Below are 57,671 nucleotides of genomic sequence, written 5' to 3'. Positions count from 1 at the left end.
ATCACGTCACCGGTATCAATGTCCGCCACCAGCCACGCCGTAGCCAGCACATCATCGCTGACCGTGAACCCGTCCGGGGCGATGACGCCGCACGGCCCGTCGTAGGTCACCGGCAGCGGTGTGGGCGTCGGCGAGCCCGGCGCAATGCGTTCCGACGTACTCACCGCCTCCGGCGGCCACGTCGCCTGCGGGCAGCTGTCTGTGTTCGGGGCGTGCTCGCGCGGGGCGGGGGTGATCACCGTGTCAGTGGGGTCGGTGGGATCGGTGTCTGCTGTGGCGATGGGCGTGGCGAGTGGCGCGGCGAGTAGGCCTGGCAGAGCTGCGGCGATGACGGCTGTTTTCAGGCGGGCGCTATGGGCCTTGGTATGGGCCTTGGTATGGGCAGGAAAGTCACGGGAAAACATCGTTGAGACAGTCTAGGCCCGCTTGTCTGGTGGTCCTTTGTGGCGCGCCCAGATAGCTAAGCCTCACCTCAAAAATGCCCTCTGACCTGCAGTTAGTTAGTGCTTACTTGCTTGCGGGGGTGGATGGAATTGGCGTAGATATGGAGTCATGAGCGAAAAGGAATCCCAGAAGACATCCTCGGCCAGCACCGTGCTGCCTGAGCACTACCCGGAAGTCGAAGTAGAAACCCACGGCATGGGCGAGAAACTCAACCGCCTGCGTGCCGCTGTGTTGGGTGCCAACGATGGCATCGTGTCAACCGCGGCTGTCGTGGTGGGTGTCGCGGGTGCGACTAACTCGCTACGGGAGATCGCCACGGCTGGTGTCGCTGCCCTCGTTGGTGGTGCCGTCTCGATGGCGCTTGGCGAGTACGTCTCCGTCTCCTCCCAACGCGACGCCGAAGAAGCCGCCATTGAAACCGAACGTGGGCTGCACGACGCCGACCCAGAGGCGGAACTTAACCACCTCGTCCAGGCGTACAAGAACTCCGGCCTGAGCGAAGAGACCGCCATTGCTGTTGCCCGCGAGCGCACGCGGATTGATCCGCTCGGCGCCCACCTGGAGATCCACTACGGCATTGACCAGGAAGACCTGGTCAACCCGTGGTCCGCCGCGACCGCCTCCTTCATCTCCTTCTTCCTGGGTGCGCTGCTGCCGTTGGCTGCTGTGCTTCTCGCCCCGGAGATGGCGCGAGTGGTGGTCACGGTGGTGGTCACCCTCATCGCACTGGCTATCACCGGTGCGATCTCCGCCAAGCTCGGCGGGGCGAAGCCGGCCAAGGCCGTGGTCCGACTGGTCGTCGGTGGTGGCCTGGCCCTGGCGGTTACCTACCTCGTGGGTACGTTGCTGGGAACTGGGATGGCTTAAAGCTCGGCTTAAAGCCAGCTAAGGAGCCTGCCCAACAACGAAGGTGTGCCCTCAACTCCCGGGAGTTGAGGGCACACCTGGTGTTTTAGAGGGGGTTGTGCACGAATCTTGAGAATCGTGCATAGACCGTCTCGGGCGGACTGATTACTACGAACTCTCCGGAGTTCGTAGTACGTCCTGCGCGTTTAATGAATTCCTGTAGCGTTTCGGGGAGTTGATCGCGCCGGGGCCCGAAACAGCCCGCGCCCCCGACCCGACTAGAACTTCGAGAACCGCTTGACCAGGATCTCCTCGAGGCTCTTCCAGCCCTCGGCCTTGTCGGTGAAGGGGGCGGAGGGGACGTAGCCGGCGGCCTCGGTGGAGCCGAGCATGTAGGCGAGGTAGTCCTGCATGCGGGGGTTGGCTAGGAGGAAGGAGTTCAACGAGTCGTCGTTGGCCCAGTCGGCGGCGTCGGCCATGAGCTCGTAGGCCTTGGCCATCTGTTTGGTGTCCACGGCGTCAACGCCCTTATCGATGTCAGCGGCGATGCCGTTGAAGGAGTAGGAGTTATCCGGGTGGACGGTGACCTCGAGTTCGCCGGAGTTGGCCAGGTTCATGATGTCAGGCCAGGTGGATACGGCGGCGAGGTCATGGTCGTCATTGTCCACGATCCAGCGGGCCATGTGCTTGGCGGTGGGGAAAGTGAAGATCTCGCCGTATTTGCCCAGGAAGATGGGGGCGCCGTCGACGTAGGTGCGCATGGTGTACACGCCCTTGCCCTGGACGGTGATTTTCACGGGGTCGATGCCGGCTTCGGCCCAGGCGGAGATGTCGTAGGGGTCGGCGGCGGCGCGGGCGGCTTCGGCTTCCTTCTCGGCAGCGGAGCGGGCCTCTTCGCGGGCGGTGGTCGCGGCGGCGATGGAATCAGCAGCGGCGCTCACGCGCTTGGAGTCCAGCTCGGAATCTTCCACGACGCGCACGGCCTCGTCGAGGGAGTGGACCACGTTTTCCCAGTTGGCCAGCACGGTGCGGCCAACACCGGACCATTCGGACAGCCCGTTGTCGCCGGAGTAGTGCTCATGGCCACGGTTGATGTTGCCAAGGATGGAGTGGGAGGCGAAGAAGATTTGTGCGTCGGTGGCGCTGGCTACTTCCGCGAGGGAGCGGGCCAGCTGGAAACCACGTGCGACGGCGGAGACGTTTTCGTGGCTGGGGCGTCCGGCGAGGTAGGACGGCAGGCCGATGATGTCATAAACATTCTTCTCACCTGGCACAACGCGGTCATCCCCGCCGGCCTGGAAGGCGGGCCATTTCGGGTGGTCAGTGAGGTCGTGGTCGGTGTGGTCCTCGAGGTAGACCAGCAGGGCTTCGGGGCTGTTGAACACTAGGACGTTGTCCTTGTCGCCGAGGAAGGCTTGCCATTCTGTGCCACCTTGGCGCCAAGTGGGGGCCCAGAGGGTGTAGAAGTCACCCTCGGTCAAGGAGATTTTCACCGGGAGGATCGCGCGCGTACTCATGTCCTGTCACATTACTCAATGAGCATGAGGTTTCGCGCGCTACCCCGTTGGGCGCCAGAAGCCTTTGAAAGGCATGCCGATGTTGTTGGTGCGCACGGGGTTCATCTGCACGGGTGAGCCGGCCTCGATCATCTGCCCGTCGCCGGCGTACATGGCTACGTGTCCAGACCAGACGACGAGGTCACCGGGTTGGAGTTCCTCGTAGCTTACTTGCCGTCCGACGGCTTGGCTTTCGGCGGTGCGTGGAATGTCCATGCCGGCTTGCTTATAGGCCCATGAGGTCAGCCCGGAGCAGTCGAATCCGCCAGGCGCGCTGCCTCCCCACACATAGGGGGTGCCCAGTTGGCTCTTCGCGGCTTCCACGGCTGCGCGCCCCACGGCGTTACTGCCTTCTTGCTTATCGACGCCCCCTGGCACCCCTCCGACCCCCTCACCCAACTCCTCCACCCCTGCCAGCTGCCGGAGCTGGCTTTCAGCGGCGTAATTGGCGGCGGTGGGAACGAGCTGCTCGCGGGCGGCCGCGGCTGTAACGAGCCCTTCGAGGCGGTTCACCAGTGGCTGGAGTTCCCCTTCCAGTTGGTTGAGGCGTTCAGCTACGGCGGTGAAAGCTTGGGTGGCTAGTCCCACGAGCTGCGCCATGACTCCTGCCGCGCCGGGGCCCGCCAGCAGGCCTGGAAGCAAGGGTGCGGCTTGGGCTAGGAAGCGTTGACCGATTCCCAGGATGTCCAGACCGGCGGCGTGGATGAGGGGAGTGGCGTCGTGGAGGGTGGTGGTGAGGGTGCTGTGATCGTCGAAAAGCGAGCGGGCTGCGCGAAGCATACGGTGAGGATCGGCGCCGACGATGGCGGCGAGTGGTGCGACCGACGCGAAATCTGGCAGCGAGGGGACGGTGACCTGCGGCAAAGCGGCGGGCGCGGCCTGGGCGATTGTGGCTACGACGGATCCGATGTCGAAGATCATGGCTGTACCCCCTCGAAGACGCGGGCGGTGGAGCTGTCCATGCGCACGGCTCCCGCGGTGAAGACCTCCATGTTGGTGGCGGTGCGGTGCGCCTCGCGTGAGAGGAGTGCCGCCTGCTCATTCACGGACGTGACGGCCTTGTGTACCGCGGCACAAAGCGCAGCAACGGGCCCGGCGTCAGGCAACGGAGGGAGATTGATGGGGTGGGTCGCGGCGGCGTCGCTACGCAAGCGCGCAATATGGTCGGCGGCTGTGGTTGTGTCAAAGAAAAGATCAGAAAATGAAGTGTCCATACTTACTTTGACTGCCTTAACCCCCCATTCGGTTCCCTCCGAACCGAAAATTTCTGGTTAGCATTGTGTTCATGCAGATCACCGTCATCGAACACCCGCTGGCAATTTCCCGTCTCACCCGCTTGCGTGACAAGCGAACCAGCAATTCCAGCTTCCGCGCAGCCCTGTCAGACCTTGGCTCCATGCTTATTTACGAAGCATCCCGAGACCTGGAAACAGAGACTTTCGATTGTGAAACCCCCGTGGGCACCGCAAACGGCGTGCGCCTGAAGCAGCCACCGATCATCGTGCCCATCATCCGCGCCGGGCTTGGCCTGGTGGACCCATCTTTGGCCATGATCCCGGATGCGCAGGTGGGCTTCATTGGTTTGGCGCGCGACGAGGAGACCCATGAGCCGGTCCCGTACCTGGAGGCCCTGCCTGAGGATCTTTCCGGCCAGCCGGTGTTCCTGGTTGATCCTATGTTGGCCACTGGTGGATCGTTGGTGCATGCGATTGAGCTGCTCACGGACCGCGGTGCGGATGACATCACCGTGGTCACCGTGGTGTGCGCACAGCCGGGTGTGGACCGGATCGCGGAACTTGATGCGCCTCTGCGCCTTGTCACCGCTGCCATCGACCCAGGCCTCAACGAGGACGCCTACATCGTCCCTGGCCTCGGTGATGCGGGCGATCGCCTGTACGGACCACGCAACATTCATTTGTAGTGGCTTAGCTGTAGACAGCCTCTGCGTGGCTGCGCTAGTCTCGCAGGGGAAAACACCTACTGCTGCTTCAGGGGGAAGCGCACCGTAAAGGGGGGATGATGGACACAACACGTGACCCGTATGTGGACCATGCGAGCGGGCGTGAAACTTTCGACGAGGTGGTCAGCGACTCACGCTGGGCCAGCCTCGGCTTTTCTATGTCAGAGCGGCTCCGGGCTATCCGGGAGCTCCGGGGTTTGAGCCAGAAGCGCCTGGCTACTGTGGCCGGGTTATCGCGCACCGTGGTGTCCAACTTGGAGCGCAACCAGCACACCGGCGCGCGGTCATCTGACCCCACGTTGTCCACGGTGTATCGCCTGGCCTACGCGCTGCGTGTGCCGCCGGCGATGCTGCTGCCCGGGGTGGTGGAGGAGCTTGGGGACGTCTGCTGGGAGCGCTTCGAGCCCGTGTCAATGGCGGAGATGCTCAACCTCGACTAACTGCACAGCTTGGTCTAGTAGTACAGTCTCACCCAGAAACATTGGTGCTTGTTAGGCCTTAAGAGGGAGTGCGCTGTGGGACTGTCCGCCCAGATTGACTCGTGGTTTACCGCCCACCGCGATGAGATTATCGGGTGGCGCCGTCACCTTCACGCCAACCCGGAAGTGTCCCACCATGAGGTGGAGACCACCGCGTTCATCGCGCAGACGCTGCGGGACTACGGCCTGGAGCCGCACCTATTCCCAGAGACGGGCCTGTACGTGGACATCGGCCCTGAGGACAATGAGAAGCTGGCCTTCCGCGCGGACATTGATGCACTGCGTGTGGAGGAAGTTTCCAATCTGCCTTTCGCCTCCCGCGTCCCCGGTGTGTCCCACTCCTGTGGCCATGATGTGCACACCACGATCTGTTTGGCACTCGCGTGTGCCTTATCGACGCTTGACCTACCCTTTGGCATCCGCATTATCTTCCAACCAGCCGAAGAAGTCATGGATGGCGGCGCCCCGGATGTGATCAAGTGGGGTGGCCTGGATGGTGTGGCGTGTATCTATGCGGTGCATGCGGAACCGAAGATCCGGGTGGGCCAAATTGGTGTGCGTACCGGTGCGATTACCTCGGCGGCTGATGTGTTGCGCATTGCCGTCAATGGTCCTGGTGGGCACACATCCCGCCCGCACCTGACCAATGATGTGGTGTACGCCTTGGGCAGCCTTGTCACCCAACTTCCGGCCTTGCTGTCGCGCCGTGTGGATCCGCGCACGGGCACCGTGCTGGTCTTCGGCCAGATTGAGGCGGGCATTGCGCCGAATGCGGTGCCGAAGACCGGTCGCATTGGCGGCACGATCCGGACCCAGGACATTGGTACGTGGCGGAGCCTGGAACCGCTGATGGAAGAGCTCGTGGCGGATGTTGTGGCCCCGACTGGCTGCGCCCACGAGCTGACATACATCCGTGGCGTGCCACCGGTGATGAACGATGACGTGGCTACCTCCGCGCTCGTGGAAGCTGCCCGTGCGGTTGACCCGCATGCCGTGATTCAGGCACCACAGTCCAGTGGTGGGGAAGACTTCTCCTGGTACCTCGAGCAGGTTCCGGGCTCCATGGCGCGCTTGGGTTGTTGGTCTGGCACCGGCCAGAAGTATGACCTGCACCGCGGGGACATTGATATTGATGAGCGCTGCATCGACGTTGGCGTCCGCCTCTTCGCCTCTGTCGTGGAACGCTTCGGCGGAATGCAGGATGCGCAGGCCGCTGCGTTGACCTAGACCTCGCTAGGTCTAGGTCAACTAGGCAAGCGGACACACGATGCGCACGGATTCTGCTTGACGGCTAGAGTGGGCGGACGGAAACTTTTCAAACCTGATTTGACGCAAGCTGTGTAAGGAGACGTGCGTGTCCAAGAAAATTGTCATTATCGGCGGCGGCCCGGGCGGATACGAGGCGGCGCTGGTGGGCAGCCAGTACGGTGCGGACATCACTCTCATTGAGCAGCTTGGTGTGGGTGGCTCGGGCATTCTGCGTGACGTGGTGCCGTCGAAAGGCTTCATCGCTGGTACGAACGTGAAAACGGACTTGCGTCGTGCGGATGCCATGGGCCTCAAGCACGGCCTGGGTGATGTGAACCTGTCTATCCCAGCCTTGAATAACCGTGTGGTTGCGCTGGCGTCGGAGCAGTCCCGTGACATTCGCCAGCAGCTAGAGCGTGCTGGCGTGCGTGTGGTGAACGGCAAGGGCCGCTTCGCATCCCGCCAGGAAGGACACACCACGCACCGCGTGAAGGCGGAGCTGCCGGACGGCACGATGGAGACTTACGACTGTGACATCGTGCTCATTGCCACCGGTGCTTCCCCGCGTGTGTTGCCGGATGCGAAGCCGGATGGCCGCCGCATTCTGAACTGGCAGCAGATGTATGACCTGATTGAGGAACCAGAGCACCTCGTCGTGGTCGGTTCTGGTGTGACGGGTGCGGAGTTCGTTTCTGCCTACGCTGAACTGGGCGTGAAGGTCACCATGGTTGGTTCCTCTGACCGCATCCTTCCGCACGATGACGCGGACGCGGCGGACGTGCTGGAGCAGGTTCTGTCCAACCGTGATGTGACGCTGGTGAAGGACGCACGCGTGGACAGCGTGGAAAACACCGGTGACGGTGTGGTCGTGCGTACGAGCGACGGCCGGGAGATCACCGGCTCCCACTGCTTGATGTCCATTGGTTCCATCCCGAACACCAAGGACCTCATGCTGGAATCTCAGGGCGTGGACGTCACCCCATCGGGCCATATTCATGTGGACCGCGTGTCCCGCACCAACGTTTCCGGCATTTACGCGGCGGGTGACTGTACGGATCTCATGCCGTTGGCATCCGTTGCCGCGATGCAGGGCCGCATTGCCATGTACCACGCGCTGGGTGAAGGCGTGGAGCCACTGCGTATCCGCACGGTGGGCAATGCCGTGTTCACCCGTCCGGAGATCGCCGCTGTGGGCATCACTGAGGCACAGATCAAGAACGGTGAGTATGACGCCGACGTCATCAAACTCAACCTAGCCACCAACCCGCGTGCGAAGATGCGTTCGCTGACCTCCGGTTTTGTGAAGATCTTCTCCCGCAAAGGCTCCGGCCAGGTGCTCGGCGGCGTGATCGTTGCGCCGACGGCATCGGAGCTCATCTTGTCGCTGACCATCGCCGTGACCAACAACCTCACTGTCGAGGACCTGGGTAATTCCATGGCCGTCTACCCGTCCCTGTCCGGTTCCATCACCGAGGCAGCACGCCGCCTGGTGGACAAGACCGACCTGAACTAAACGCGAATTTTCCGAGGAGCTGCCATGACCACGACCACCAACGGAATTGGCAGGGAGAACCTGCCTACGTTTTCCAAAATCCTCGTTGCTAACCGCGGCGAGATCGCAGTGCGCGCTTTCCGCGCTGCCTTCGAAACAGGTGCGAAAACCGTCGCGGTGTATCCGCGAGAAGACCGCCACTGCTTCCACCGGCCCTTCGCGGACGAAGCGGTGCAGATCGGCGTGGCAGGCCAGCCCGTCAAGGCGTACCTGGACATTGAGGAAATCATCCGCGCTGCCAAACAATCCGGTGCTGATGCGGTGTACCCCGGCTACGGTTTCCTCTCCGAACGCGCGCAACTGGCCCGCCGCTGCGCCGAAGAAGGCATCACATTCATCGGCCCTTCCCCGGAAACTCTGGATCTGACCGGCGATAAGTCCGCCGCAGTCCGCGCCGCGGAGCGCGCCGGGCTGCCCACCCTGAAGGATTCGGAGCCGTCTGCAGATCCGAAGGAACTGGCACGTTTCGCTGAGGACTTTGAGTTCCCCGTGTTTGTCAAGGCCGTGGCGGGGGGTGGCGGAAGGGGGATGAGGTTCGTCGAAAAGCGAGAGGACCTTGAGGCCCTCGCGGCGGAAGCTTCGCGCGAAGCGGAGGCCGCTTTCGGCGATCCGGATGTGTACATCGAGCGCGCGGTGATCAACCCGCAGCACATTGAAGTGCAGATTCTGGCGGATTCGCACGGCAACGTGGCGCACCTGTTTGAGCGCGACTGCTCCGTGCAGCGCCGCCACCAGAAAGTTGTGGAGATCGCGCCCGCGCAGCACATCACCGAGGAACAGCGCCAGCGCATTTGCCAAGACGCGGTGAATTTCTGCAAAGAGATCAACTATGAGGGCGCGGGTACCGTCGAGTTTCTCGTGGATGAGCGCGGCAATCATGTCTTCATTGAGATGAACCCGCGCGTGCAGGTGGAGCACACGGTGACGGAGGAAGTCACCGGCATCGACATTGTGAAAAACCAGATGTACATCGCCGCGGGCGCGACCCTGGCGGATCTGAATGTGCGCCAGGAGGAGATCACGGTGTCCGGTGCGGCGCTGCAATGCCGCATCACCACGGAGGATCCCACGAACGGTTTCCGCCCGGATTCCGGCACGATCACGGGTTACCGTTCGCCGGGTGGCGCGGGTGTACGCCTGGACGGTTCCGTGGGGGTGGGCACGGAGATCACGCCGAATTTTGATTCGCTGCTGGTCAAAATGACATGTCGCGGGCGCGATTTCCAGGTCGCCGTTGATCGTGCCCTGCGCGCCCTCAACGAGTTTGCGGTCGATGGCGTATCGACGAATATTGGTTTCCTCCGCGCCCTCCTCAGCGAACCGGACTTCCGCCACAAGCGCATTGACACCGGCTTCATCGCAGAACACCCGGGCCTGTTGGAGGCGCCGCCGGCAGCAGATGATGCCGGCAAGATCCTGACCTACCTGGCCAACGTGACCGTGAACCAGCCGAACGGTCAGCGGCCGACGATCCTGCAGCCCTCGAAGAAGCTGCCTGCCCATGACTACGGTGAGCTACCGCGCGGTTCTCGCGATGACCTGCTGGAACTCGGGCCAGTCAAGTGGGCGGAGAAGCTACGCAACCAGACCGCGCTGGGGGTTACGGAGACCACCTTCCGCGATGCACACCAGTCCTTGCTGGCCACCCGCATTCGCACGAACACGCTGGTTGCCGCCGCGAAGCACGTCGGCCACTTGACCCCGCAGCTCACTTCGGTGGAGGCGTGGGGTGGCGCGACCTATGACGTGGCTATGCGCTTTTTGCACGAATCCCCGTGGATGCGCCTGGACGCACTGCGTGAGGCCATGCCGAACGTGAACATTCAGATGCTCCTGCGCGGCCGCAACACCGTGGGCTACATCCCGTACCCGGAATCCGTCACGCGGGCTTTTGTGAAGGAAGCCGCCGCGTCCGGCGTGGACATCTTCCGCATCTTCGACGCGCTTAACGACGTCTCCCAGATGCGCCCCGCCATCGACGCCGTCCTGGACACCGGCACCACCGTCGCCGAGGTAGCCATGGCCTACTCCGGCAACCTACTCGATCCGGCCGAGGACCTGTACACGCTGGACTACTACCTGCGCCTGGCCGAGGAGATCGTGGACACAGGTGCGCATGTGCTGGCTATTAAGGACATGGCTGGGTTAATGCGCCCGGCCGCTGCGGCGAAGCTGGTTGAGGCGCTGCGTTCCCGCTTCGACCTGCCCGTCCACGTACACACCCACGACACTGCCGGCGGGCAGCTGGCCACCTACTTCGCCGCTGCTGCCGCCGGTGCCGATGTGGTGGATGTGGCCTCCGCGCCGTTGGCTGGCACGACGTCTCAGCCGTCCATGTCGGCCCTCGTTGCTGCCTTTGCCAACACGGAGCGTGACACGGGCCTGTCCCTTCAGGCAGTCTCCGACATGGAGCCATACTGGGAAGCTGTTCGCGCCGTCTATGCACCGTTTGAGTCCGGCATCCCTGGCCCCACCGGCCGTGTATACCGCCATGAGATCCCCGGCGGGCAGCTGTCCAACCTGCGCACCCAGGCCAAGGCTTTGGGGCTGGCGGACCGCTTCGAGCTCGTCGAGGAGTACTACGCCGGCGTCAATGAGATCCTCGGCCGCCCCACCAAGGTGACGCCGTCCTCCAAGGTGGTGGGGGACCTTGCCCTCTACCTGGTGGGCGCGGGTGTGACCCCAGAAGAATTCGCCGACAACCCGCGCAAGTACGACATCCCGGAATCCGTCATCGGATTCCTCCAAGGCGAATTGGGCACCCCGCCTGGTGGCTGGCCTGCGCTGCGCGAAAAGGCTCTGGCGGACCGTGCACCGGTGGACCACACCGTCGACGTCCCGGCGGACCTGGAGGCGGAGCTCAACGCCGATGGTGATGAGGCGTCAGGTGCACGTCGCATCGCCTTGGACAAACTCCTCTTCCCGAAGCAGTACGCCGAGTTCATGGAACACCGTCGCCTCTACGGCGTCACGGACCAGCTCGGGGACAAGGCGTTCTTCTATGGCCTCGAAGAGGGCAAGGAGATCATGGTCTACTACGGGGAGATTGAGGAGAACCAGTCGCCCCTCGTCGTTCGCCTCGACGCCGTCAGTGAGCCGGATGAGAAGGGCATGCGCCAGGTCATCCTCACCGTCAACGGCCAGGTGCGTCCGATGACTATTCGTGATGAGAACGCCGAATCCACCGTTGCCGAAGCAGAGAAGGCTGATCCTTCCAACCCGAACCATGTCGCCGCACCGTTCGCCGGTGTGGTCAACGTGACGGTCAAGGTAGGCGACGAGGTCAAGGCCGGCGACCCGGTGGCCACCATCGAAGCGATGAAGATGGAAGCCACCATCTCCGCACCGGTGGATGGTGTTGTGGAAAAGGTGGCGTTTGGTCAACCGACGAAGGTGGAGGGCGGCGATTTGGTCGCCGTAGTTAAATAATTCGCCTTTGCCGCGCCACCTCCACGGCGGCAGTGCGGTTATCCACTCCGAGCTTGGAGTAGATGTGGATCAGGTGTGTTTTCACCGTGGCCTGGGAGATGAACAGGGCGGAGGCGATCTCCTTGTTGGAGGCACCGGTTTGGACCTGGCGGAGGAGTTCGATCTCGCGCGGGGAGAGAGCCTCGTCCGGCCGCATGACCCGCTCCGCAAGAACGTTGGCTACCTGCGGGGATAGGGCGCGTTCACGGCGGGCGGCGCGCACCACTGCGTCGTGGAGCTCATCCTCCGGGGCATCCTTAAGCAGGTAGCCCATCGCGCCGGCTTCCACGGCGGCAACGACGTCTGCCTGGGTGTCGTAGGTCGTCAGGATCAGTACCGGCGGCCCATCAGCAGCGACGAGGCGACGGGTCAGTTCAATGCCGTCCACGTTGGGCATCTGGATGTCACTCACCACCACGTCCACGCCTTCGGGGACCGTCGCTGTGCCGTCGGCGGCTTCAGCAACCACGGTGATATCGCCGAAGGAGTTCAACACGGCGCGGAGGCCGGCGCGGACGACGGGGTGGTCGTCGATAAGCATGACGTTGAGCATTAGTTCTCCTTGATGGGAAGGGTTGCGGCGACGACATTTCCTTCGACCGTGAGCTCACCGCCGGCCTCGGCGACGCGCGCTTGCAGCCCCTTGAGGCCGTAACCGAGCGGCCCGGTGATACCGCGACCGTTGTCGTAAACGTCAACCGTGGCCTGGGTGCCCAGCTTATCCACGGTGACCACTGCCAGGCTTGCCCCCGCGTGGCGCACCACGTTGCTCAGCGCCTCCCGCACAACGCGCTCGGCCACCGAGGCGGCCGGCTCCGGCAGATCCACCACCTGGACCCGCACATCCAGCGGCTCACCCAGCGCCTTCTGGCGGCGCTCCGCGGACCGAGCCAGGCGCTCAATGCGGGTGATCAGGCGCTCCACCGGCGCGGCGGGCGCAGCATTGCCGGCGACGAAGCGACGAGCCTCCGTCAGGTTTTCCGCAGCGGTGTCCCGGATGGTGGCCAGAGTGTCGCGAGCGGACTCAGGAGCGCCAACATTTTCCAGTTCCTTATCCAGCGCACGGCCGAGCAACACGATGGAACTCAAGCCCTGCGCCATTGTGTCGTGCACCTCCCGCGACAAGCGCGCACGTTCCTCCGCACGGCCGGCCTCGTGTTCCGCGGCAGCGAGGTCCGATTGCGCGGCCTCCAGGTCCGTGGCTAGCTGGCGGTAGTGCTCCGTCTCCGCGTTGAGCGCCTTGTAGGCGTGCACGATGCCTACAGCCAGCACCGTGCCAATCGTCGGGCCGATCAGCCCACCCGGGCCATCCGCTGGGAAAGTCACGCTCAAGGTGTAGGCCAGCAGCGCGCCCGTGAGCGCCAGACCCCACCCCGTTGGGAGCAGGAAGCAGGCGAGGATGGCCAGCGGGAACTCCAGCCACACGAAGGTCGGGGACAGTGCCACCAGCAGCACCCACACGATCACTACCGCACCCAGCCACGCCAATGTTTGCGGGTGCGAATGGGGTCGGCCGTGGTGGTGCCACACGGTGCCGAACAGGTAGATGCCCGCGAATAGCAACGCCGCGAGGACGGCGGACCAGTGGTGGTCCCGGATGGCGCTGACAAGCCCCACACCCAACAGCGTGGCCACCAGCACGTGCAGGCTCACGCGCAGGGTGGCCAAAATGCGGTTGGAGGTCATGCCGGCAACCCTAGTGCGGCCCCCGGCTGGTCTTGTATCAACCGAACGGTCGATTCCTTTTTCAACCCGCAGCCCGATGTTAACCGCGCAGGTCACGGCCACAATTGGAAGCATGTTCGTAGGAATCCGTGAAATCAAGAAAGCGAAGGGACGCTTCGGCCTGATCGTGGGCACCGTCGCGCTGATCACCCTTCTCGTTGTTGTGCTGACGGGTCTGACCTCGGGTTTGGGTAAGCAGAATACGTCCGCGCTCGAGGCGCTCGACCCGGCCGCGGTGGTTTTTGAGGACCCGCAGGACCCGTCGTTTACCACCTCGCGCGTGCATAGTTTGCCGGGCACGGACGCACTCGGGACCGGCCAGATGCTCGTCGCCGGGCCGGATGGCACGGAACAGTCCGTCTCCCTCCTCTCGCTGCCGCGCGGCACCACGTTGCCTGGGGGAGAGGTCCTCGGCGATGGTGCGGTCGCCTCACCTTCACTCAACTTTTCGCTTCACAGCGCCCTCTCCCTCGCCGGCACCACCATCCCCGTCGATGCGATCGGTGAGGACCTCATGTTCGCCCACACCCCCGTTTTGTGGGTCCCCACCGCAACATGGCAGGAGGTCTTCCACACTGACGCGGACGGCACCGTTCTGCTCTCCGATGATCCGGCCATCGAAGGGGGTGTTTCGTTGGAGGAGTCTTTCCAGGGTCTGCCCGCCTACGCCTCGGAACAGGGGTCTCTGAAGATGATTCAGGGCTTCCTCTACGCCATTGCTGCACTGGTCATCGTGGCGTTCCTCACCGTGTGGACCATCCAGCGCACCCGTGACCTGGCCATCCTCAAGGCCATCGGCGCCTCGAACAAGTACCTGCTCAAGGACGCCGTGGGCCAGTCAGCCATCCTGCTCTTCATCGGCGTCACCCTCGGCGCCCTCATCGGTCTGGGTATCGGGTTCGCCATGGAAGGTGTTGCGCCGTTCACCTTGTCCTTCGGCGTGATCGCCCTGCCACCACTGCTCGTCTGGATTCTGGGCATGGCTGGCGCCGTACTGGCCACCCGCTCCATCAGCAAAGTCAACCCTCAAAGCGCCCTCGGAGGTGTCGCATAATGTCCACATCCAAACTTGAACTCACTGACGTCACCGTCTCCTTCCAAGACGGCCAGGAACGCCGCACCATCCTGGACAAGCTTAACTTCACCGCTGAACCCGGCCGCCTGACCTTCATTGTTGGCGAGTCCGGCTCCGGCAAATCCACCCTCCTCTCCGTCGCCGCCGGCCTGATCACCCCGGATTCCGGCACCGCCACCCTGGGTGGGGTCCCGGTGGACAATGATCTGCGCCGCGACAAGATCGGCATGATCTTCCAGCAGGCCAACCTCATCTCGGCGTTGAACGTGCGCGACCAGCTACTCGTCACCGACCACATCCGCGGTATCAAACCGCGCAAGCAACGCGCCGATGAGCTGCTCGAAGTTGTCGGACTCGGTGGGCTCGGGGACCGCGACATGCACGCCCTTTCCGGCGGCCAACGCCAGCGCGTAGGCATCGCCCGCGCCCTCATGGGCGAACCAGAACTGGTTCTCGCCGATGAACCAACCGCCGCCCTCGACTCCTCCCGCTCCCGGGACATCGTGAAACTCCTCCGCCAACTCGTCGAGGACCGTGGCATCGCCTGTGGCTTTGTCACCCACGACCAGTCCCTCATCACCGACCGGGACGACGTCTTTGTTGTCAGCGAGCACCAGAAGGCGCCGGCGCTGGCCTAGTCGGTCGCAGCCATGCGACGAACTCTCCGGAGTTCGTCGTGCGTCCTGGGCTTTTAGTGAATTCCTGTAGCGTTTCGGGGAGTAGATAGTACCCGGGTGAAGAAGCGGTCGAGGTCCTCAAACATCGTGGGCAAGCTCGTGCTGGAAAACCGCAGCGGCACCCAGCCCTCGATCGTCGCGTTGAGGTTGATGCTGGCGTCTTTGTTGCGCTGCTCGTAGTCCCAGTGCTGGATGCCGTCGTACATCAAACCAAAACGCTGTCCGGTCACGGGACAGATGAGAGCCAGATCAAAGCGCGTGATCCACTGGCCATTGGCTTTCACTGGGACTTGTTCTTGCAGGTGAAGGCCGTGTTTTCTGGCCACTTGCTCCGCGATCAACCGCATCTCGGTTTCTTTCGGAGATTCGGCCAGGGAAGAGGAGCGGATCAGAGCATCAGTCACCCAGGGGAGGTCGAGGCGGTTCTTGCAGGCGGCAAGGGTGTGGAGGGGATCGATGGTGAGGAGACGGGAGACGTCGATAAGCTGAATGGCCCTGATGAGAGTGGGGTGGAGATCCCCGCAGCGCACCACAGGCCAACCGGCTCTTTCGCGGCGTATTTCTTTGAGTGCGTGTGCAACGGCGACCGCGGGCGAAGCGATGGAGATCCAGGTTCCGTGCAGGTAAGCGCGCCATTTCTCGTGTGTGTCGAGTGATGATCGGGAGATCTGTGGCTTGCCCGGGCCAGCTTTTTGGGGGTTTGGCACGCGCGTACCGGCGAGCACTGTGTCGCACCCGTCGCCCAAAAACTTCGCTCCGTACAGTGCTAGTGCTCCGAAACCGGTCAATGTCAGGTGCGGGTTTTCCAGGGCAAACGCTGTCGCGCGGTAGGCCTGCGGGATTTGGTAGCCAAGGCGTTGGTGGTGAAACTCGGCGTCGCGTTCGGCGAGATTTCGGTCTATGAGCAGCTCCGGTGCCAGGCCAAACGTGTCCGAAATGGGCACGAGGCCTGGCCGGGAACCTAGTGGTTCAAGGTGGATGGGACGGGTGATGGACATGCCATTGAATAATTCGGTCATATGACCTTAGACCGCCGTTGACCCCGGTTCGGTTCCCTCGGGCGGTGAAAAAGTTGGGAGGGGGTGGTTCGAGGGGGTGCTGCCGACGAACTCTCCAGAGTTCGTCGTACGTCCTGGGCTTTTAGTGAATTCCTGTAGCGTTTCCGGGAGTTCGTCGCCCGGGCCACAGCGCGGAAGGCACCCCTAGAGCTGCTTCGTCATCACTTCCGGGTGATGGTCCGACCAGGTGAAGCCGAAGGCCTCGTACACGTGCTGGGCGCGGTCGTTGCCGGGCTCGACGTGGAGGGCGATAGTGGTGGCGCCTTGTGAAGCCGCGAGGTCGCACGCTGCTTGGAGGAGAGTGCGGCCGAGTTGGTGGCCGTGGGAGCGGTTCTCCACAGCAATGGACAGTTCGGGGATGTTAGGTCCGAGGTTGGCGTCGGTGTAATCATCCTCCGGTGCCCAGTAGCGTAGCCACACGCCACCGGCGGGGATGCGTTCTTCGTCGTAGGCGATGAATCCGCCGTCGCGTTCAGGGGACCATTTGTCCACGTACTCTTCGGGGCTTTGCATGGCGCCGATGCGGCTGCGGGATTCGTTGCCGAAGACATCGGCGAGGTATTCCAGGCGGCGCAGGTAGGTGCGGTCGGATTCGGTTGCTGGGACGAGCGTGAACTTCATAAAGAGTTAGTGGATCTCCAGTAGTACTGCGTTTTTGTTGACTTGTTCGCCTTGTTCAGCGGCCAGGCCCTTGACCGTGCCGGACTTGTGGGCCTTGACGGGGTTTTCCATTTTCATGGCTTCGAGGACGAGCAGGATGTCGCCTTCGTTGACGGTGTCGCCTTCAGCCACGTTGACCTTGACGACGGTGCCCTGCATCGGCGCCGGCACCGCATCGCCGGACAAGGCAGCGCCGGAGGAGCGGCGCTTCTTGGACTTGCGCTTCGCCCCGTTGCCGATGACGAGGGAGGCGGGGAGGGCAACTTCGATGCGGCGGCCGTCGATTTCAACGGCGTAGGTGCGCTTTGCCGGTTCGGAATCGGCAACGTCAATATCGTCGTCACTGTCCTGGTACGGCGGGATGGTGTTATTGAATTCTTCTTCGATCCAGCGGGTGTACACGTCGAAACGTTCGCCGTCACCGATGAAGGCTGGATCATTAAGAACAGCCAAGTGGAAAGGAATGACGGTGGGGAGGCCAGCGATCTCGTACTCGGCAAGCGCGCGGCGGGCACGCTGGATGGCTTCGTCGCGGTCTTCGCCGGTGACAATGAGTTTGGCCAGCATCGAGTCGAATTGGCCGCCGACGATGTTGCCGGCGCGCACGCCGGAGTCGACGCGAATGCCGGCGCCAGCGGGTTCGACGTAACGGGTGATGGTGCCCGGTGCCGGCATGAAGTTCATGCCGGGGTCTTCGCCGTTGATGCGGAACTCAATGGCATGGCCACGTGGCTCCGGATCGGAGGTGAGACGCAGGGGCAGGTCGGAGGCGATGCGGAACTGTTCGCGGACGAGGTCGAGGCCAGCGGTTTCCTCGGTAACGGGGTGTTCCACCTGGAGGCGGGTGTTTACTTCGAGGAAGGAAACAAGACCGTCAGAGCCGTCAGCTTCCGGGGCACCGACGAGGTACTCCACGGTGCCAGCGCCGTAGTAGCCGGCTTCCTTCACAATCGCCTTGGCCGAGGAGTGGATGGCTTCACGCTGAGCATCGGAGAGGAACGGGGCGGGTGCTTCTTCCACGAGCTTTTGGAAGCGGCGCTGCAGGGTGCAGTCGCGGGTGCCAGCGACGATGACGTTGCCGTGCTTATCCGCAATGACCTGGGCCTCAACGTGGCGGGCGCGGTCAAGGTAGCGCTCGACGAAGCATTCGCCGCGACCGAAGGCGGCTACGGCTTCACGGGTGGCGGATTCGAAGAGTTCCGGGATTTCCTCGCGAGTGTGAGCGACCTTCATGCCGCGGCCACCGCCACCGAAGGCGGCCTTGATGGCTACGGGCAGGCCATGCTCGTCGGCGAAAGCCACGACCTCATCGGCGGTGCTCACCGGCTCCTTGGTGCCGGGGGCCATCGGGGCGCCGACCTTCTCGGCGATCTGGCGTGCTTCCACCTTGTCACCCAGCAGTGCGATGGCTTCAGGGGAGGGGCCGATCCAGGTCAGGCCTTCATCGATGACGCGTTGGGCAAAGTCAGCGTTCTCGGACAGGAAGCCGTAGCCCGGGTGGATAGCGTCCGCGCCCGATGCCTTGGCAGCACCGATGATCTTGTCAAAGTTCAGGTAGGAGTCAGCGGCGGTGGCGCCGCCGAGGGCAAACGCTTCGTCCGCAAGTTCGACGAAGGGCGCGTCAGTGTCCGGCTCGGCATAGACAGCCACGGAGGCGATGCCGGCGTCCTTCGCTGCTCGGATGACGCGGACGGCGATCTCACCGCGGTTAGCAACCAGAACTTTGCTGATGGTCAGGGCGTTGGACGCTGCGGACAATTCAAAAACTCCTCGTCGAAAACTTTTCGGGGACCTTGTTTAGGGTAGAGCACTGCTGCCCACATAAGAGGTATCGCACGCAATGCGCGAAGAATTACAGCCTGCAGCGACTATCCGGAACCTAGTCCAATTCCCTTTCAATGGGCATGCGGACCATGTTGCCCCATTCCACCCAGGAGCCGTCATACAGTGCCACTTCTTCGATGCCCAGCACGTTGCGCAGGATGAAGCATGTGTGTGCGGCAGCCTGCCCGGCACTGCAGTACGCGATGACAGAGGGATTGTCCGTGTCCACGGCGGCAAGGGTATGGGCATAAGCCTCAGCGATCGACGCCCGATCTTTCACCCGCCCATTCGGATACACCGATGCACCCCACGGGTGATTAACCGCACCCGGGATGTGGCCGTGGCGTTGGACAGGGGAGGAGCAGTTGGGATCTGTCTGAGTGAGGTGCTCGACGCCGGAGTAGAACTCGGGCCCGCGTGCGTCGATAAGCAGGTGCTTCTTGGTGCGCGAGCGAACATCATCGACGAATGCGCGCCGTGGCTTATCCTGACGCTCCACCACCGGGTAGTTACGGGACGGGTAATCCGGGACGGCGTAGGATGTGTCGCGTTCCTCGCCCATCCACGCGTCACGCCCACCGTCGAGGAGGCGCACGTCCGGGTGGCCGAAAAGCTCAAACACCCAGGCGGTGTAGGCAGCCCACCAGTTGTTGCGGTCACCGTAGATGACTACCGTGTCATCGCGGCCGATACCCTTAGAATCCATGAGCTTGGCAAAGGCTTCACCGTCGATGAAGTCCCGCACCGTCTGATCATTGAGGTCCCGGTGCCAGTCAATGCGTACCGCACCAGGGATGTGGCCGATATCGTAGAGGAACGCGTCCTCGTCCGACTCCACCACGCGGAGACCATCCGTGCCCAGCCGGGCCGACAGCCAGGAAGCCGACACGAATTTTTCCGGGTGTGCGAAATCCTGGAATTGGGCAAACGGATCGAATTCGATTCCCATGCGAGTGTCCTCCCAGTGGCGTGCTTACAGTCACTAGACACCATACATGTGAACCGCTACCCCCGAAGGTGGATTGTGTGGCCTATCGCGGCTGTGAGGTTAGTTACTAAACCGCTACCCGTGAGGGCAGGAAAGCCGGTTAGGCCTTAATCTCAAAAGTGGGTTTAATCCAAAATACTGAGCACTACTGAAAGGGATTCACTGTGCACAAGGCAATCGTCGTCTTCGAGGTCGAGGGTGGTTCTGACAAGTACTTCGATGGGCACCGCAAGGACACCATGCCCATTGTCAACGCCATCAAGGACAAGGGCTGGAACGCAGAGGTTGTGTTCTTCCGCCCCGAGTGGTCTGACGCAATCTTCGAGTACGTGTCCAACAACTTCGACGGCTACATCTCCCGCGTGAACCCGGGCAACATCCCGGGAGGCGAGAAAGGCTACTTCGACCTGCTCACCCGCTTGTCCGAGGCCGGTCTTGTAGGCATGTCCACCCCGGAGGAGATGGTCTCCTACGGTGCTAAGGATGCCCTGGTGAAGCTGAACAAGACCTCCCTGGTGCCGGAGGATACCGCCGCGTACTACGACGTCGAGTCCTTCCACAACACGTTCCCGACCTCCCTGTCCTACGGTGAGCGTGTGCTCAAGCAGAACCGTGGCTCCACCGGTTCCGGCATCTGGCGCGTCCGCCTTGCCGACGAAGCCCTGGCTGCCTCCGTCGAGCCCGGCACCGCCCTGCCGCTGGACACCAAGCTCAAGTGCACCGAGGCCGTGGACAACCACACCGAGGACCGCGAGCTCGGCGAGTTCATGGACTTCTGTGACCAGTACATCGTGGGCGACAACGGCATGCTCGTGGACATGCGCTTCATGCCGCGCATCGTCGAGGGCGAGATCCGCATCCTGCTCGTGGGTCCGCACCCGGTCTTCGTGGTGCACAAGAAGCCGGCCGAGGGCGGCGACGCATTCTCCGCAACCCTGTTCTCCGGTGCGCAGTACACCTACCAGAAGCCGGAAGAGTGGCAGGAGCTCGTGGACATGTTCGCCGAGGCCCGCCCCGTCATCGCCGAGAACCTCGGTGGCGACAATATCCCGCTGATCTGGACCGCTGACTTCATGCTCGCAGACGACGACGAGACCGGTGAGGACACCTACGTCCTCGGCGAGATCAACTGCTCCTGCGTCGGCTTCACTTCCGAGCTCGACATGGGCATCCAGGAAATGGTCGCCGAGGAGGCCATCAAGCGCGTCGAGGAGAAGCACGCTTAAGCAGCCTGCTTATCGACGTTTAACCGCGCCAGCCCAACATTCGCGGGCCGGCGCGGTTTGCTATTTAGTCGAGCAGCGTTTCGACGCTAGCCGGGTCCGCGTCCGACAACATCTGGCGGCAGCGGTCATACTCTGCGTCGTCCCCGATCTTTTTGGATGCCAGAGCCAGCATTGCAATGGCCTTGAGCACCGCTTGGTTCGGCTCGTGCGTGGCCGGGACCGGACCCCAGCCCTTCCACCCGTTCGCGCGGAGACGGTCCAGCGAGCGGTGGTAGCCGGTGCGGGCGTAAGCGTAAGCGACGATCGGGTCGCCCTCGGCCAGCTCACGCTCAGCCCGGGCAGCCCACACAGCGGGCGAATCCGGGTGGGCGATGGCGGTGGCGTTATCAAACAAATCGCTCCCCTGCGCCGGGTCCTCAGGCAGGTGGACCGGCGGGGGAGCGAGCATATCTTTGAATTCCATGGCCCCACGCTACCAACTCCCCAGAGTTCGTAGTACGTCCTGGGAAAATAGCGGATTCCTGTAGTACTCCGGGGAGTTCGTCGTAGCGCGGGCGCAGGGGGAGCGGGGTTTAGCGGTAGACCATGCCGCCGTCGGTGAGGATGGACTGGCCGGTGATGTAGTCCGAGTCCTCCGAGGCGAGGAAGGACACCAGATTGGCTACATCCTCTGGGGTCTGTGCGCGGCCAAGGGCGATGCTCTCCACGTTCTTTTCGTAGGTGGAGCCAAGCTCGGCGCCGGTCAGTTCGTGGAAGCGGCGGTCAATGTCCACCCACATGTCGGTGCCCACGATGCCCGGGCAGTATGCGTTGACCGTAATGCCGTCGCTGGCGTACTCGCGTGCAGCAACCTGGGTCAGCGCGCGCACCGCGAACTTGGAAGCGGAATAGGCGCCGAGAACGGGGAAGCCATCGTGACCAGCGATGGAGGAGGCGTTGATGATCTTGCCGCCGTGGCCGCGCTCCTTGAACTTGGCGGCGGCAGCCTGGATGCCCCACACAACGCTCTTGATGTTCACGTTGAACATAGCGTCTAGCTCTTCATCCGTGATCTCATCAATTGGCTGGACCTGTGCAATACCAGCATTGTTCACGATGATGTCAAAGCCACCTAGTTCATTTTCAGTGCGGTCGATGGCGGCGTAAACCTGGTCACGCTTGGACACGTCGGCCCCGATCGCGATTGCCTTGCGGCCAAGCTTTTCAATCTGGGAAACGGTGTCGGCGCAGTTCTCTTCCTTCAAATCGAGGACCGCCACATCCGCACCGTCCTGTGCAAGACGCAGGGCGATTGCCTGGCCAATACCGCGTGCTGCTCCGGTGACAAGGGCGACCTTGCCGTCGATAGCTTTCGTTGGCATGTTGTTCTCCTTTTCGTACCGTGGGAAAAGCATTTCTTTTAGGGTTCAGCGGCCTGCTTTGCGCTTTCGCAGTGCTGAGGATAAGTGGGGTTAGTCCGCTTCGAAATACAGCTGCTTGTTCACAAACTCATCCATGCCCAGCGGGCCAAGCTCACGGCCGAAACCAGAACGCTTCACACCACCGAAAGGAATCTCCTCGCCTTCGCCGGCTGGAGTGTTCACGTTGGACATACCAACCTCCAGCTGACGGGCGATGGCGCGAGCACGATCCTTGTCCTTGGAAAAGACAGCGCCACCGAGACCGTACTGGGTGTCGTTGGCCAGCTTCAGTGCCTCCTCATCAGAGGAGACCTTGAACACCAGGGCGATCGGACCGAAGAGCTCTTCGTAGAACACCGAGTTCTTGGTGTCCATATCGGTGAGCACTGCGGGAGCGTAGTAGGCGTTCTCACCCAGGCCGCCACCAGCCAGCAGGGTTGCACCTTCCTGGACAGCGCGAGTGACCTGCTCGTCCAGGCGCTCAGCGGCATCGCGGGAGGACAGCGGGGAATAAACGTCGTTTTGGCCGGCTTCTTCCGGTGTTCCCAGCGTGGCCTTTTCCGCCAACTTCACCAGCTCACCCACGAACTCGTCATAGATGTCATCCATGATGATCATGCGCTTGTTGCCATTGCACACCTGACCCATGTTGTACATGCGGACGCCCCACGCCAACTGAGCAGCAGCCTTCACATCATCAGAGTCCAAGAGTACGTAGGCATCATTACCGCCGAGCTCCAGAACCGCCTTCTTCAGGTTCTTGCCGGCAGTTGCGCCGACGGCTGCGCCGGCACGCTCCGAACCGGTGAGAGAAACACCCTGCACACGCGGGTCCTCAATCATCGTGGTGATCTGGTCGTGGGAGGCGTACACGTTCTGGTATACGCCAGCCGGCACACCCGCATCATCGAAGATTTTCTGGATTGCGGCAGAGGATTCGGGGCAGATCTCAGCATGCTTCAAAATGATGGTGTTGCCGTTCATCAGGTTTGGCGCAGCAAAGCGAGCGACCTGGTAGTACGGGAAGTTCCACGGCATGATGCCTACCAGCGCACCCAATGGGAGATGGCGGATGACAGCGGTGCCGCCGTTGTAGCTTTCGATCTTGCGGTCAGCAGCGAACTCTTCACCGTTGTTGGCGTAGTAACGGAAGATATTGGCGGACAGCTCTACCTCGTCAATGGCGTGGGGGCGGGACTTGCCCATTTCGCGGCCGATGATGTCAACCAGGTCGTCCTTGCGTTCGTCGAAAAGCTCAGCGACACGCAGCACGTATTTCTTCCGCTCGGCGATATCGAGGGCGGCCCACTCCTTGAAGCTTTTCTCCGAGGCGGCGAGAACCTGCTGGATCTCATCATCGGTGGCGCCAGGGTATGTCGCGGTGATCTCACCGGTCGCCGGGTTTTCTACTCGGTAGGACAGATCTTTCTCAGCCATGATGTCTCCTTTGTTTGGGGAACCCAGTGCGGGTCCCGTATTGGGGTCAGTATGGGTCACATTGTGTGGTCTGCCTTTGCCCGTGGCTGCCAGTGTAGAGATGCTGCCACAGGAAAGCAGATGCTTAGACTGTCAAAACAGTATTCGTATCATCCTCCTCGGCTGTGACTCGTGGCAGAATCTCGCTACGGAAGAACTCCGGATGGCGCAGTCGTGTGAACAGCATGAGTACTACCCCGAGGAGCAGAATGCCCATGCCGAGGACAAAGACCGTGCCGACACCAAAGATCGAAGACCCAGAGCCGTAGGACGGGTCGATGGAATCAAATGCGGTGATGAAGAACATGGTCAACAGCATCGTTCCGCCGATCAGTGGAAACAGGAACCGGAAGAAGAAACCGCGGACAGAGTGGGTGATCTCCTTACGGAAGAACCACACGCAGGCAAATGCGGTGATGCCGTAGTAGAAGCAGATCATCAAACCCAGCGCAGTAATGGTGTCCCACAGCGCATTCTCGGAGGTGATCCTGGTTACTGCATAAAAACCACCGGCGGCAACGGCAGAAGCCACGGTGGCCACACCAGGGGTGCGGAACTTCGGGCTAATGTGTGCGAAAACCGCTGGCAGGGCCTTGTAGTACCCCATGGCCAGCAGCGTACGTGCCGGGCCGACGATGGTGGACTGCAGTGAGGCGAAAGAACTCGCCAGAACTGATATGGACATGAGGATGGCCCACGGGCCCATCACGGGGCCGGCGAGTGCCGCGAAGATGGACTCTTGGTTCTCCGGATTGCCGGCACCGAGACCGGTAGCACCAGTACCGGCCCATGCGACGACAGCGACGGCGGTGAGGATGTACACGGTGATGACCACCAGAACGGTGAGTGTGGCTGCCCGCCCCGGGGTGCGCTCGGGGTCCTTGGTTTCCTCATTCATGGTTAGGGTGACATCCCAGCCCCAGAACATGAAGATCGATAGGGAGATACCTGCGGCGACAGTGGAGAAATCACCAACCGTCAGCGGGTTAAACCAGTCAGCTTCTACCGGGTGAAAGTCGTATCCGCCACCGTGGTACGCATTCCACAGTGCCATTCCGCCGAAGAGCACGAGGGTGAACAGCTGCAGAGCGACCAGGAAGTATTGGAGCTTCTCTGTGGATTCCAGGCCGCGGTAGGAGATGTAGGCAGCGACGGCTAGGAACACGATTGTGGTTGGGATGTTCACCCACAGGTTGCGAGTGAGCTGCGCGAATGCGTCGTTGCCGGTGAGCTGTGCCAGCAGGATGTAGAAGAAGTCCACGGCTACGGCAGCCAGATTCGACAACACCAGGATGGTTGCTGTGATCAGGCCCCAGCCACCCATCCAGCCGACCCACGGGCCAAAAGCCTTGGTTGCCCAGGTGAACGAGGTACCGGAATCCGGAACACGGTTGTTCAGCTCGCGGTACGCGAAGGCGACGAGCAACATGGGGAAGAAGCCGAGCAGGAGGATCGCCGGGACGTGGTCGCCGACCTCAGAAATCGTGGGGCCGAGCCCCGAGGTCAAGGTGTAGGACGGGGCGATGCAACTCACTCCAATGACGACGGCTCCAAGCAGTCCGACGCGACCAGCGATGAGCCCTTTTTCGCTTTGCGACGGCTGGTGTGCCAGCTCATTTGCCACTTTGCGTTTACTCATGCTGCCCCTCCTCATCGTCATCCTTCGGGCTTTGTGAAGGGGTGACAAGTAGCGGAATCGGAAGACTCCGCAGCACTTTAGCGGCGCGTGGCCCCATGAACATACGGCCAGCGGTGGCAAGCCGGGACGATCCCGCGAGCAGGATTTCGTCCTCACGCCACTCAAGTTCGGCCGCAGCCTCAGCGACAGATGTGCCGGTGACAATTTCGGTGGTAGCTAAACCTTCATCAACGAGGTGTTTTGCCTGTTCTGCAAGATATTCGTTGGCGTTAGCTTCGAGGTTTTCCAATACCGTCTCAGTGATCTCGTGCGGCATAGCTCCCGCATCCTCATCGGTGTGGAACGAGATCAAGCGCAGCTCGCTGTCGGTGTACTGTGCGGTGCGAATCGCCGTGGAAATCAACTGGCGTGAGCCAGCCAGGGTGCCGAACATGCACGACACCCGGCTGATCCTTTCAGGCGCTTGGTAGCGTGGCGGCGCAAGCGCAATCGGAATGGTTGATGAGTGCAAAAGAGCATTCGCCGAAACCCCAATGCTGAAGCGACGCAACAGGCCGCCACCGCGGGTGCCCAAAATAATCAATTCGCAACCCAGCGCCTTTGCGGTGCGGTGCAGTGAATGAGCTTCGTCCACACCGGAGACGACACGGCCGGTGGCCGTAATCCCCTCGGGGACTTTAGCCAACGCTTTCTCAAGCCACGCGCTGAGCTTTCGGCTAATGATCGTCTCATGGGCAGTGAGGCGGGGATACGCACCTGAGTAGTTCTCTGAATGCGGAACTACCATGACGATCTCCAAGTCCGCGTCCCAGCTTCTAGCTAAGGCGATGCCAAGGTTCAAAGCATCAGAGCCCGCTGGAGTGGCAAGGTATCCGACCAGGATTTTCGACGGCCCACGGTCCGCGGGCTGCTGTGTTGGCTGGACCATGATCACCCTGCTTTAGTAATTAGCCAGAATGGCATTGGCAGCTCGCTCGCCCTGACGGACAGCGCCATCGACGTGCTGGTAGCCCTCATCAGCAATGTCGGAGCAAGCGAAATGGATCGGGCCAACAGGTTGGTTCTGCAGGTGGCCCCAGCGGGACAGGCCACCCAGGTCGTAGCTGGTTGCGTAAGCGCCGCGGGTCCACTCTTCAGCAGCCATATCGGAGAGGTAGAACGCGATTGGCTCCATGGTCTCCGGGCCCAGGTAGTCCGCCATGGCGGAAAGGATGCGGTGCTTGCGCTCCTCTTCCGGCAGATGCCACATTTCCTCGGCATATACGTCAGAAACAAACCCGACGAGGGTGCCGTAGGTGTCTTCCTCACCAGCGGTTCCGCCTGCGATGTTGGCGCCACGGTTGGTGTTGTCGTAGATCTCCTGGACCAGGCGGCCCCCACCGAAACCGGTGCCGGACAGGCCCTTCTCACGCCAGAAGGGGGTTTCGTAGATAGCGTGCACCTTGATCACCAGGCCCATGGAGATGTGTTGGTGCGCGATGTGCAAGTCACGTGGCATCGCCGGGACGTAGGAGATGCGGTTGTACAGGTTTGGCGGGACAGCAATAACAACATTCTTGGCGTGGACGATCACTTTGTCGGAGACGACTGTGACATCGCTCGGTTTACCGTTGTTCGGGACACCGTTGCGCACGTCTGGCTTAACGTTATTCAGGCTGTCCTCGGTGGACGGGTCCGGCTGTGCCCACTGGATCTCGCGGACCGGGGTGCCCAGGAAGACATCTTCACCGAGCTCCTTGGCCATGGTCTCGGAGACAGACATCATGCCGCCCTCGACGCGGCGGTCAAGGATGAAGTCCTCGTCCACGAGGTTGGAGAAGGACCCGGCAGAAGCAGCCATGAGGACAGCCTGCAAGGCAGAGAAGGTGAAGGACGGCTTGGTCAGCATGCCGGATGCGACGTAGATGGAAACATTGTCAATCGCCTCCTCATCATCAGAGAGCTGCTCCAGCCAGTGGCGGAAGGAAATAGAGTCCAGCTCGGCAGCCTTCGGGTGCGCCCACGGCTCCTTGGCGCCGATTTCGGCTGCAAGGTCATCGAGGATCTTGATCAGCTTGTCCATCTCGGCCTGTGTGGACTCGGAAGCGGGGAAGACTGGGCCCTCGTATTCGTGGCGCTCACCGTCCGGGGAGACGTAGATGGACTTGCCTTCGCGGTAGCGCTGGAAGGTGCTCAGGCCCAGCTCATCCACCAGGTCAATGAGGCGGGTCTGGTCTGGGGAGATCCACTGGCCACCAAGCTCAACAAAGTGATCAACACCGTTGGCGTCACGTACACGGCCGTTCCAGGTGCGACCGCCGACGCGCTCGCGTGCCTCGAGGACTGCGACGGACTTGCCGGCCTTAGCCAGCGTGCGTGCAGCCATGAGGCCTGCTGGGCCAGCTCCGACGATGACAACATCGCGCTCAATTTCATGTTTTGGTGCGCTAGAATTCATACTTCTACTCCTGTTCTAGGGCCGGTGGGTGCCGGCCATCACGGATATGAACGCCATTCATTAAATGGTGTGACCTAGCGTACATTTGTTTTGCTAATGAAGGAAGAGTCACATGGCAAAAGGGCGTGGCCGCCCCGCAGAATCTCTGGTCAGCGCCGAAAAAATTGGTGCAGCCGCGCTCTCCCTTAGCTCGGATAAGGGGTATCAAGCGCTGACCATGACTGCCGTTGCGAAGCGACTCAATGTGGCTCCGAGCGCCCTCTACAACCACATTTCGGGCAAAGAGGAAATGCTCTATTTGATACAGGACGCGGTGATGCAGCTTGTTGATGTTAGGCCGCTCGAACAAGCCATCGCTACAGGTTCGGGCTACCGCACGGCAGTAGAATCCTGGGCGCGTTCTTACCGCGATGTTTTTGCTGGGCACACCCCGTTGATCCCGCTTATTGCAGTGCAGCCCATTGGTGCTTCCCCGCGGACCCAAGAGATGTATGAGGTTGTTGCCCAAGCGCTCATCACTGCTGGATGCCCGCCTGCGCAGGTGATGGAACGCATCATTGCGCTTGAATCCTTCATTTATGGCTCAGCGTGGGACGTCCAAGCCCCAGCCGATCTTTTTGATCCCTGCGCGATTTCCCCTGAACATTCTGCGCTGCGTCAAGCAGCGGAAGCGATGAGTGGGTACAAAACAGCAAAAAAGGGCCAGCCTGACGCTAACCCTTATGCTGACCAACCTTTTGAGGTTGGTTTGAAGAATCTCCTCGATGGAATGTCCCTCGAATAGATTCTGGCTCCCCTAGATGTTGTTGCGGATTGCTTCCGCGAGAACACGCATGCCGTCACGCAGCAGCTCCTCCGGGATGACCAGAGACGGCAGCAGGCGCACAACGTTGCCGTCAAGGCCACAGGTGAGGATGAGTACGCCGGCGGCCTTACACTCGGCAGCGACCTTGGCCGTCAGCTCCGCATTCGGCTTACCATCCTTGGTTACGAGCTCGATGGCGATCATTGCGCCGCGGCCACGGATCTCCGCGATCTCATCCAGCTCAGTCAACGAGTCGAGTTCCTCGTGGATGATCTTGCCGATTTCCTTGGCGCGAAGAGCAAGATTGTGTTCTTTCATTTCCTCAATAGCAGCGACAGCAGCTGCGCAAGCCACCGGGTTACCACCGTAGGTACCGCCGAGGCCACCGGCCATCGGTGCATCCATGATCTCGGCGCGACCAGTCACAGCAGACAGTGGCATACCGCCGGCGATGCCCTTAGCGGTGGTGACTAGATCCGGCTCGATGCCATCAAAGCTGGAAGCGAACCATTCACCGGAGCGGCAGAAACCAGCCTGGATCTCGTCGGCAATGAACACCACGTTGTTAGCGCGGCACCAGTCCACAATTGCCGGGAGGAAGCCCTCTGCAGGCTCAATGAAGCCACCTTCGCCTTGAATCGGTTCGATGACCACGCAAGCGAGGTTCTCTGCGCCCACGTACTGCTCGAGGTAGCGGATGGTGCGCTCAGCAGCTTCCTCGCCCTTCAGGCCGTCGCGAAGCGGATAGGACATTGGGGCGCGGTAGACATCGCTGGCGAAGGGGCCGAAGGAGGACTTGTACGGCTTGTTCTTCGCGGTCATGGCCATGGTCAGGTTGGTGCGGCCGTGGTAGGCGTAATCGAAGACGGCAACACCTGCCTTACGGGTGTAGGAACGAGCGATCTTCACAGCGTTTTCCACTGCCTCAGCACCAGAGTTGAGCAGCACAGTACGCTTCTCAAAATCACCTGGGGTGAGCTCGTTGAGCAGTTCTGCAACTTGGAGGTAGCTCTCGTAGGGGCTCACCATGAAGCATGTGTGGGTGAAGTGGGTGGCCGCCTCAGCGACAGCGTTGACAACGCGCTTGTTGGAGGCGCCGACGGAGGTGACGGCGATGCCGGAGCAGAAGTCGATGAACGAGTTTCCGTCGGCATCGACAAGCACTCCGCCGTCGGCGTCAACGATGTAGCCAGGAAGGCCAGGGTTCATGGCTGCAGCGACGCTCGCTTTTCGACGTTTATCTAGCTCAGCACTAGCCGGGCCAGGAAGCTCAGTGTTGATGCGACGCTCCTGCGGGAGACGGTATTCAAGATCCTGCATGTGCGGGTTCCTTTCCGGTGAGATGTGCTGCCCGTGCCTGATGTGGGGCAGTGGTGATGGCAGTAGTATCCGTCCTCAGCCCACCCTCAAGGCAACCGACACCCTGTCCATATTTAATCTGCAACTTATACACTGTGTCCATGTCCGATGGTGTGGGTGCTGAAACACGTGGTGGAAGCGTTGAATGGCACGATACAACTGAGCTGCTGGACCTTGCATGGCTCTACGGAATCCGTGCTTTGCAGCTGTCTCCGATCGGGGAGCTGAAGCAGGGAAAATTTGGCTCGGTGCAGGCGAGTGAAATCGTCGAAACTGCAGAGTTCTTCAGACCCCACTCTGTCATTTTGACCCTCGGTCTTCGCATTGATCCATTCGATGAACAGGCGATTGGTGAATATGTTGAACGGTTAAGCCAAGCTGAGGTGGCAGCACTTGGTTTTGGTACGGGCCTTCACCATTCCGATGTACCACCAGCTTTGAAAAAGGCATGCGCTGCAGCTGGACTCCCCTTATTTGAAGTGCCACGTAAAACCCCATTCGCCCTAATTTCCAAAGTGGTCGGTGGAGAGCATGCGCGGCTACAGGCAGCCGCGGCAAATGAGATTCTGGAGGCAGCTGAGGGACTGAACCGTGCGGCGTGGAATGGGGGAGTGGATGCCCTCGTCGGGCGCACGCATAACGCAGTGGGGGCGGATGTTCTCATTGGGGATAGTTCCGGGCGAGTTATTTCCTCCGCACCAGCTCAGCCCACCGAACGCGCATTGAAAGCCTTGCGTTTAGCTATCACTGATGGAGGACGCAGTCGCGCGTATCGCGCTGAGAACCGCATGATCATTGTCCAACGCATGCGAGCACTGGGTGGGAAATACTACGTGGCTGTTGTGGATTCACCTCATGCTTTGCCGCCACTGTCGCGCAGCGCGATTAAACACTTCGTCGGTTTGGCTGAAATCGTTTTGCGTGACCCTCCTGCTCTGCGCAGCGCAGAAACACAACTGCGTGGTGCCGCTTTGGAGCTGTTTCTATCGGACCCGACAACGGAACCTGCAGTTGAACGATTGTTGGATGGCGCTGCCGACGCAGATGGGATGGTGGTGCCGGTAGCGATCGTCGCTGCGAACAAAGCCGCTTCTTCACGTGCGTTGACCAGGCTCGACGAAGGGCTAGGGCTAGGGCAACAACCCCTCGCGTATATGCGGACCGCCCCCGATGGATTTGTTTTCCTGTCGCGCACCCCCATGACCGGCGAAGTTGCGAGTGAGCTCTTTGGTTCTTTTGCCACCCGGTTACGTGTTTTGTCGGGGAGGAGATCACCATGGCGGGATCTCACCAGTGATGAGCTGACGTATCTTGTTGATCGCGCGCGTGCCCTGCCTCCTGGAACCGTGGACGAGTATGTTCCGCGGAGGCTCGACTGGGCTGAAGAGGAGACGGTACACACCGCACTGTCACGCCGATACCGTGAAGTGTTGGCGCCATTGGCTGAGGATGATCCGGCGTTACTCGAGGCAGTCCAGGCATTTCTCCTCCACGGCTGCGAGTTCCGGGCCGCGGCGGAGTCATTGGGTGTTCACCGACATACGCTCAAAGCGAGGATCGATCGTGCAGAGCAGCGCTACGGGTTGCCACTAGACGATCCTTTGGGGCGAGCTGAGCTCCTCGTCCTGCTGAGCATTGATGCGCCCGAGGGCTAGCACAACGATCCTCATCGCGCAATGCCCCCTAACCGGGGGACGGCGCCGTGTGCACTGAAGATGGCTCGGAGGTATAGCGTTGCCTATAGAGGAAGCTGGTCTGACCACCAGCTGAAGTAACACCAAAACACAAGAAAGAACAACGAACAAGGAAGGCATGATCATGGCTGATACCAAGGGTTCTGTGAACACCACCACGCTGCTCGATTCCCTGCCCACTGGGCTGTTTATTGGTGGACAGTGGCGTGAGGCATCGAGTGGCGAATCGTTTGAGGTGTGCAACCCCGCCACGGGTGAAGTGCTGGCCACCCTTTCTTCCGCTAACAGTGATGATGCGGTGGCTGCACTGGACGCTGCGGCGAAGGTGCAAAAGGAGTGGGCGCGTACGTCAGCTCGCGAGCGCAGCGAGATCCTCACTCGTGCCTACCAGCTGGTCACTGAGCGTTCTGAGGAATTTGCCACGCTCATGACTTTGGAGATGGGCAAGCCCCTCGCGGAGGCGCGTGGGGAGGTGAAGTACGGGGCTGAGTACCTTCGTTGGTTCGCGGAAGAGACCGTCCGCCAGTATGGCCACACTCAGGAAGTGCCGGAAGGTGGCATCCGCATGGTCACTCGGCGTAAACCGGTTGGCCCGTGTTTGCTGATCACTCCGTGGAATTTCCCACTGGCCATGGCTACCCGCAAGGTCGCCCCGGCTGTCGCTGCTGGCTGCACGATGGTGCTCAAGCCAGCTGAGCTGACCCCGTTGACCACCCAGTATTTTGCGCAGACCATGGTTGAGGCTGGCCTGCCGGCTGGCGTGCTCAACGTCGTCTGTGGCACTGACCCGGCGGCGATCTCCGAACCGCTCATTGCAGATCCGCGCCTGCGCAAGGTGTCCTTCACCGGTTCCACTACTGTGGGCAAGATCCTGATGAAGCAGGCAGCAGACAGCGTTTTGCGCACCTCGATGGAGTTGGGTGGTAACGCCCCGTTCATCGTGTTCGAGGATGCAGACATCGACCAGGCAGTCGCGGGCGCAATGGCCGCAAAGATGCGCAATATCGGTGAGGCCTGCACCGCTGCGAACCGCTTCCTCATTCACTCCGATGTTGTTGAGGAGTTCACCGAGAAACTGGTCACGGCCATGGAAGCGCTCACCGTGGGCAACGGTATGGACGATGGTGTTGATGTGGGTCCACTGATCGAAGAAAAGGCACGCAAGAATGTGGCAAGCCTTGTCGACGACGCGAAGAGCAACGGTGCCGAGGTCCTCACCGGCGGTAACGCTATCGAGGGCGCTGGCTTCTTCTTCCAGCCGACCGTTCTGCGTGGCGCCAGCACCGATTCGCGGATCTTTCAGGAGGAGATCTTCGGTCCAGTTGCATCCATCTACGAATTCACTGATGAGGATGAGGCCATTGAGCTGGCTAACTCCACCCCGTACGGCTTAGCATCCTACGTGTTCTCAGAGGACCCGGACCGTTTGTGGCGTCTGGCCGATGGCCTGGAATTCGGCATCGTTGGCTACAACGCCGGTGTCGTATCCAACGCGGCTGTCCCCTTCGGTGGTGTGAAGCACTCCGGTTTGGGCCGCGAGGGCGGTGCCGAGGGTATCGATGAATACACCGAAGTGCAGTACATCGGTGTGCGTGACCCATACGCCAATAAGTAGTTTTACCTGCGCTTCCGTGCGCATATAGCTGGGTGGGGGGCCGGGGTACCGCCGGAGTTTGTGATCCTCTGTGCGTGGCCCCGGTCTATCGGTTGATAGATTCACCCCTATGTCATCGACTGATTCAACACCTGCGCCGTTGCGCGACCATCATGCAGATCCCGCCCGGGCAACTAGTCATGCACTTGGTTTTGGGCAGGGAGTAGCCCTGATCTTTGGCACCAATATCGGTGCCGGTATTCTTTCCCTCCCGTACGCTGCCCGCAATGGCGGGTTCCTCGCTTTGGTGGTGGCGCTGGCAATCGCGGGAACACTCACCACCATTTCCATGCTGTATGTGGCGGAAGTGTCTCTACGCACAAAGGAGCCACTCCAGCTTTCCGGCTTGGCGGAACGCTACCTGGGCCAGACTGGTCGTTTTCTTGTCTTTGCTGCGATTGTGATTAACAGCATTGGTGCGTTGATCGCCTACGCCTCTGGTTCCGGTCAGCTGATGCATAACCTGTTTGGTTTGCCACCACTGGCAGGTACCCTCATCTTCTACACGCTGGGCTCCTACATCATGTGGAAGGGCCTCCAGGCAACTGGTTTTACCGAAGGCCTGATTACTAGTGGCATGGCCGTGATCATCTTTACCCTGGTGACCTGGACCATGGTGGGTCCCGGCATTGAACTGTCCAACCTGTGGGTGCTTAAGCCCTACTTCATCATTCCGATTATGAACCTGGCTGTGTTTACCTTCTTGGCGCAGTACGTTGTTCCGGAGATGGCCCGCGGTATGGCTGAAACGAAGCCGGAGGCACTGCCGAAGGCGATTATCGCCGGCATGGGCATCACCGCTTTCACTTTGGCTGCTGTTCCTTTCGCGGCACTGGGCCTACTTGGCACCGATGTGACTGAAGTGGTCACCATTGCCTGGGGCGAGAAACTGGGCACGGTTGCGTACTACATGGCCAACTTGTTCGCCTTGCTGGCCATGTTCACCTCGTTTTTGGCCATCGGTTTCACCGCGATGCGCAATGTTTTGGATATCTTCCACTGGCCAGAGGACGGATGGCAGCGCGTGGCGGCAACAGCACTCACCGTCCTGCCTCCACTGCTCATTGCTCTGGCGGGCCTTGGTGGCTTCGTTTCAGCACTCACGTACGCGGGTGGTTTTGCCGGCGCGATCATGTCCGTCGTACCGGTGCTGTTGTTACATCGTGCCCGTAAATCAGGCGACCAAGTACCGGTGTGGCAGGTCCGCGGTGTGGATCACGTGGGTATCCAAGCCACGATCATCGTGGTGTACGTAGCCGCGTTCATCTACTCGGTGGTGTCCTTGCTGGGATTTGTCCCGGCAGGGTGGGCCTAACCCCCGAAGGGGGTTAGCCCTTCACACCACCAGCGGTGAGCCCGGAGACAATCCGGCGCTGGAACACCAGAACCATGAGGATCAGCGGCACGGTGACCAAGGAACCGGCAGCCATGATGGCGGCGTAGGGGTATTCGAAGGCGCTCGGCCCGGAGAAGCGTGCGATAGCCACCGTCACCGGCTCCGTTGCGTTGGTGGACAGTTGGCGGGCCAGCATGAACTCGTTCCAGGTGGCAATGAAGGCGATGATGGCGGTGGTGAAAATGCCAGGTGCCGCCAGGGGGAGTAGGACGAGGCGGAAGGCTTGGCCGCGGGTGGCGCCGTCCACACGCGCTGCTTCTTCCAGCTCCCACGGCAGTTGGCGTAGGAAAGAGATGAGCGTGTACACCGTTAGCGGCAGCGCGAAGGAAATATTCGGGATGATCATGGCGCGGTAGGTACCAATCCACCCTAGATCGCCGAAAAGCTGGAACAGCGGAGTGACCAAGGCAATGCCGGGGAACATCGAGGCCGCCAGGATGATGCCGGTGACCAGGCCCTTGCCGCGGAAGTTCAGGCGTGCCAAGGCATAGCCGGTGAACACACCCACGATGACGGCTAGGGCGGTGGTGACCAGGGAGATGATCAGGGAGTTCCCAATCGCACCGAGGAAGTCATTGCCCTTGTCCGTGGCCAAGGCGTCACGGAAGTTCTCCATGGTCACGTGCGTGGGCCAGGGAGTGGTGTCAAAGGTGTGCTTCTTGTCCCGCAGCGCGGTGACCAGCATCCAGTAGAACGGAGCCAGGCCCCAAACGAGGATGAACAGCACGCCCAAGACGTGGCCGATGGATCCAAGACGTTTCTTCATCGTGCGACCTCAGCTTTCTTCGCCTTCCGTTTTTCTATCCGCCGTTCCCTCCGGGACCGCGTTTCCTCACCGCCAACATCCGCGCCGCCAAACCGGACCAGGAGGAAGGCGACGGTGAAGATGAGCAGGAAGATCAACGTCGACAAGGCGGATGCTGAGTTGAAGTTGTTCTGGCGCATGTCTTCGACGACGAGCTGCGAGATGGTGGCCGTGGGGGAGTTGGAGGAACCCGAGATCATGATGACGGGAAGGTCGTACATGCGCAGCGCGTCGAGTGTGCGGAAAAGAATAGCCACCATGAGGGTGGGGCGGATGAGAGGCAAAGTGATGCGGGTGAAGGTTTGCCAGGCGGACGCGCCGTCGACGCGGGCGGCCTCGTAGACATCCTTGGGTACCATCTGCAGGCCGGCGAGGATGAGCAGCGCCACGAATGGCGTGGTCTTCCATACGTCCGCGATGATGACGGCGATGCGGGCCGCCCACGGATCGGTGGTCCACGCGATGGATTGGCCGAGCAGGGAGTTCACAATGCCGTTTGGCGCGAACATGAACTGCCACAGTTTCGCCGTCACGGCCGTGGGGATCGCCCACGGGATGAGCACCGCCGCGCGCACGAGAGCACGCACGCGGGAGGGGTGGTTCATGATCAGCGCCATGACCATGCCCAGCACGGCCTCCAGCGAGACGGTGACCACAGTGAAGAACAACGTGATGCCCAGTGCCGGCCAGAAATCCGTGGCCAGCACGCCCGGTGGACAATCACCAACGGTGCCCGCGGGGCTCATGCAGCGGTTCTGGATCCAGTACAAGTAGTTGTCCAGTCCCGCGAAGCCACCGTCGACGAACACCCCGGTTTGCGGATCAAGGTGCCGGTTTGCCTGGAACGACAGCCAGATTGCGCGCACGATGGGGTAGCCAATAACAATCGCCAGCACAATCAATGCAGGCGCAACAAGGGCATACGCTTTGCCGGCATCGCTGCGGGCGCGTTGCTTAACGACGTTGCTCATCCACTCTCCTAACCTCCAACCCCAACCTGGGCGAGCGTACTATGCGGGCGTAAAAAACGGCAGAGCCGCAGCCGGTGTGAAAACCGCTGCGGCCCTATCCTTATCTTTCTCATTTCCCCCTAGCTTCCTAGTGGAAGCTGGGGAAATCCTATTGTGCTGCCTGCTTGATGGCAGCAGCCATGTCCTTGGTTGCATCGTCGACGCTCTTGCCGGACGTCAGTGCGGCGTAAGCGTTGTCCTGGATGGCCTTGGAGATAGCCGGGTAGAACGGGGACACCGGACGTGGCTTAGCGTTCTCCAGGGACTCCTTGAGTGCTGGCAGGTACGGGTGCTCCTCGATCAGGGCAGCATCGTCGTAGATGGAAGCCAGAACCGGCGGGAAGGACGCCTTGGCAAAGGAGAGCTGGTTCTCCTCGTTGATGATGAACTCGATGAAGTCCTTCGCCGTCGCCTTGTGCTTGGAGTTCACGTTGATGCCGTTGTTGTAGCCACCCAGGGTGGACACGCCGACACCGTTCTCGCCGACGAGTGGCTGAACCTCAAAGTTGAGGCCTGCCTCCACAGCGTTGGTGTACATGTACGGCCAGTTGATGGCCAGGGCGGTGTTGCCCTCGGTGAAAGCGAGGTTGGTCTCCTCCTCGGTTGCGGCGGTGGAGCCCTTGGCGATGGTGCCGTCCTCGTATGCGTCGACAAGCGCCTGGAGGCCAGCCTTTGCCTCAGCGGACTCGACGGTCGGCTCACCGTTGTCATCGATGACGGTGCCGCCCCAGCCGTTGATGAAGCCCAGGGTGTTCACCGTCAGGCCCTCGTACTGCTTGAGCTGGGTGGTCAGGCAGTCACCCTCCACAGCCTCACACGCGGACTTGATGTCGGCGAAAGTGTCCGGCTTGGACGGAACCTTGTCCACGTTGCGGAACAGCAGCTGGCCGTTGGTGTTCTGCGGCAGCGCGTAGAGCGTGCCGTTGTAGGTGGCGGAATCAACCGTTGCCTGCAGCAGCTTGGAGGTGTCCACCGCGTAGTCGCCCTCGAGCGGCTCCAGCCACTGGTTAGCGGCGAAGTCCGCGGTCCACACAACGTCCAGAGCCATCACGTCATAGTCAGAGTTGCCAGCCTGGAGGGACTGCACGAGGGTATCGCGCTGGTCATCAGCCTCACCGGCCAGCTCCTTCAGAGTTACCTGCTCATCCGGGTGCTCCTTGTTCCAGGCCTCAATGATCGGGGTGATCTTGTCCGTGTCATTACGGCCCATGGCAAAAGTGATCGGGCCGCGGTCAGCGCCGGAAGCCTGAGAGTCCGAGCCACCGGCGTCATCCGAGCACGCGGTCAGTGCAGTAGCGGACAGTGCGATGGCGCACAGAGCGGCGCCAGTCCTACGGGTTGCGTGAATATTCATGCATTGGCCTTTCAGATAGGAGGTTTCAGTAGATCTTAAAGAAAATGTGTCTTGAAACTGCCGATTCCACGTTTCTCATGCCCATTTCCCTATAAAACCAGCCATAATCACCCCCGAGGCGGGGGTTTCGATGTTGGTTTAAGTCCGTCTCGCCCCCGTTCAGGTGATGCTTTTCGACGTCCCTCCCAGCCCCCACTCCCACCTAATAATGCCAGCGCGCCCCACACCTGGCACTATGGCAATGGCTATTAGTGTTCTAATGGTTTTCTTACATATCGCCGAGACGAGAAAGATGAAGGACCGACGAATTCATGTCCACCCCATTTGATGAGAACAACAGCGCGTCTAACAACACTGGCGCTGATGCGAACCCGTCCAACTCCACGTGGCAGATGACTCCGCCGTCATCGTCTGCGTCTGATCCGACTGCCGCGAATGCTCCGTACGGCCAGCAGGCATACGGTGCGCAGTACGGCCAGTACCAACAGCAGGGGTACCAGCAGCAGGAGTACCAGCAGCAGGGCTACTACCCGGGCCAGCCAGATCAGCTGGGACAGCCGTTGCAGGCCGGATCAACCAAGAACCCGAACAGCTTCTTTGGAAAGCTGTTTGATCTGTCCTTCAAGCGCTTTGTTACCCTAGACAGCGCCCGGGTCATCTACATCCTTGCGCTCGTTCTCATTGGGTTGTTCTGGCTCGTTGGCCTCTTCTTCGCCTTTGGCTCGATGTTGGGGCTCAGCCAGCAAGGTTCGACAGGCGCCGGCATCTTCTTCCTGTTCATGTACTTGATCTTGGGTACATTCTGGAGCTTCATCCAGGTCGTTTTCGCCCGCCTTGGCATTGAGGCACTGGTGAACCTCTACCGGACCGCTGAAAACACCACCGAGCTCGTGGAGCAAGGCAAGGCAGACAGCGAGAAGGACGGTCAGGAGGACACCGAGTAAACCTTCGTGTAAGCCTTCGCGCTGAAACGCTGAAGCTTGGCCGCGCCGGGTCCCCAATGTGGGGCTCGGTGCGGTTTTCTTTGTGGTGCCAGCAGGAGCACCCTCCTGGATTGCCTCCACACCGGCCTCGCTGCACGCTAAAACCCGCTATCTAGATCCCGCTATTCATCCCTTTTGGGCCGAATAGCTGGTACTAGGTAGCGGGTTCTAACTATTGGGTTCTAAGGGTTAGACACCCCAGAGGTCGGAGGCGTTCACGCCGAAGGAGTACAGCGCTCGGCGCAGCAGAGGCAGCGACAGACCAATGACGCTGGTCTGGTCGCCTTCGATGGAATCAATGAACCAGCCGCCGAGGGCCTCCAAGGTGAAAGCGCCGGCGCACTGGAGGGGTTCGCCGGATCGGGCGTAGGCCTCAATGTCTGCATCGGAGACGTCGCCAAAATGGATGCGGGTGGACACGGTGTCCACAACCCAGGTCCCGTTGAAACCGATGGCGTGGCCGGTGACCAGCTCAGCGGTGCGGCCGCGTTGGGCCTGCCAACGGCGGATGGTTTCCTCAACTGTGTGCGGTTTGCCTTGGAGAGTGCCGCCAAGAAGCAGCATGGAATCACACCCCACCACGATGTCATCGGGGTAGTTCGGAGCCACGGCATCGGCCTTTGCGCGGGCGAGGGTAGTCACGGTGGTGGAGGGGGAGGCGCCACCAAGGGAGGCGATGATCGCGTCCTCATCCACGTGCGCCGGGTGCTGCAGTGGCTCCACACCGGCGTTGCGCAGAATCATCAAACGCGATGGAGACTGGGAAGCAAGAACCAGGCGCATGAGAACTGAACGACAACCGAATTAGAACAAGGTCTGCGAGTTAAACGCGGACGGGTTGAACACCACGGGGTCGTGGTTACGCGGGGCGGGACGGCCCCACAGGTTGCGGTGACCACCGCCGGTGCGGGACTTGGCTTCCTGCTGCAGGTCCGTGAGCACCTGGGTCAGCGCGGCCAGTTCTTCCTCGGTGGGGTTGCCCTTCACCACCGTGAATAGGGGATTAGTCATGCTAGCTCCTTAGCCTCCTTACAGCGGAATGTTGCCATGCTTCTTCGGAATGGCGTAGACCACCTTGCGTTCAAGGAGGCGCAGCGCTTCGGTGACGTTGGCGCGGGTCTGGGATGGCTCGATCACAGCGTCAACGAGGCCACGTTCCGTAGCCACGTAGGGGGTCAGGTGGGTGGTGGCGTATTCGTCCGCGTCGACGCCGAGTTGTTCGGCGGCCGTAGTGGCGTCGGCAAGCGCGATCTGCGCGGTCGGCCATGCAAAGACCATGTCGGCGCCCAAGTCCTTCGACCCCATGACCACGTAGGACGGGCCGATAGCGCGGCGGAGAATCACGGTGATCTTGCCCACCTGGGCCTCAGCGTAGGCGAAGGCAAGGCCGGCGCCATGCTTTGCGGAGGCGAGGTGCTCTTCCTCCTCAGACGGGAAGAAACCAGGGGAGTCGACGAATTCAACGATGGGTAGGTTGAAGGAATCACACACGCGGATGAAGGACGCGGCCTTCGTTGCGGCTGCGTGGTCCAGGCAGCCAGCCAGCACGCTCGGCTGGTTAGCCACGATGCCCACCGCGCGACCAGAGATGTGCGCGAAGCCGGTGACGACATTGTCGGCGTAGCCACGGCTGAGTTCTGTCAGACCCTTGTCGGTGATGCGGTTGATCACGTCGCGGACATCGTAGGAAGCAGCGATGCTGTCCGGGATGAAGGTGTCCAGGTCAGTGGTGTCCGGCTCCGTCGTGTTCTCGTTGAGGGGGGACGCTGCGCGGTTGTTCTCCGGCAGGAAAGCCACCAGGTCACGTACGGTCTGAACCGCCTCAAGATCAGTCGGTGCGGTCAGGTGCGCCATGCCGGTGATCTGGGAGTGCACATCGGCGCTACCCAGGGACTTCGCGGTTGCTACGCGGCGCGTCACCTTGGTCACCGCGGACACGGAGGTCAGATGCATCGTGGCGGTTTTCACCATGACGGTGAGATCGCTCAACGGCACCAGCAGCGCCGGCAGGGATGCCACTTCACCAGCGACGATGGAGATTTGCGGCACAACGCCGGAAGCCTCCGTCGCCTTGCGCAGAATGCGCGCGGACATCGCGGCGGTCACCACACCTTCTTGCAGGCGCGCACCCGTCGAATCATGGATCGCAATGACAGGCACACCCGTCTTAATTGCCAGGTCGTAGACCTTCAGGATCTTCTCGGCGTACACCTCACCCAACTGGCCGTTAAAAATGGAGGAGTCGTGGGCGTAGACGGTGACCCGTCGGCCGTCGATAAGCCCGTAGCCCGTCACAACACCATCGGTGGCCGGCTTGATGCGATCCAGGCCGTAATCCTCCACGCGGTGACGCGCAAGCGCATCCGTTTCCACGAAAGTGTCAGTGTCCAGCAGCGCCTCAATGCGCTGGCGGGCTGTTGAAATACCCTTTTCACCTGCGGCGCGGGCGGCTTCGCTGCCCATCGGCTCACGTGCCTCCGCCAAACGGTTACGTAGATCTGCAATCTTGCCGGCGGTGGTGGTCATGTCGGGTTTCTTATCGGTCATAGCGCCTCAGTCTACGGGTTAGCTGTGAATAGATCAGGTCCTACACGGCCTATCGGTCCGCGCGCGTGCGATGTTTCGCGGGATGCTTATCGACGAGTCTTGGTCTACGGGGCGTCCAAATTCCCCATCAACGGGTCAGCTCACTTTTGACCTAGATCAAAAGCCGTGACTCCGGAGAGGCTTGTTGGATCAAGGCGCGTGGTGATGCCGACTCGGTTCCAAGCGTTGATGGTGACAATAGCCATGAGGAGATCCCGTGCGCCCTTCTCACCATGCAGTTCCTCCACGCGCTCCCAAAGCGAATCAGGGACAGATTCCTCGCCGTGGATCTTGGTTACAGCATCTGTGAGCTCAAGTGCTGCACGTTCCTTCTCAGAAAAAACGTCCGGAAAGTCAGTCCAGTTCTCGGTCTGGGTGATTCTGTCTTCTGTCCAACCGCCCTTTCGCGCATCACGACGATGCATTGCCAGGCAGTAAACGCATTGGTTCAGAGCAGAAGCCCGAAGTTGCACAAGGTGGGAGAAGTCCTTTGCCACACGTGCGCGAACGTATGTTTCCAGTCCGAGCATGGGGGCGTAAGCGACCTTTGGAATAGGTTTCCGTTTATGTGTTGCCATGGGGCGACTCTACGCTTCTGGGAGATAGTTGGGCGGGCCCACGATTACCCATCATGCCCCAACAAGAACTTCGCGTTTGGATCGTTCCAGCGCGCACTGAATTCACTGCCGTTACCGCTGACCGGCACCATGGACCCATCACGTGGTTCGATGGTGGCGGTGAAGTGTGCGGTGATGCCTTCGGCGGTGGAACGTGTGCGTTCACCCCAGATGAATTCGACGGCGTCGTCGGGGTTGGTGGTGACGCTTTCGACGCGGGTGAACAGGGTCATGTCGTCGACCGGTTCGCCGTGGACATAGAAAGCAATTCCGTCTGTCATGGACGCACCGGTTTGCGCAGGGTGCTCTGCATCGCCGAGGCCACCGCGGAAGATGATCCAGCTGAGCGGTGCGCACGGGTCGTAGTGGTTCTCAATGTCTCCGATCCAGAAGTTGTTGTCATCCCAGTCCCGCGCTGGCATGCGCCCGGGTGCCTCGTGGTTCGGGTACTGCTCCCGCGGATCCTTGGGCAGGGAAGCACACTGCTTGTCCGGTTCGGGCTTTGCCTTGGTGGATTCGTGTTCCGTCGTGGTATTCGCGGTGGAACCTTCGGATATGTCGGCGTTCACCACGGTGGTGAGCGCCGGCTCACTGAGGTTCTCACCAGCTGAGGAACAACCAGTGAGCACACCTCCTGCCAGCACAGTTGAAAGAGCCAGGGCAGCAACTCGGAGATGGGACTTCATGCCCCAACAGTGTAGTGGTGTGTTTACAACCCTGAACCGGCTCAGAAACCCCACTCCGCGAACACATCCTTGACCACCGGGTGGCTACCGAACTCGGCTTTCAGTGCGCCTACCTGAAAACCCCAGTAAGCATCGGTGTCCGGCGAGCCGGATACTTCCTTTGCTTTTTTCTTCAGTGTGAGCATCCGGTCCATCAAGCAGTTGAGCGTTGCACGCGTTGCCGGCATGTTCTCCTGGGCCAGGGCTCGGGATATCTGCTCCCGGATGTGCGTAAAGATCACGCCGAATGCCCACTCCGGGTCATACACCAGACCGACGTGTTCTGCGAAGTGGGCAGCCATGGATGTGCTGGGGGAGGCGGTGGTGATGAGGGTAAAGCCGACGTCGAAAAGCTTGAAATACGTTGCTGCCAGCAACATGTAATCCGGGTTAGTGGCGGCTTCCTCCACGGATTGCAGCACGAACATGGCTTCAGCAAAGTCCATGTCCGGGAGCCGGATGTAGTCGAGGAAACTCTCGATGCTCACGTCTTTCTCAAACCAGTAGCGGTGATACATCCGCGTACCGTCCGCACCGAAGTACTTCGCCGCCGCGGCGTACAGGACCTCCGGTGTGAGCTCCACCGGATCCGCACTATCCAGTGCCGCTGTGACGAGCTTCTCGGCGCCCAGATCCATCCCGTTGCGCTGATAAAACAACAGCAGTGCGTCATAGTTGCCGTACTCCGCGCACAGCCGCTTGACCTCCTGCATGTTGTTGCGCAGCAGGGCCACGTCGATCTCCAGAGGCAGGACATTCTCCGGATGCCGGGGACAGCGTGTGTGGGCTTTGGTGATGATGACATCAAGATCCTCATCTTCCAGCAGCCCTGCATAGTCCGCGAGATGCGGACGTAGGTAACCGCCGGGGACCAAGAATATGTCCACGATCCAATCGACCAGAAGCTTTGTCGGCGGCTGGGTATCATGCGCGATGAACACGTGGTGCTGATACAGCTTCTCCAGCGCAACCACCACGCTCCCGACGGGATAAGTGATGCGATGTGTCCACGCGATAGCGTCAAAGATGAGACTCTCCAACGAACACAGGAGCTTGAGCTTGTCATTCTGGAAGTCCGTTGCATCAGCATGACTACGGATCACATTTCCCGCGTTCTCCAAGTTGTGCGCAGCCTCTTCCACTTTCTTTTCGGTATAGGCCACGTCGAACAGGAATTTGGCAAACTTCATCTCATCTTGCACCGCTTCCATCGCGGGCAACGGCTGCGAAGAAAATGGCAGAACATACTTGGTTACCGTGGGCTCAGCCAGCGGATTCTCATGCCGCAGTGCGTTGATCACATCCACCAGATCCTGCTTGCTCATGATCTCCAGCGTGCTGGTGACCACATCTTTGGTATCCACCACCACATCGTCATAGCGCCTGGTCGCATCCACCTCGTACTCTTCTTCGGCTTCCCCAACCAGCTTGGCAGTCAGCGGCCACTCGGGGTGCCACATTATCTGCAACGCCACCGCCACCGCGTGCTTGCACCAAACCTGTGGTACCGGGCAGGTGCACTGCACATTGAGACGATCGGCTACTGTCTTCCCCTCATTGACAACAAGCTCAAACCGCACCACCCACACACCTGTGCCTAACACCTGCGCGGTAAAGGTTGACCCCGTTCGCACCAACGGCGTCATCTCCATGTCCAAGATCTCATCAGCACATATGAAGCTCTTCACATCAGCCAGTGCTGCCACGCCCGCCTCGCCCAGCGCCTGAATATGCTCCACCACGTTTTCTCTCATGCCCTCACGCTACAACGCGGGTGCGACATGGGGGGGCTGAGCTGCTCGAACGGGTGTGCGCGTGGCTTTTATGTCTGCAGCAGCTCGCGGAGGCTCTTGCGCGCCCGGTGCACGCGGACTTTGGTGGCGGAAAGTGAGGAGCCTTGGTGCTCGGCGATTTCGGCCAAGGTGAGGCCACCGATTTCGGCGAGGATAAGGGCTTCGCGGGAGTCGGCGGGGAGCGAGGCCAAGGCTGTACTCAACGCGTCATTATCCGCGATGGATTGCTCAAACTCGGCGACGGGATCGGCGATCTCGAAGGAGGGGGAGTCTTCAGACTCGGAGTCGCGCGGTGCGTCGAGGGAGATCGTGGGTTTGCGGCGGCGCACAACCTCCAAGGAAGTGTTGGAGGCAATGCGGTAGATCCAGGTGGCAAAACCGGAATCACCGCGGAACGTAGGCAGATTCTTCCATGCCAGGTACAGTACCGCGGTGAATGCGTCCTCCGCATCGTGGTGGTTGGTGGTGATGCGGAGGCAGAGGTTGAAAAGTTTTCCTTCGTGCAGCTTCACCAGTTTGGCAAAGGCAGACTCATCGCCACCTTTAGCGTTTTGGAGAAGCTGGGACTCGGACATGTTTACTTTCGTGTGTACCGGGAAAACAAGTTACGCAAAAGAATACTGCAACATTGTCGCGCCGGGCTGAAGTAGTGGTGGGTGCGTGCTGTCGCAGGGGCACCCTTTACATGTCGTAGTCCCCGCTCATACCGGAATCTGAGGCCGAGTCAGAACCGGAATCAAATCCCGAATCAAAACCGGAGGAGAAGTCAGATCCGAGGTCAGATCCCAGGTCAGGGCCCAAATCTGGGTAGTCGAGCGCCGGGGAATCGGAAGAGTCCGTGGAGTCAGCCTCCGAGGACTCGACCGGCTCGGCGCCGGAGCCTGGGGAATCAGAATCCAGGGCGCCGGTGTCGGTGTTATCGGTGCCCTCTTCCCCCGCGAAGGGGTCGAAGGCATCCAGGTCGAAGGGTTCTTCGGTGGTAGGGACGATGTCCAGGGTGTCCCACTCTGGCCATTCGTCGGTGGTGAAGGCTGTGTGGAGGGCGCGCTCAAGCAATCCTTCGGGGACAGGTTCTTGGTTGATCATTGCGGCCTCCTTTCAGCCTGCTTCGTTGTCGTGCGCTGCAAAGTACAGGGGTGGGCGAGCGTCACGTTAGAACGAATCGTTGTAGTCCGTGTCCAGGTTATCTGCTGGGTTGTTCAGGTCCGAGTCCAGGGTGTTGTCCAGGGAACCTGAGGTGTCCTGGGTGCCCAAGTAGTCATTGATGGAGCCGAGGCCACCAGCGTAGTCACCTGCTTCGATCACGGTTTCCAGGATGCCGTCGGAGTTATCCAGGTCGGAGTGGATCTCGTCGATGTTGCCATCACCATCGCGGTCAACCAGCTTGGTGTTGGTAAAACCATCGCCGTCGGTGTCCAGGGAGATCTCATTGACGTAGCCGTCGCCGGTGGTGTCCTTGTACACCACGTCGGTGATGCCATCGCCGTCGAGGTCAACGCGGGACTCGACGACCTGGCCGTCCTCGATGAAGTCCTGCTGGAAGGTGGTGTTGGTCTTGGCATCGACGTAGGCCACGGTGTCAGCCGCGCCATCGTTGTCGGTGTCCACGGTGTAGGCGACGGTGCTGCTGTCGACCATCTCGCGCTGGGTTTCGAAGGTGCCGTCACCGTCGGTGTCAATCTCCTCGAGGGTGATGTCGCCCTTGCCATCCAGGTGGAAGACGTGTGCGTTGCCGTCGTGGTCAACGCCGTGGATCAGGTCGTTGGTGCCGTCAGCGTTGATGTCGCGTGCGCTGAGGTAGCCGAACTCTTCCGGGTTGAGCTCTGGGAGGTTGAGGTTGTTGTCGCCGCTCATGATGGGTTCCTTTCTCAAGGGGTTGTGGTTGCTTACATATCTTTAGATGCGGAAGGCGCCCGGATGGTTACATCCAGGCGCCACATTTTTTTAAAAGATTATTTCCGCAGGTTAGAGCAGGTTGTGGTGCTCCAGCCACTCGATAGCCTTCTCCGGGGAGGCGAAATCACGGGACTCAATCACCAGGCCAGTTTCAGCATTGGCGTAGTGGAGGGTGGCAGATGTGTCATTGTCCTTCGTGGCAATGGCAGCTGCGTTGTCAGTGGTCACCGGTTCAGCGTCAGACTTGTCGGTGTAGCGGCCCTGCTCAATAAGGGCCTTCTCACGCGAGCCGTCCTCCGTATTGTACGCGAAGGTGATGCGCGGTGCGTCGTACGGGCCGGTGGGTTTGAAGTACTGCACGTTGTCGCCGTTGAATTTCACTTCACAGGAAATCTGGGTTCCGGTGAGACTGTTGAACGTTGAGGTCCGGCGGTTACACGTACCCACCTCCTTGCCCAGGGATTCCGGCAGAGCATTGAACACATCCTCACCACTCTGCTGCGCTGGGGTCTCGCTCGCCGGTGCCTCTTCGGTTGGCGCGTTTGCACCGGTGGTTTCCGTCGTTGCGGTTTCCGTGGGGTCCTCGTTGGGCTTTTCGCTTGACGACGGTCTAATGAGCATCACCAGCGCCCCCACCAACGCCACAACGGCCAGGAGCGCGCCCACCGCGATGCCGATGGTCTTGCCTTTGGACTTTGTGGCCGGTGCTGCTGCGGACATCGGTGACGTCAGTGGTTGCTGCTGGCGTGGTTGTTGCTGAGGTGCCGGCTGCTGCTGCGGGGTTGGTGCAGCAGTGGTGTGCAGACCGGTGACGATGGGCCCGACAGCGGAGATAGCGCCTTGGGCCACCACCATTTTCGGGTCATCCAGGGTTGCTACTGGGCCGAGTGCCTTTATTTCCTCCTGCACCAGTGGCACACGGGAAGAACCACCGGTGAGGTACAGGGCCTTGAGGTCGTGTGGGTTGTTGATGCCGGCGTCCGCGAGTGTGGCACGCGTGAGGTCCACAGCACGCTGGACGGGGTACCGGATAATCTCCTCGAACTCGGAACGGGTCAGCTGAAGACGAATTGTTTCACCATCGCCGGGAACAGAGATGGTGGCCGTCGGATGCTCAGACAAGAGCTCCTTGGCGCGACGGATGCTGTCTTCTACCGCGTGACGGTCAGACAACGGTGCGTGGCGGCGGAGGTATTCGAGGCGCTCCGGGTGGTCATCCTCCAGCTGCTGGTCTACCCAGCGGCGGATGAAAGCATCAAAGCTCTTGCCGCCCAGGGTGTTGTCACCACGGGCGGCAATGATGTGGAAGGACCCATCCGGCTGCACCTCCAGTGCAGCCACGTCAAGGGTGCCGCCACCGAAGTCGAAGACGGCAATCTTGTCGCCCGGCTCCAACGGGGAGTTGGTGGAGTAGTACTGCGCAGCAGCCTTGGGCTCCGACACGGTGCGGATGGTGGTGGCGTTGAGGCCGAGTTTCTCCGCGGCGTCCAGCAGCACCTTCACCTCTGCATCAGACCATGCTTCCGGGTGGGTGAGCACGAGCTCACTCGGACGCTGATCATTGTGCTCGCGGGAAGCGCGCTTCACCACAGAATCCAGAATGGCGGCAACCGGGGTGGAGGCCGGCACGTCATAGCCATTGATCTGGAACACCTGCTGTGGCACCACGCGCTTCGGTGAGGCCAGGAACCCGTCCGGGTTGTCCTCCGCTTTATTCAGCGCCACATCACCAGTGTCCACGTGGTCCGGTGTTTCGATGTACACCGAAGACGTCATGGTCATCCGGTCATGGGAGAGGCTTACCGCCTCAACTCCACCGCGCGTCGGGTTCGTGTGCGCCGCGGCGGTGTTGGATGTGCCGAAGTCGATGGACAAAATCCAGTCATTGGACATGTCGGGTCCTTCCTACTTTGTTTCCCGCATGGGAGCCTAACTGTTTGCCGCGGAGCTCGTGGGAGTGCCCGCGCTCGTCGGCGCTTTCTGCAGGATCAGGTACTGGGCAGCCATGGCCTGCGTCAGCTGGAGGCTGGGGGCGAGGGCTGGTTTCTTATCCTCATCGGTACCTTCTACAGCATCCGATTCGTTCTTGGGTTCGAAGGCGCTGGCATGGGCAAAGTAATTCTCGTACACCAGGTAGCAGGTGTATACCGTTCCGGCAGCACCGTCCTCTTTCTTGCATTCCATGCCCGGAACCTCTTGAGGGGCGTCCCACGGCTCATAATCCAGGTCCGCGGTGACGGCGTGCATGGTGGCCAAAATGAGCTTGGCGCCCTCAGGGTTCTTGGTGCGGAACAGTGACGTGTCCATCGTTGCCATGGCTTCGACCTTGGCTTGATCAATCATGGAGAGGATTTCGGGCACCTCCTTGTACCTGCCGGCCATACCGCGTGGCTCCAAGGCCATGGGGAGACCGCCCAGAGACTGTACTGACTGGTCCTTTGGGCTCAAGACCGTGTACTGCAAGATGTGTTTCGGGTCAAGGGGCGGCCACTCATCGGAGAAGCCATAACCTGCTGCAGTCTTATGGGTCTTCAAAGTATCCAAAATGGGGATCTGTTTGGAGAAGAAGGAAGATACGTATTCTCCCTGCCACTTCGTCGCTTCTGGGCCCGCATCGTCGTTGCCCTCATCGCCGCTCTTGTCGACGTATGCAGTGGACATGAGCAGATACTCCTTATGCACCTTCACCGCATCAAGGCCTTCGCCGTCAGCGGTGCGTACAGCCGTAGCATCATTATGGCCTGCCACTGGTTCTTCGGTGCCCGGGTTGTGCGGGTCACCCTCAAAGAAATACATCGAGCCTTCTGTGAGGTGTGTTTCTGTGAGAGCATCAGCCGCCTTTTGCGCGCTTTCCGGGTCTTCGAAACGGAGGACAAAGTTACCTACTGAGCGGCTCTTTGAAGCGTCATTGCCAAGGTAGGCATAGCCGAGCAGGAACTTTTCACCCAACGGAGCCAGACGGTCAAGAGCCACCTTAGGCAAGTCCATACTGAGATTGTCGAGTTTCCACACACGGCGGTGAGCAGCATTGCGTGTGAATTCGTTGTTCACCTCATACGGCAGCAATGTGTTGTTGGCAAAGAGTGCCATTTCGGCCGATGGGCCCATCTCATCGTTCGTTTCGGGCCAACCCTTGTGGGGCTCGGTGGCGTAGGAACCGGTATCAAATTCCGGGCCAGTTGGTTCCGCAACCTCAACCGAGGTTGGTTCAGACGGGGCTTCGCCGCTTTTACCGATCCCGTCTAAGACGGAGCAGCCGGTGCTCAACAAAGCGGTCGCAGTCAGCATCGCTGCGAGCGGGAGAGAAGTGCGTTTCTTCATTGATCTTTCTTTCTACGCAGTCGGGTGGGTACACCCCTTAGACGGATGGTGGGGACAAAAGGTTACATGCTATTTCGTAGGAGCCTTCTCCAGAATGTAGTACTGGGCAGCAATGATTTGGGAGAGAGTCTTCTTCGGATCCAGTTCTTCGGCGCCTGAGTCAGGGGTTGTTTTGACCTCATCGTCGAGAGGATGTGATTCCGTGATGCCGGCGTGGGCGAAATAGTTCTTATAACGGAGGTAGCAGAAGTAGTAGGTCTGCCCGTCTCGAGGGGAGGCGTAACAGGTGGTGCCGGGGACGTTCTGCGGTTCGTCGTAAAGCTGTAGTGTTGCGGAGTCCTCCGAGTTTGAATCGATAGCCTTGAACGACGCTTCAATAAGGTCCGCGTTGGCTGCGTTAGACGCGCGAACAAGCGTTGTTTCTGATGCTGCAGCGGCTTCGATTTTGGCGCTATCGAACATCTTCAGAATCTCAGGGACGTTCGAGAACTGTGCCGCGAACAGCCGGCTATTCATGGACATAGGCACAACGCCAACGAGGTTCTTATCTTCCGGCTTCAGAACTGTGTAGCGCAAAATGTCATCTGGATCCACGTCCTGCCACTTATCAGACTTGCCGTAGCCTTCAGGGGTTTTGTGCGACGGGATCAGATCAATGAGTGGGAGCTGCTTATCCACAGTGGTATTCACATACTCCGACATCCAATCCATCGCCTCTGGCCCGGGCTGTGTCTCATTCCCATTCGCATCAACCTCCAGGTTGCTGGTGTAAACGTAAAGGACGTACTCGTCTTTGGGCACGAAAGCCCGGAGGATCTGGCGGCGCTCATCTTTGGAGGCAAGGATTGTTTCATTGCTGGGGAAGGTCACATTCTCCAACGGATAAGAAGAATCGGTGATGAAGTCGGTGCCACCTGCGGCTAGGAGCGCCTCATGCAAAACTTTCGCAGCCTCCTTTGCCGCCTCGGGGGAAACGAAACGGAGCAGTGTGTTCTCCGCACGGGAGTTGGTCAGGGTGTCCGATGCCCTTTGGGTGTAGCCAGTCAGGTAAGTCGGCTCTAAGGATGTGATTCTATCCGGCACACCCGTGGGCATAGTGTTTGTGAAAAGTTCAAACGTTGTTTGGCGTTGCGCGGTGAGTCCAAGCGTGAACCTGGGATCCACCTCGTAGGGCAGTAATGTGTTGCCACCGATGAGCGTGGTTTCTGTGATCGGACCGAGACTTTCCCACGTTTCCTCCGGCCAACCTGGGTGGGGTTCAGGCTTGTACGAACCGGTGTCATAGGCAGGGGCCATGGACAGTGATTCTTCAGAGGATTTAGTCGGTGCACCGTCCCCGCCCTTCAATGGGAGATCACAGCCGGTCAAAAGCAACGCACTCGCAACGGCGGTTGTGGCGACAGTGAGAAATTTAGAGGACACGGGCAAAACCTTTCTGCTTTAACGGAAGGATGTGCGCTACGCGTCCCCGCTGGCCACATAAGAAGGCCAGCAGGGGAGTAACGCTTTCACTCTGTTAGATGAACGCGCATGCGGAAAGGTTACATAAAGATTTTCTAAAGCTTTACACAGGTTCTTCAACTGTGCTGCTATGTGTAAACCAAGTTTTCTCGTGCGTCAGATCATGTGCCCATGACTGGGGCAGTAGATATACTTCCCTCTAGTTTTCAACCACGTCCAACTAACGTGTTCAACCACCGTGTTCCGGAAAGGCTCTGCTCAGTGTCCGATCAGCCCGATCAGTCCGATCAGCCCCAGGCCCCCACGAGAGGCCCGCGCGAAGAAGCGGCGCTGTGGATTGAGCGTGTGAGCGAGAAGATCCTCAACCCTTACGGCCGGGAGAAGTACGGCGAGCATGCCAAGGCGTTGGCGACGGCGGAAAACCAGGTCAACACAGTGATCCTGGTGGGGGAAGTGGGCCGCGGTAAAAGCTCCTTGGCCAATGCGTTGGTGGGCCGGCAGGGTGTTTCGCCCGCCGGGGCAGACTTCACCACAGTTATCCCGGTGGCGTTGACCATGCCCACGGAGGATCTTGCGGCGGGGCAGGCGGCGTTGATGTCGGCGGACGGAGCGATCGTCGTTAAGCCAGAAGACCTTGCGCAGCGCGTGGACCGTGCGGCGCAGCACTTCGATGACTTTGTGCCCACGCGCGCGCACGTTGCGCTGGAATCCTCCATGATGGGCGACGCTGTGGTCATTGACGCGCCGGGTGTGGGCGGGATTTCCTCGATGGATTCGGCGGTGCACGCGGATTCGGAGCGGCAGGCCAGCGTGGTTGTGGTGGTCACGGATGCGTCGACCCCGTTGACTAAACCGGAGATGGACTTCCTTGCGCGGGCGCACGCGGTGAACGGCAACGTGGTGGTTGCTGTGACGAAGACGGATAAGAACTCGACGCGTTGGCGCGAGATCGTGGAGGAAGACAAGGCGCTCATTGCTACTCATTTGAATGAGCCGATTCCGGTGATCGGTGTGTCTTCGTTGTTGCCGTTCGTGGGCCTGCATACGTCCGATAGCGTTATCGACGATATTTCGGGCCTCGGGCAACTCCGCGCCGAGATCAGCGAGCGCTTTACCCGCGCACAATCCATCCCGGTGACCAAGGGCCTCAACGTGGTGTTGGAGGGCCTGGAAGATGTGGATAAACAGATCCACCGCGATATTGAGGACGTGCGTGAGGCGGAGAAACTCCTGCCGGATCTGACTAATGATCTGGCGCGGCTGGAGGATCTGCAGCGCACGAGCAAGGAGTGGGAGCGCTTCTTCTACTCGGACCTGTCGCTGATGCGCACCCGGGCGATGGAACGCCTGGACACCGACGTGCAGGAGGTGAAGAAGAAGTGGACCGACTTCATTGCTAAACACGGCGTGAAGCTTTTGCGCAAGGATCCGCAGCACTTCACCCGCCTCATGGAGGAGGACTTCCAGCGCGCGGTGGTGGCCACCGTGGATTCTTTCGGCTGGGAAGTGGAAACGTACCTGCGGGAGAAGTTCGGGGCATCCCATATTCCGGATGAGATCATCGGGGATGTGCGCGCGCAGTTGAGTTTGGGTGAGCTGCACACCTCGGAGCTGCAGAACTACATGAAGGACACCTTCGACCCGATGATGCTCATGATGGGCTTTTCATCCGGTTCCACCATCGGTGGCTTGCTCGGTGCGGTGCTGGTGCCGGGCGTGGGCATTGTGGCCGGTGCCGGATTCGTGGCCATCACCTTTGGCTACCGCGCCATGCGCCAAGGCAAGTCTCATTTGCAGAACTGGCTGCGTGAGGCAGCGAATGCCGCGCAGAAGAACACCGGCAATGCGTTGCAGACCTTCATTGCTATTGCCCAGCCGCGTATTTCCATCCGCTACTCCGAGTTCTTGGCGCAGGAGATCAAGGCAACTCAGACGCGCATTAGAAAGATTGAGCACGATAAGAACAAGGCCGTTGAGAAGCGCGACCGGGAGTTGGCGCAGCTGAACACGAACCTCAAGGCTGTGCAGCGTTCCTACCGTGATGCCGAGATTTTGCTGCGTAAGATCGCGGCGCAGGAGATGGTGTAAATGACCTCTATCCTTGACCTTTTGCTGACAGAGCTCCAGGGTCTGTCCGCCCAGTCGCCGGAACTGGCTCAAGCTTGTGCGCCACTGACTGCGCGGGTGAGTACTCCGCCGCGCATTGTCATCGTTGGTCGCATCAAGGCGGGTAAGTCCACGCTGCTCAACGCCCTCGTCGGCGCCCCCGTGGCGGAGACCAAGGCGCTGGAAGCCACCAACGTGGTCACCGTGTACCAGTACGGCGCGCCGGATCGCGCGGAAGCGATGCTGCGCAACGGCCAGCGCGTGCCCATCCAGACCATGCGCGGGGAAGTGGCCGCGCTGCCTGCCCCGCCGGTGGACATCGCATTCATCGACAGGTGGATGCCAGCCAGCGCCGTGAGCAACTACACGCTCATCGATACACCAGGTCTAGCCACCCTCACGGATGAGAATGAGGCAACAACGCGCGCCGCGCTTATCGACGGCTACGAGCAGACCCGCAGCGCCTCCGTCGACGCCGACGCCGCCATGTTCCTTTTTGATTCGGCTCCCCGCCGCGACGAAGTGGAGTTCATCCAACAACTTGGCTTCACCCCGCTGAACACCATGGGCGTGCTCTCCCGCGCCGATTCTTTTGGTGAGGGTCCCTTGGGTCAGGAGGACCCGATGGTGGCTGCCGGCCACCACGCGCAGAAGCTGCAGCGTGAGCTCGCCTCCTATGTTGGTCGCGTCATGCCTGTCTCCGGTTTGCTTGCTCAAACCGCTGCCACCGGTGTGGTCACCGAATCCCTGACACGTCAGATCGCCCGCGTGACGGCGATGTCCCGCACGGAACTCATCACCGAATTGTTCACCGCTGAACCCGGTGGCAGCCGCAGTGCCATCAACCAGATCACCAACGTCATCGACGTGGTGGGGGAGTATGGCCTTTTCCTCGGTGCCGAAGAGGCCGCCAAGGGTGCCGCTACCTTCAACGAGTGGCTCACCCAATCCTCCGGCATCGGTGCCGTGCGCGACGTGCTGGAGAAGGAACTGTCCACCTACGCGTATCTTCACCGCGCCGGTGAGATCCTCGCCGCCATGGAAACCCTGGTGTACCGCCACCCCACCCACTCGGATGCCATCCGCCAGGCAGTATCCACCGTGCGCAACCACCCGGCTGCTCTCCCCGCCAAACTCCTGGTCACCCTGAAGGGTTTGCTCACATCCTCTGCGCAGAACATCTTCGTGGAAGAAGCCACCCGCCTGGCCGCCATCGGCAGCCCCGCCCAACGCCTTGGCCTGCCGGATGATGCCAACCCGTGGCAGATCCTCGACCGCATCCAGGAAAAGCGCCGGGAGATGCAAACCCTGTCCTTCGGCCTCCTCGACCCTTCGGAGGAACACGCGCTTGTCACCTTCGCCCAAGCCTATGACCAGCTTGAACGCAACGCCCAGGCGATGACATAAAAATTGTTCAAGAATCCGTGTAACCCTTTTGTCCCCTCGGACCGTCTAACGGTCAGAACATGAAAAGCACCACACCGAAAGGCCGTAACAATGTCCGACTTCTCCGCAGACCTGCCTGACTTCCTCAACGACATCGTTGAGAATGACGCCGACATCACCCCGAGCCCCCTCGACCCGATTGAGTCCAACCCTTACGCCTACCCGCAGGCCCCGGACCCACAGCCCATTGAGACGAACATCGCCCAGCCGGACACCACTGAGGCTGATACCGCACCAGAAACCGATCCCGCGCCAATCGTGGACACCACGCCCGAACCTGACACCGACGCCACCCCGATCCTCGAGCCTGCCGATGAGGAAGTTACCCAGACGGTGGAACAGGACGAGCCCGCCCCGATCGCGGACGATGCCCCAGCCCCGGTTGAGCCCGCCGACGACGTCCCGGTTATTGATGACTCCACCGGCCTCGAAGACGGCGTTGCCGGCAACCACTTCCTCTGGTCCGACGACTGGTTCTGGCAGGAAGTTGACGGCTACTGTGGCCCCACCGCCGCCGCATTCCTGCTGAACCAGTTCCAAGACGCCGGCATCTCCAACCCGGAGTACATGGTGGAGCGCGCCGTCAACCTCGGCCTCATGGGCGACCCGACTGAGGGCATGTACACCGAGGACCTGGCCACCCTGCTCACGGAGTCTGGCCTCCCCGCTGAGATGCAGACCTCCAACATGGAGGACCTGGCCATGAAGCTTAACGACGGCTACGGCATCATCGCCTGCGTCGACTCCGGCGAAATCTGGGGTGACCCCGAAGACGCCGTCCGCGAGGACAACCTGATGGACCACTTCCTCGTCGTCTCTGAGATCGACTTCAACCGCGGCGTAGTCACCCTCACCGACCCGGGCGCCCCTTACGGCAACGGCCTCGAAGTCCCCATCGACCAGTTCGAGGACGCCTGGGCCGACTCCGGCCACACCATGGTTGCCACCACCGACGTCGACGCCGAACTCAGCGGCGCACCCGGCATGGCCATCGTCAACGCAACCCGCTCCGAGACGATCCGCTAGGGCAAAGAAAGCCCCACATCAACCCGCGCTAAAGGCCACCGTAAGGTGGCCTTTTCGCTATATTTCTGGGTTAAGGTTCACCGTGCTTGGAGGAAACATGAAACTCAAGGGTAAAGCTGTAGTCAGGTCATTTCCGTACAGCGTTGAACACCTTGAGAATTTCCTCGTGGAAGCGGCCCAAGAAGATGAAGCAACCCGGCGGCTTCTTCTGAAGTACCCGACGGTGTATGTGATCTACCAGGAGTCTGATGGCGCATATCAGGTCTACGTCGGTGAAACCAATGACATTGCGCAGCGAACGAAAACTCATCTCGAAGTTGATCCCGACAAAATCGATTTGACTCAAAATTCGTTTGATGACGCACTCCTCCCGGTAGAAGACCCAGAAGTGGTCGCGCTTAAACCTTCAAAGTGGAATTCATTCAGGGATAACGATTCAACGATTATCGTCATCGGTCATTCTTTGTTCAATAAGTCCCTGACCTTGGATATCGAGGATCGATTGATGCTCTACCTGTCCTCCGTTGAAGGGGTTAAGGGAGCTGATTCGGTTACGCTAACTAACGCACGCAGAAACATCCAGACCGACTACTTCACACGCGACTATGTCGATGACGCTTTCAACTCGATCTGGCGAAAACTTCGCCAGCATGACCCTGTTCTATTTCCCCTTGAGAGGCTGATTCGTGAATCGGCGCTTTTTAAAGCCTCTCCGTTCCATCAACTCAACGAGCAGCAAGTTGGTGCAAAGGTACAGATCCTCAAAGCGGTTGATCGCGCATTAACCCCAGATGAGTTTCAGCGTCAGCGAATTCAGTCTGACCTGATTCTTGTTAAAGGCGGAGCTGGAACCGGAAAGACTGTGTTGCTCAGTAGTGTTTTCTACGACCTGGTCCAAGCTCATGTAGCTAAGACAGGACTGGAGGCTGACCAGAACTTTAACGTGTACTTGCTTGTCAATCACGATGAGCAGGTGACCGTCTACGAGCAAATCGCTGAGAAACTTGGATTACACGATGATAAGCACTCGCGAGTTATGAAACCGACACGGTTTATCAATGAGCACAAGAACAAGGGGACGAAGGCCGATGTCGTATTCATCGACGAAGCCCACCTCCTCTGGACACAGGGTAAGCAGTCCTATCGCGGTGAAAATCAGCTCCGCGACATCCTTGAATTGGCTGATGTAGTAGTTGCTGTTTTTGATCCTCTGCAAGTTCTAGCAGGCAACCAGTTTTGGACTGCAGATCAGCTCCAAGAACTCGAAGCGCGTGCAGGTCATAGCAATATCATCAACCTCAGCCAACAAATGCGCATCGATTCCGATGGCCCCGCCGAGACCTGGATTCGAACGGTTATTGATGAAGGATTGATCACTCAGATCCCCACGAATGACCGGTATCGAATTGACATATTCGATACTCCACACGACCTTCATTCCGTGATTCGCGCAAAATCACAACCGAGTGAATCGTCCGAGGTAGAAAAGGGTTTAAGCCGACTCATTGCAACCTACGATTGGAAGTTTTCGTCCGGAAAGACCCGGCCAGCGGACAGTGACACGTGGGACGTGACCATCGGTGATTTCCGCCTTCCTTGGAACAACCAAATGCAAATTTCACGAAGTGAGAAGAAACAGTCATGGGCTGAGCGAAACTCAACCGTTGATGAAGTGGGATCGATCTTCACTGTCCAAGGATTTGATCTCAACTATGCCGGAGTCATCCTCGGTCCATCCGTCAAGTACCGTGACGGCCGAATCGTCTTCGACAAGACAGAAAGCAGGAACCCCAACGTAACCAGCAAACGATCAATGGAGATGTTGCGCGCGTGCATTTAGTAACACCGTGGTGACTATCGGGTAACGCGATGGTGAGTATCGAGTAACACTGCAGT

At 60.3% G+C, this 57,671-nt stretch carries 50 protein-coding genes (1 of these 50 running past the window's edge); 18 read left to right on the top strand and 32 right to left on the bottom strand.

Features of this window, described 5'->3' with window-relative positions; translation table 11 throughout:
* Positions 1-404: the start of a D-alanyl-D-alanine carboxypeptidase family protein gene (locus tag QP994_RS08920; RefSeq protein ID WP_284866316.1), read on the bottom strand. Its footprint begins 895 nt before the window's first position; only the first 404 of its 1,299 coding nucleotides appear in the window; it begins with the start codon at positions 402-404; the stop codon falls past the left edge of the window.
* Between the two features lie 148 nt (positions 405-552).
* Between QP994_RS08920 and QP994_RS08915 the strand changes: the two genes are divergently transcribed.
* Positions 553-1,311: a VIT1/CCC1 transporter family protein gene (locus QP994_RS08915; protein ID WP_284866314.1), complete on the top strand. Its 759-nt coding sequence runs from the start codon at positions 553-555 to the stop codon at positions 1,309-1,311.
* A gap of 257 nt (positions 1,312-1,568) precedes the next feature.
* Here the strand turns inward: QP994_RS08915 and QP994_RS08910 are convergent, their stop codons facing one another.
* The 3 genes from QP994_RS08910 to QP994_RS08900 are packed head-to-tail and all read right to left on the bottom strand — an operon-like array spanning position 1,569 to position 4,060.
* A complete protein-coding gene (locus tag QP994_RS08910; RefSeq protein ID WP_284866313.1) occupies positions 1,569-2,807 on the bottom strand; it encodes a SatS C-terminal domain-containing protein in 1,239 nt (412 codons plus the stop codon).
* Positions 2,808-2,846: 39 nt separating this feature from the next.
* Positions 2,847-3,767, bottom strand: coding sequence for a C40 family peptidase (locus QP994_RS08905; protein ID WP_284855524.1), 921 nt, complete (start codon positions 3,765-3,767; stop codon positions 2,847-2,849).
* Complete coding sequence (locus QP994_RS08900; protein WP_284855523.1) at positions 3,764-4,060, bottom strand: hypothetical protein; 297 nt, start codon at positions 4,058-4,060, stop codon at positions 3,764-3,766. The genes QP994_RS08905 and QP994_RS08900 overlap by 4 nt, the downstream gene beginning before the upstream one ends.
* A 71-nt stretch (positions 4,061-4,131) precedes the next feature.
* Here QP994_RS08900 and upp point away from each other — a divergent pair, with 71 nt between their 5' ends.
* The 5 genes from upp (at position 4,132) to QP994_RS08875 (ending at position 11,514) form a co-directional block, all read left to right on the top strand.
* On the top strand, positions 4,132-4,767 hold the full coding sequence (gene upp, locus QP994_RS08895) for a uracil phosphoribosyltransferase (RefSeq protein ID WP_102724067.1): 636 nt from the start codon (positions 4,132-4,134) through the stop codon (positions 4,765-4,767).
* 98 nt (positions 4,768-4,865) lie between these two features.
* Complete coding sequence (locus QP994_RS08890) at positions 4,866-5,246, top strand: helix-turn-helix domain-containing protein (protein WP_102724066.1); 381 nt, start codon at positions 4,866-4,868, stop codon at positions 5,244-5,246.
* Between the two features lie 75 nt (positions 5,247-5,321).
* Positions 5,322-6,512 carry an amidohydrolase gene (locus tag QP994_RS08885; protein WP_284855522.1) on the top strand — a complete coding sequence of 397 codons (1,191 nt, stop codon included), beginning with the start codon at positions 5,322-5,324 and terminating at the stop codon, positions 6,510-6,512.
* A 127-nt stretch (positions 6,513-6,639) separates the two neighbouring features.
* On the top strand, positions 6,640-8,046 hold the full coding sequence (locus QP994_RS08880; protein ID WP_284855521.1) for an NAD(P)H-quinone dehydrogenase: 1,407 nt from the start codon (positions 6,640-6,642) through the stop codon (positions 8,044-8,046).
* A gap of 24 nt (positions 8,047-8,070) precedes the next feature.
* Positions 8,071-11,514 carry a pyruvate carboxylase gene (locus QP994_RS08875; RefSeq protein ID WP_284866311.1) on the top strand — a complete coding sequence of 1,148 codons (3,444 nt, stop codon included), beginning with the start codon at positions 8,071-8,073 and terminating at the stop codon, positions 11,512-11,514.
* Here the strand turns inward: QP994_RS08875 and QP994_RS08870 are convergent.
* Entirely contained in the window at positions 11,507-12,106 is a 600-nt protein-coding gene (locus QP994_RS08870) for a response regulator (protein ID WP_284855519.1), read from the bottom strand. The genes QP994_RS08875 and QP994_RS08870 overlap by 8 nt on opposite strands.
* Positions 12,106-13,239, bottom strand: coding sequence for a sensor histidine kinase (locus tag QP994_RS08865; protein ID WP_284866309.1), 1,134 nt, complete (start codon positions 13,237-13,239; stop codon positions 12,106-12,108). The genes QP994_RS08870 and QP994_RS08865 overlap by 1 nt, the downstream gene beginning before the upstream one ends.
* Before the next feature lie 112 nt (positions 13,240-13,351).
* Here QP994_RS08865 and QP994_RS08860 point away from each other — a divergent pair, with 112 nt between their 5' ends.
* On the top strand, positions 13,352-14,332 hold the full coding sequence (locus QP994_RS08860) for an ABC transporter permease (protein ID WP_284866307.1): 981 nt from the start codon (positions 13,352-13,354) through the stop codon (positions 14,330-14,332).
* Positions 14,332-14,991: an ABC transporter ATP-binding protein gene (locus QP994_RS08855; protein WP_284866305.1), complete on the top strand. Its 660-nt coding sequence runs from the start codon at positions 14,332-14,334 to the stop codon at positions 14,989-14,991. Before QP994_RS08860 ends, QP994_RS08855 begins: the two co-directional genes overlap by 1 nt.
* Positions 14,992-15,044: 53 nt before the next feature.
* Here the strand turns inward: QP994_RS08855 and QP994_RS08850 are convergent, their stop codons facing one another.
* The 4 genes from QP994_RS08850 to QP994_RS08835 form a co-directional block, all read right to left on the bottom strand.
* A complete protein-coding gene (locus QP994_RS08850; RefSeq protein WP_284866303.1) occupies positions 15,045-16,049 on the bottom strand; it encodes a hypothetical protein in 1,005 nt (334 codons plus the stop codon).
* Positions 16,050-16,232: 183 nt separating this feature from the next.
* Entirely contained in the window at positions 16,233-16,709 is a 477-nt protein-coding gene (locus QP994_RS08845) for a GNAT family N-acetyltransferase (RefSeq protein WP_284866301.1), read from the bottom strand.
* Positions 16,710-16,715: 6 nt separating this feature from the next.
* Positions 16,716-18,506 carry an acetyl/propionyl/methylcrotonyl-CoA carboxylase subunit alpha gene (locus QP994_RS08840; RefSeq protein ID WP_284866299.1) on the bottom strand — a complete coding sequence of 597 codons (1,791 nt, stop codon included), beginning with the start codon at positions 18,504-18,506 and terminating at the stop codon, positions 16,716-16,718.
* A gap of 121 nt (positions 18,507-18,627) precedes the next feature.
* Entirely contained in the window at positions 18,628-19,521 is an 894-nt protein-coding gene (locus QP994_RS08835; RefSeq protein ID WP_284866297.1) for a sulfurtransferase, read from the bottom strand.
* Positions 19,522-19,724: 203 nt separating this feature from the next.
* Here QP994_RS08835 and QP994_RS08830 point away from each other — a divergent pair, with 203 nt between their 5' ends.
* Positions 19,725-20,786, top strand: coding sequence for a Cj0069 family protein (locus QP994_RS08830; RefSeq protein WP_284866295.1), 1,062 nt, complete (start codon positions 19,725-19,727; stop codon positions 20,784-20,786).
* 64 nt (positions 20,787-20,850) lie between these two features.
* Here the strand turns inward: QP994_RS08830 and QP994_RS08825 are convergent, their stop codons facing one another.
* The 6 genes from QP994_RS08825 to QP994_RS08800 all read right to left on the bottom strand — a co-directional run bounded on the left by QP994_RS08825 (position 20,851) and on the right by QP994_RS08800 (position 27,738).
* Complete coding sequence (locus QP994_RS08825) at positions 20,851-21,249, bottom strand: DUF3151 domain-containing protein (protein WP_284866293.1); 399 nt, start codon at positions 21,247-21,249, stop codon at positions 20,851-20,853.
* Between the two features lie 109 nt (positions 21,250-21,358).
* Complete coding sequence (locus tag QP994_RS08820) at positions 21,359-22,147, bottom strand: acetoin reductase (protein ID WP_284866291.1); 789 nt, start codon at positions 22,145-22,147, stop codon at positions 21,359-21,361.
* Between the two features lie 90 nt (positions 22,148-22,237).
* Positions 22,238-23,623 (bottom strand): NAD-dependent succinate-semialdehyde dehydrogenase, encoded by a 1,386-nt coding sequence (locus QP994_RS08815; protein WP_284866289.1) that lies wholly within the window; start codon positions 23,621-23,623, stop codon positions 22,238-22,240.
* A 124-nt stretch (positions 23,624-23,747) separates the two neighbouring features.
* Positions 23,748-25,301 carry an APC family permease gene (locus tag QP994_RS08810; RefSeq protein WP_284866287.1) on the bottom strand — a complete coding sequence of 518 codons (1,554 nt, stop codon included), beginning with the start codon at positions 25,299-25,301 and terminating at the stop codon, positions 23,748-23,750.
* Positions 25,294-26,229, bottom strand: coding sequence for a universal stress protein (locus QP994_RS08805; RefSeq protein ID WP_284866285.1), 936 nt, complete (start codon positions 26,227-26,229; stop codon positions 25,294-25,296). The genes QP994_RS08810 and QP994_RS08805 overlap by 8 nt, the downstream gene beginning before the upstream one ends.
* 12 nt (positions 26,230-26,241) lie before the next feature.
* On the bottom strand, positions 26,242-27,738 hold the full coding sequence (locus tag QP994_RS08800) for a flavin monoamine oxidase family protein (protein ID WP_284866283.1): 1,497 nt from the start codon (positions 27,736-27,738) through the stop codon (positions 26,242-26,244).
* Positions 27,739-27,850: 112 nt separating this feature from the next.
* Here QP994_RS08800 and QP994_RS08795 point away from each other — a divergent pair, with 112 nt between their 5' ends.
* The gene (locus QP994_RS08795; protein ID WP_284866281.1) at positions 27,851-28,522 is read left to right on the top strand and encodes a TetR/AcrR family transcriptional regulator; all 672 of its coding nucleotides are present in this window, start codon (positions 27,851-27,853) and stop codon (positions 28,520-28,522) included.
* A gap of 12 nt (positions 28,523-28,534) precedes the next feature.
* Here the strand turns inward: QP994_RS08795 and gabT are convergent, their stop codons facing one another.
* Positions 28,535-29,863 (bottom strand): 4-aminobutyrate--2-oxoglutarate transaminase, encoded by a 1,329-nt coding sequence (gene gabT, locus QP994_RS08790; RefSeq protein WP_034664596.1) that lies wholly within the window; start codon positions 29,861-29,863, stop codon positions 28,535-28,537.
* Between the two features lie 140 nt (positions 29,864-30,003).
* Between gabT and QP994_RS08785 the strand changes: the two genes are divergently transcribed.
* The 3 genes from QP994_RS08785 to QP994_RS08775 all read left to right on the top strand — a co-directional run bounded on the left by QP994_RS08785 (position 30,004) and on the right by QP994_RS08775 (position 34,565).
* Positions 30,004-31,557: a PucR family transcriptional regulator gene (locus QP994_RS08785; RefSeq protein ID WP_284866278.1), complete on the top strand. Its 1,554-nt coding sequence runs from the start codon at positions 30,004-30,006 to the stop codon at positions 31,555-31,557.
* A gap of 163 nt (positions 31,558-31,720) precedes the next feature.
* A complete protein-coding gene (locus tag QP994_RS08780; protein WP_502870034.1) occupies positions 31,721-33,211 on the top strand; it encodes an NAD-dependent succinate-semialdehyde dehydrogenase in 1,491 nt (496 codons plus the stop codon).
* A gap of 109 nt (positions 33,212-33,320) precedes the next feature.
* Positions 33,321-34,565: an aromatic amino acid transport family protein gene (locus QP994_RS08775; protein WP_284866275.1), complete on the top strand. Its 1,245-nt coding sequence runs from the start codon at positions 33,321-33,323 to the stop codon at positions 34,563-34,565.
* 13 nt (positions 34,566-34,578) lie between these two features.
* Here QP994_RS08775 and QP994_RS08770 read toward each other — a convergent pair whose 3' ends face one another.
* From QP994_RS08770 to QP994_RS08760, 3 genes are all read right to left on the bottom strand, one after another.
* Complete coding sequence (locus QP994_RS08770) at positions 34,579-35,412, bottom strand: carbohydrate ABC transporter permease (RefSeq protein ID WP_284855503.1); 834 nt, start codon at positions 35,410-35,412, stop codon at positions 34,579-34,581.
* Positions 35,409-36,422: a carbohydrate ABC transporter permease gene (locus QP994_RS08765; RefSeq protein WP_284866273.1), complete on the bottom strand. Its 1,014-nt coding sequence runs from the start codon at positions 36,420-36,422 to the stop codon at positions 35,409-35,411. Before QP994_RS08765 ends, QP994_RS08770 begins: the two co-directional genes overlap by 4 nt.
* Positions 36,423-36,570: 148 nt before the next feature.
* The gene (locus QP994_RS08760; RefSeq protein WP_284866271.1) at positions 36,571-37,815 is read right to left on the bottom strand and encodes an ABC transporter substrate-binding protein; all 1,245 of its coding nucleotides are present in this window, start codon (positions 37,813-37,815) and stop codon (positions 36,571-36,573) included.
* 311 nt (positions 37,816-38,126) lie between these two features.
* Here QP994_RS08760 and QP994_RS08755 point away from each other — a divergent pair, with 311 nt between their 5' ends.
* A complete protein-coding gene (locus tag QP994_RS08755) occupies positions 38,127-38,759 on the top strand; it encodes a DUF4282 domain-containing protein (RefSeq protein WP_284866269.1) in 633 nt (210 codons plus the stop codon).
* Positions 38,760-38,987: 228 nt separating this feature from the next.
* Here the strand turns inward: QP994_RS08755 and QP994_RS08750 are convergent, their stop codons facing one another.
* The 12 genes from QP994_RS08750 to QP994_RS08695 all read right to left on the bottom strand — a co-directional run bounded on the left by QP994_RS08750 (position 38,988) and on the right by QP994_RS08695 (position 51,158).
* Positions 38,988-39,581, bottom strand: a complete 594-nt coding sequence (locus QP994_RS08750; protein ID WP_284855499.1) for a Maf family protein — start codon at positions 39,579-39,581, stop codon at positions 38,988-38,990.
* 21 nt (positions 39,582-39,602) lie between these two features.
* Positions 39,603-39,809: an acyl-CoA carboxylase subunit epsilon gene (locus tag QP994_RS08745; RefSeq protein ID WP_284855498.1), complete on the bottom strand. Its 207-nt coding sequence runs from the start codon at positions 39,807-39,809 to the stop codon at positions 39,603-39,605.
* An 18-nt stretch (positions 39,810-39,827) separates the two neighbouring features.
* Positions 39,828-41,345 carry an acyl-CoA carboxylase subunit beta gene (locus QP994_RS08740; RefSeq protein ID WP_284866267.1) on the bottom strand — a complete coding sequence of 506 codons (1,518 nt, stop codon included), beginning with the start codon at positions 41,343-41,345 and terminating at the stop codon, positions 39,828-39,830.
* A 140-nt stretch (positions 41,346-41,485) separates the two neighbouring features.
* A complete protein-coding gene (locus QP994_RS08735) occupies positions 41,486-41,962 on the bottom strand; it encodes a carboxymuconolactone decarboxylase family protein (protein WP_284866265.1) in 477 nt (158 codons plus the stop codon).
* Positions 41,963-42,006: 44 nt separating this feature from the next.
* On the bottom strand, positions 42,007-42,687 hold the full coding sequence (locus tag QP994_RS08730) for a hypothetical protein (RefSeq protein WP_284866263.1): 681 nt from the start codon (positions 42,685-42,687) through the stop codon (positions 42,007-42,009).
* A gap of 41 nt (positions 42,688-42,728) precedes the next feature.
* Positions 42,729-44,480 carry an SWIM zinc finger family protein gene (locus QP994_RS08725; protein WP_284866261.1) on the bottom strand — a complete coding sequence of 584 codons (1,752 nt, stop codon included), beginning with the start codon at positions 44,478-44,480 and terminating at the stop codon, positions 42,729-42,731.
* A gap of 68 nt (positions 44,481-44,548) precedes the next feature.
* Positions 44,549-45,094 carry an RNA polymerase sigma factor gene (locus QP994_RS08720; protein WP_284866260.1) on the bottom strand — a complete coding sequence of 182 codons (546 nt, stop codon included), beginning with the start codon at positions 45,092-45,094 and terminating at the stop codon, positions 44,549-44,551.
* Between the two features lie 106 nt (positions 45,095-45,200).
* The gene (locus QP994_RS08715) at positions 45,201-45,605 is read right to left on the bottom strand and encodes a hypothetical protein (protein ID WP_284866258.1); all 405 of its coding nucleotides are present in this window, start codon (positions 45,603-45,605) and stop codon (positions 45,201-45,203) included.
* A 66-nt stretch (positions 45,606-45,671) separates the two neighbouring features.
* Positions 45,672-46,373, bottom strand: a complete 702-nt coding sequence (locus QP994_RS08710; protein WP_284866256.1) for a hypothetical protein — start codon at positions 46,371-46,373, stop codon at positions 45,672-45,674.
* A gap of 111 nt (positions 46,374-46,484) precedes the next feature.
* Positions 46,485-48,308, bottom strand: coding sequence for an Hsp70 family protein (locus tag QP994_RS08705; RefSeq protein WP_284866254.1), 1,824 nt, complete (start codon positions 48,306-48,308; stop codon positions 46,485-46,487).
* Between the two features lie 36 nt (positions 48,309-48,344).
* A complete protein-coding gene (locus QP994_RS08700; RefSeq protein ID WP_284866253.1) occupies positions 48,345-49,736 on the bottom strand; it encodes a DUF7373 family lipoprotein in 1,392 nt (463 codons plus the stop codon).
* 69 nt (positions 49,737-49,805) lie between these two features.
* Entirely contained in the window at positions 49,806-51,158 is a 1,353-nt protein-coding gene (locus tag QP994_RS08695) for a DUF7373 family lipoprotein (RefSeq protein ID WP_284866251.1), read from the bottom strand.
* A 300-nt stretch (positions 51,159-51,458) separates the two neighbouring features.
* Between QP994_RS08695 and QP994_RS08690 the strand changes: the two genes are divergently transcribed.
* From QP994_RS08690 to QP994_RS08675, 4 genes are all read left to right on the top strand, one after another.
* On the top strand, positions 51,459-53,285 hold the full coding sequence (locus tag QP994_RS08690; RefSeq protein ID WP_284866249.1) for a dynamin family protein: 1,827 nt from the start codon (positions 51,459-51,461) through the stop codon (positions 53,283-53,285).
* Positions 53,286-54,710 carry a dynamin family protein gene (locus QP994_RS08685; protein WP_284866247.1) on the top strand — a complete coding sequence of 475 codons (1,425 nt, stop codon included), beginning with the start codon at positions 53,286-53,288 and terminating at the stop codon, positions 54,708-54,710. It begins immediately after the preceding gene.
* Positions 54,711-54,800: 90 nt separating this feature from the next.
* Positions 54,801-55,775, top strand: coding sequence for a C39 family peptidase (locus QP994_RS08680; protein ID WP_284866245.1), 975 nt, complete (start codon positions 54,801-54,803; stop codon positions 55,773-55,775).
* A 97-nt stretch (positions 55,776-55,872) separates the two neighbouring features.
* Positions 55,873-57,615, top strand: a complete 1,743-nt coding sequence (locus QP994_RS08675) for a DUF2075 domain-containing protein (protein ID WP_284866243.1) — start codon at positions 55,873-55,875, stop codon at positions 57,613-57,615.
* Positions 57,616-57,671: the final 56 nt, after the last annotated feature.

Origin of the sequence: Corynebacterium sp. MSK044 (genome assembly GCF_030232825.1) — a bacterium.
Lineage (GTDB): Bacteria > Actinomycetota > Actinomycetes > Mycobacteriales > Mycobacteriaceae > Corynebacterium.
This window is presented reverse-complemented; position numbering and strand designations above follow the sequence as displayed.

Bases quoted from the DNA above. Each gene is read 5' to 3' on its own strand.
- QP994_RS08915 (WP_284866314.1), top strand. From the start codon at position 553: ATGAGCGAAAAGGAATCCCAGAAGACATCCTCGGCCAGCACCGTGCTG.
- QP994_RS08780 (WP_502870034.1), top strand. From the start codon at position 31,721: ATGGCTGATACCAAGGGTTCTGTGAACACCACCACGCTGCTCGATTCC.
- QP994_RS08795 (WP_284866281.1), top strand. From the start codon at position 27,851: ATGGCAAAAGGGCGTGGCCGCCCCGCAGAATCTCTGGTCAGCGCCGAA.
- QP994_RS08825 (WP_284866293.1), bottom strand. From the start codon at position 21,249: ATGGAATTCAAAGATATGCTCGCTCCCCCGCCGGTCCACCTGCCTGAG.
- QP994_RS08765 (WP_284866273.1), bottom strand. From the start codon at position 36,422: ATGAGCAACGTCGTTAAGCAACGCGCCCGCAGCGATGCCGGCAAAGCG.
- QP994_RS08720 (WP_284866260.1), bottom strand. From the start codon at position 45,094: ATGTCCGAGTCCCAGCTTCTCCAAAACGCTAAAGGTGGCGATGAGTCT.
- QP994_RS08775 (WP_284866275.1), top strand. From the start codon at position 33,321: ATGTCATCGACTGATTCAACACCTGCGCCGTTGCGCGACCATCATGCA.
- QP994_RS08745 (WP_284855498.1), bottom strand. From the start codon at position 39,809: ATGACTAATCCCCTATTCACGGTGGTGAAGGGCAACCCCACCGAGGAA.
- QP994_RS08750 (WP_284855499.1), bottom strand. From the start codon at position 39,581: ATGCGCCTGGTTCTTGCTTCCCAGTCTCCATCGCGTTTGATGATTCTG.
- QP994_RS08805 (WP_284866285.1), bottom strand. From the start codon at position 26,229: ATGGTCCAGCCAACACAGCAGCCCGCGGACCGTGGGCCGTCGAAAATC.
- QP994_RS08870 (WP_284855519.1), bottom strand. From the start codon at position 12,106: ATGCTCAACGTCATGCTTATCGACGACCACCCCGTCGTCCGCGCCGGC.
- QP994_RS08845 (WP_284866301.1), bottom strand. From the start codon at position 16,709: ATGAAGTTCACGCTCGTCCCAGCAACCGAATCCGACCGCACCTACCTG.
- QP994_RS08875 (WP_284866311.1), top strand. From the start codon at position 8,071: ATGACCACGACCACCAACGGAATTGGCAGGGAGAACCTGCCTACGTTT.
- QP994_RS08755 (WP_284866269.1), top strand. From the start codon at position 38,127: ATGTCCACCCCATTTGATGAGAACAACAGCGCGTCTAACAACACTGGC.
- QP994_RS08820 (WP_284866291.1), bottom strand. From the start codon at position 22,147: ATGCCAACGAAAGCTATCGACGGCAAGGTCGCCCTTGTCACCGGAGCA.
- upp (WP_102724067.1), top strand. From the start codon at position 4,132: ATGCAGATCACCGTCATCGAACACCCGCTGGCAATTTCCCGTCTCACC.
- QP994_RS08855 (WP_284866305.1), top strand. From the start codon at position 14,332: ATGTCCACATCCAAACTTGAACTCACTGACGTCACCGTCTCCTTCCAA.
- QP994_RS08685 (WP_284866247.1), top strand. From the start codon at position 53,286: ATGACCTCTATCCTTGACCTTTTGCTGACAGAGCTCCAGGGTCTGTCC.
- QP994_RS08705 (WP_284866254.1), bottom strand. From the start codon at position 48,308: ATGTCCAATGACTGGATTTTGTCCATCGACTTCGGCACATCCAACACC.
- QP994_RS08725 (WP_284866261.1), bottom strand. From the start codon at position 44,480: ATGAGAGAAAACGTGGTGGAGCATATTCAGGCGCTGGGCGAGGCGGGC.
- QP994_RS08730 (WP_284866263.1), bottom strand. From the start codon at position 42,687: ATGAAGTCCCATCTCCGAGTTGCTGCCCTGGCTCTTTCAACTGTGCTG.
- QP994_RS08850 (WP_284866303.1), bottom strand. From the start codon at position 16,049: ATGACCGAATTATTCAATGGCATGTCCATCACCCGTCCCATCCACCTT.
- QP994_RS08680 (WP_284866245.1), top strand. From the start codon at position 54,801: ATGTCCGACTTCTCCGCAGACCTGCCTGACTTCCTCAACGACATCGTT.
- QP994_RS08700 (WP_284866253.1), bottom strand. From the start codon at position 49,736: ATGAAGAAACGCACTTCTCTCCCGCTCGCAGCGATGCTGACTGCGACC.
- QP994_RS08800 (WP_284866283.1), bottom strand. From the start codon at position 27,738: ATGAATTCTAGCGCACCAAAACATGAAATTGAGCGCGATGTTGTCATC.
- QP994_RS08890 (WP_102724066.1), top strand. From the start codon at position 4,866: ATGGACACAACACGTGACCCGTATGTGGACCATGCGAGCGGGCGTGAA.
- QP994_RS08785 (WP_284866278.1), top strand. From the start codon at position 30,004: ATGTCCGATGGTGTGGGTGCTGAAACACGTGGTGGAAGCGTTGAATGG.
- QP994_RS08815 (WP_284866289.1), bottom strand. From the start codon at position 23,623: ATGGCTGAGAAAGATCTGTCCTACCGAGTAGAAAACCCGGCGACCGGT.
- QP994_RS08900 (WP_284855523.1), bottom strand. From the start codon at position 4,060: ATGGACACTTCATTTTCTGATCTTTTCTTTGACACAACCACAGCCGCC.
- QP994_RS08740 (WP_284866267.1), bottom strand. From the start codon at position 41,345: ATGACCGATAAGAAACCCGACATGACCACCACCGCCGGCAAGATTGCA.
- QP994_RS08835 (WP_284866297.1), bottom strand. From the start codon at position 19,521: ATGGGAATCGAATTCGATCCGTTTGCCCAATTCCAGGATTTCGCACAC.
- QP994_RS08860 (WP_284866307.1), top strand. From the start codon at position 13,352: ATGTTCGTAGGAATCCGTGAAATCAAGAAAGCGAAGGGACGCTTCGGC.
- gabT (WP_034664596.1), bottom strand. From the start codon at position 29,863: ATGCAGGATCTTGAATACCGTCTCCCGCAGGAGCGTCGCATCAACACT.
- QP994_RS08865 (WP_284866309.1), bottom strand. From the start codon at position 13,239: ATGACCTCCAACCGCATTTTGGCCACCCTGCGCGTGAGCCTGCACGTG.
- QP994_RS08910 (WP_284866313.1), bottom strand. From the start codon at position 2,807: ATGAGTACGCGCGCGATCCTCCCGGTGAAAATCTCCTTGACCGAGGGT.
- QP994_RS08715 (WP_284866258.1), bottom strand. From the start codon at position 45,605: ATGATCAACCAAGAACCTGTCCCCGAAGGATTGCTTGAGCGCGCCCTC.
- QP994_RS08810 (WP_284866287.1), bottom strand. From the start codon at position 25,301: ATGAGTAAACGCAAAGTGGCAAATGAGCTGGCACACCAGCCGTCGCAA.
- QP994_RS08675 (WP_284866243.1), top strand. From the start codon at position 55,873: ATGAAACTCAAGGGTAAAGCTGTAGTCAGGTCATTTCCGTACAGCGTT.
- QP994_RS08710 (WP_284866256.1), bottom strand. From the start codon at position 46,373: ATGAGCGGCGACAACAACCTCAACCTCCCAGAGCTCAACCCGGAAGAG.
- QP994_RS08735 (WP_284866265.1), bottom strand. From the start codon at position 41,962: ATGGCAACACATAAACGGAAACCTATTCCAAAGGTCGCTTACGCCCCC.
- QP994_RS08760 (WP_284866271.1), bottom strand. From the start codon at position 37,815: ATGAATATTCACGCAACCCGTAGGACTGGCGCCGCTCTGTGCGCCATC.
- QP994_RS08905 (WP_284855524.1), bottom strand. From the start codon at position 3,767: ATGATCTTCGACATCGGATCCGTCGTAGCCACAATCGCCCAGGCCGCG.
- QP994_RS08770 (WP_284855503.1), bottom strand. From the start codon at position 35,412: ATGAAGAAACGTCTTGGATCCATCGGCCACGTCTTGGGCGTGCTGTTC.